Source organism: Streptomyces sp. WAC05292, from assembly GCF_003949955.1.
GTDB lineage: Bacteria > Actinomycetota > Actinomycetes > Streptomycetales > Streptomycetaceae > Streptomyces > Streptomyces globosus.
Genome location: NZ_RPSE01000015.1, coordinates 1 through 45,041, shown reverse-complemented (window position 1 = coordinate 45,041; position 45,041 = coordinate 1). Strand labels below are relative to the sequence as shown.

Here is a 45,041-nt window from a genome sequence, read left to right as displayed (position 1 = left end):
GGCGGCGGCGGGGCTCGCGCTGGCCGCGCTCGGCGCGGTGGCCGTGTGGCGGATTCCGGCGGGCGGCGGCGGTGCGGCCGCGGATGCGGCGGCCGGTCCGCAGCCGGGGGCGCGGCCGTCGGCCGGGCGGTCGCAGGCGGGTCCGCCGACGCTGATCCGGCAGACGGCGCCGAACCTGGACTCCTGGGATCCGGTGCGGGGCGAGTGCCGCGGGCCGGGGGCGGAGGAGCGGCCGCCGGCGGGGTTGCAGGGTGCGGTCACGCCCGCCGAGCGGGATCCGGAGGGGGAGCTGCGGCCGGGGCGGGTGCGGATCGCGTTCCGGTTGCAGGAGGCGGTGCCGGGGGCGCCCGCGTACCACGTGGCGGTGGTGGTGAAGCCGCCGCACGAGGTGGATGCGCAGGGGCGTTCCACGGGGGTGTCGGACAACCGGCAGCTCGGCTTCGTCGCCCCGGCGCGCGATGTGCACGAGGGGGATGCGGCGCGGTGGAAGTCGGTGGTGTACCCGGACGACTTCTCGATGGAGCTGGACGGCCGGAGGGTGCCCGCTCCGGCGCCGGCGCAGGATTCCGGGGGGTGGACGGTGGTGTTCCGGCACGCCGTCTCGGATACGGAACACAAGAGCGTGTGGTGCCACGGCTTCGACGTGGGTTCGCAAAAGGGATGAATCCGACACGTGTCGGTGAATCCCTGTGAATGTCTGTCCGATGGGGGAGGGTTGACGGGTGCGCAGATTCTGGAAGGTCGGCGGCGGCGCCCTGGCTGTGGTCCTGTGCTTCGTCGCCCTCCTGGTGATCGGCACGTACTCGGCGGCGGCGGGCATCGCGGGCGGCGCCGGCGGCCGCGCGCTCGGGCTCGCGAAGGGCGCCGTTCCGTCGAAGTACCAGGCGCTGGTGCAGAAGTGGGGCGTGCTCTGCCCGACGCTGTCCCCGGCGGTCCTGGCGGCGCAGCTGTACTCGGAGAGCGGCTGGAACCCCACGGTCGTCAGCCCGGCCGACGCGCGGGGCATCGCCCAGTTCATCCCCGGCACCTGGGCCACCCACGGGATCGACGGGGACGGCGACGGGGACCGGGACATCTGGGACCCCAACGACGCGATCCCCTCGGCCGCTTCGTACGACTGCGCGCTCGCCAAGGACGTCGGGAAGGTCCCCGGCGACCCCGTCGCGAACATGCTCGCCGCCTACAACGCCGGCCCCGGCGCGGTGTTCAAGTACCAGGGCGTGCCCCCGTACAAGGAGACGCAGGGGTACGTGAAGGCGATCACGACGCTGGCGAAGAGCTTCGAGCGGCCCGTCGGGCGGGTGGCGCCCTCGCAGCAGGCGGCCGGGGCGATCTACTTCGCGCAGAAGCAGCTGGGCACGCCGTACCTGTGGGGCGGCAACGGAACGCCCGACCAGGACGGGCGGTTCGACTGCTCGGGGCTGACGAAGGCGGCGTACGAGTCGGTGGGCATCACGCTGCCGCGCGTCGCCAACGACCAGTACAACGCGGGGCCGCACCCCTCGCGGGAGGAACTGCTCCCGGGCGACCTGGTGTTCTTCTCCGACGATCTGACGAACTCGCGGGAGATCCGGCACGTCGGGCTGTACGTGGGCGGCGGATACATGATCAACGCCCCGTACACGGGTGCGGTGATCCGCTTCGACAAGATCGACACCCCGGACTACTTCGGGGCCACGCGGGTCACCAAGGACGGGGCCGAGGCCCTGCCCGACCGCACCGCCGACGCGAAGGCCCCGGGCGACACTCCGTGAAGCGCAGGCCCTGAGCTGCGGTGACGCATCACTCTTGGATAACGTTGCCGTGATCATTGCGTGGAGAGGGGAACCGCCCTGCCCGAGCGGGCGTTTCATGGTCACGGGGTGGATCGACAAGGGGGGGTTTCGCGGGGTGCACACACGGGTGCACCCGTAGGGGAACCGAGCAAGAACAAGGGGCCGCATCGCCATGGCTGCACTGGCAACCGGTGGGCCGAACGTGGACGTCAGCCTGCTCCACGACGTCAACGGGCTGGCCCGGCACGTCCCGGCCGCGGTCGACAGGGCCGTCGTCCTGGCCAGTTCGTACGGCATCCCCCTGCTGATGCTGCTCCTCGTGCTGTGGTGCTGGCACGGCGCCCGGCGGCAGGAACCGGCCGCGGCCGCCGAGACGTTCGCCGCCCTGCTGTGGGCGCCGCTCGCCGCCGCCATCGCGCTCGCCGCCAACGTGCCGCTGCGTCAGCTCGTGGGCCGTGAGAGGCCGTTCCGGACGCACGAGGGGCTGCACGTCCTGGAACCGGCCGCGAGCCAGAGCCTGTACTCCTTCGTCAGCGACCACGCCACCCTCACGATGGCCCTCGGCATGGGCCTGTTCCTCGCCCGCCGCCGCGTCGGCCTCGTCGGCATCGGCCTGGCCCTCGCCGAGGGGCTCAGCCGCGTCTACATCGGCGCCCACTACCCCACCGACGTCATCGGCGGGTTCGCCCTCGGCACCGCCGTCGTCCTGGTCCTCGCCCCGCTGGCCATGGCCGCGCTGACGCCCGCGGTGCGCGCGGTCGCCCGCTCCCCGCGGGCCGCCCGGCTCGTACGGGGCCGCCACCTCGCGCGGCCCCGGCCGGTGGAGCTGGGCGGCGAGCGCGCCGCGGTCGGCGGCGGTCTCACCCGCGACAGCGATCTGGCGGCCTGACCCGCGGCACCGCCGCGGCCGGACCCGGCCGCGCGTCAGGGGTGTCCGTAGGAGTCCCACAGGGACATCAGCACCGCCGCCAGCAGGCACAGCCCGGCAATGCCGAAGCACAGCCGCACCGCGGCCGGCCGGTGCCGGGGTGTCACCGCTCGCCGCCCTCGGGGCCGCGGCCGCCCGCCTCCGCGTCCCGCCGGTGGCGCGCCCGCAGCCACAGGCCCGTCGCCAGGGCGGCGGCGCAGGTCAGCCCGACGGCCAGGGCCACGTCGGCCGGGCCGTCGGCCGAGCCGGTCGGCCTCGCCGCGGCCGCGCCCGCGGGCGCGGGCGCGAGGACGAGGAGCAGCGCCCACGCGAGGAGGGCGGCGGCGCGGGATGCGGGTCCTGGCATGCTCCCAGCGCACCCGCGGCCCGGCCGCCCCGCCAGCCGGCCGCCGCCGAACGGGTGACGGCCGCGGTGGGCGGCCGCAGCCGGACGCCCCGGCGAGACCTACGCGGCGCCGTGCTCCGCGGCGTCCCTGCGGGCCAGGTCGCGCGAGCGGCGGGCCGGGCCGCGCCAGCCGCAGCCGCACACCGCCAGGCAGAACGCGCCGCGCTCGGTGGTGGACGCGGCGTGCCCGGGCGGCGGCTCCTGCGCGGCGGGCCGGACGCGGGGGGAGGTCTCGGGCTCGGGGGCGGGCGGCGCCCCGGGGTGCGGATCCACGCCGCCACGGTACCGGCGGCGCGGTGCGCCCGGGAGGCCCGCACCGTGACGGGAGGCCGCGGACCTCGTTAAACCGCAGCAGGTGGGGGCCTCGGACAAGCAGCGGTGATGCGTTGGGGGTTGGCAGGCGATGGTGGTGCACCAGCAGGGGCAGCGGCGCGGCCGCGCGGGCGAGGCGGTGCTCGCCGTCGGCGTGGCCGCGGTGGTCGCCGTGACGAGCGGGTGCGGCGGTTCCGCCGCCGCGGGGGACGACCGGCCCCCGGCGGACCCGGCGGCCGCCGTCAGGGCGGCCCCCGACCGGCTGGCCGCCACCGGGAGCGCACAGGCGCGTACGGCGATGGAGATGGCGACCGGGGGGACCCGGGTCACCATCCGCGGCGAGGGCGGCGTCGACTTCAAGAACCGGATGGGCCAGCTCCTGGTCATGCTGCCCGCCGACGCGGCGGGCAAGGAGGCGCACCAGCCCATCACCGAGCTGCTCGTCCCCGGCGCGCTGTACATGAAGAACCGGGGCGCGGGGGTGCCCGCCGACAAGTGGGTCCGCGTCGACACCACCGCCCTCGCGGACGGGAACCTGGTCACGGGCGGCGCGACCGACCCGCTCGCCGCCGCCGAGCTGCTGCGCGGCGCCCAGGACGTCCGCTACGTCGGCGAGACGGAGCTGGCGGGCACGAAGGTGCGGCACTACCAGGGGACGACGGACATCGGGCGGGCCGCGAAATCGGCCTCCCCGGGGGTCAGGGGGGCATTGGAGGCAGCGGCGAAAGGGTTCACCACGGACACGGTGCCCTTCGACGCGTACCTCGACGAGGAGGGGCGGCTGCGGAAGGTCCGGCACCGCTTCAGCTGGGTCAACAATGGCGTGATCGATGTCTCCTCGACCACGCTGCTCTACGGGTTCGGCACTCCGGTGACCGTCGTATTGCCCGCAAGCAGGGACATTTACGCCGGGAAGATCGCCGAATAGCCGGCGGGAGGCACCGGGTGCCATGCCTTCTGACCATGGCGGGGTATCCGGAAATGGTCCATCCGTGTCATGCGCACACCGCGGTCCCGTCCCTACGCTGGGCGCATCGCAGACCGATGTCCGATGGCGGCAGATCGAGGTGAGACGCGTGACCCCCGTGTGCGGAGCGACGGTGCAGGACCACGTGGCGCTGGCCGAGATCGAACTGTGCGGCGAGCTGATCATCGCCGCGTCCGCCGCCGACGAGGAGCGGCTCAGCCAGGACCGGATCGACGAGGTCCTCATGGGGCTCGGCCTCTAGGACACAGCCCCGGCCGCCGGCCGGGCGGGCCCGTGCCCCCTTCCCGCGGGGCACGGGCCCGCCCCCGGACCGGGCCGGGGGCGGCGGCTCAGGTGCGCAGCAGGCGGGCGATGGCCTTCGTGGCCTCCTCGACCTTGGTGTCGATCTCGCCCCCGCCCTTGACGGCCGCGTCGGCCACGCAGTGCCGCAGGTGCTCCTCCAGGAGCTGGAGCGCGAAGGACTGCAGGGCCTTCGTGCTCGCCGAGACCTGGGTGAGTATGTCGATGCAGTAGACGTCCTCGTCGACGAGGCGCTGGAGGCCGCGGATCTGCCCCTCGATCCGGCGCAGCCGCTTGAGGTGCTCGTCCTTGCGGTGGTGGTACCCGTGCACCGCGTGCGCCTCGGGGGCCGCCGCGGTGCCGGCGCCGGATCCGGAGCTCTCCGCCTCGATGGCCGTCATGGGTCCTCCCGTGGTCCGCGACGAGTCGGGGATACCCCCGACGGGTATAGAATACCGGGCCCCGCGGCCCGGGGCGGGGGCCCGCGGGCCCACTGTGCCTGATGGAGGACACGGAGAACGGCGGGTTAGCCGTGGCCGGAGCGAGCGCCTAGCATCAGGTGACCGAATCCGATGCACCCCGAGGACCACACGTGCGATTTCGTCTGACCCCCAGGGAGACGAGCTTCTACGACATGTTCGCCGCATCCGCGGACAACATCGTCACGGGCTCCAAGCTCCTGATGGAACTGCTCGGAGCGGAGCCACCCGCCCGGGCCGAGATCGCGGAGCGCATGCGGGCGGCCGAGCACGCCGGGGACGACGCCACCCACGCGATCTTCCACCAGCTGAACTCCTCCTTCATCACGCCGTTCGACCGCGAGGACATCTACTCCCTGGCCTCGTCGCTCGACGACATCATGGACTTCATGGAGGAGGCCGTCGACCTGGTCGTCCTCTACAACATCGAGGAGCTCCCCAAGGGCGTCGAGCAGCAGATCGAGGTCCTGGCGCGGGCGGCCGAGCTGACCGCGGAGGCCATGCCGCACCTGCGGACCATGGACAACCTGACCGAGTACTGGATCGAGGTCAACCGCCTCGAGAACCAGGCCGACCAGATCCACCGGAAGCTGCTCGCACAGCTCTTCAACGGCAAGTACGACGCCATCGAGGTGCTCAAGCTCAAGCAGATCGTCGACGTGCTCGAAGAGGCGGCCGACGCGTTCGAGCACGTCGCGAACACGGTGGAGACCATCGCGGTCAAGGAGTCCTGAACCCCGTGGACACCTTCGCTCTGATCGTGACCATCGGTGTCGCGCTCGGCTTCACGTACACCAACGGGTTCCACGACTCGGCGAACGCGATCGCGACCTCGGTCTCGACCCGGGCGCTGACCCCGCGCGCCGCCCTCGCGATGGCCGCGGTGATGAACCTCGCCGGCGCCTTCCTGGGCAGCGGCGTCGCCAAGACGGTCAGCGAGGGGCTCATCGAGACCCCGCACGGCGCCACGGGGATGTGGATCCTCTTCGCCGCGCTCGTCGGTGCGATCGTCTGGAACCTGATCACCTGGTACTTCGGCCTCCCCTCGTCCTCCTCGCACGCCCTCTTCGGCGGCATGGTGGGTGCGGCGCTCGCCGGCGGGATCGGGGTCATCTGGTCCGGCGTGGTCGAGAAGGTCGTCATCCCGATGTTCCTCTCGCCGCTGGTCGGCCTGCTCGTCGGCTACCTGGTGATGGTCGCGATCATGTGGATCTTCCGGCGGGCCAACCCGCACAAGGCCAAGCGGGGCTTCCGCATCGCGCAGACCGTCTCGGCGGCCGCCATGGCGCTCGGCCACGGCCTCCAGGACGCGCAGAAGACGATGGGCATCGTGGTGATGGCCCTCGTGATCGCGGACGTCGAGGAGGCGGGCGCGCCGATCCCCGTGTGGGTCAAGATCGCGTGTGCGGTCATGCTGTCGCTGGGTACGTACGCGGGCGGCTGGCGCATCATGCGCACCCTCGGCCGCAAGATCATCGAGCTGGACCCGCCGCAGGGCTTCGCCGCGGAGACCACCGGCGCCTCGATCATGTACACGGCCTCGTACCTGTTCCACGCGCCGATCTCCACGACCCACGTGATCACCTCGGCGATCATGGGTGTGGGGGCGACCAAGCGGGTCAACGCGGTCCGCTGGGGCGTCGCCAAGAACATCATCCTGGGCTGGTTCATCACCATGCCGGCCGCGGCGCTCGTGGCGGCGGTGTGCTTCTGGCTGGTCAACCTGGCCGTCGGCTAGCGGCGGCGGCACGGGCCCCCGGGCCCGGAGGCGAGAAAGGGCCGGCTCCCCCACGCGGGGGGAGCCGGCCCTTCGCCTTGCGGTGGCACCGCCATGCAGCACCGCAGGGCGGCTCAGCCGAACCGGCCCGAGATGTAGTCCTCGGTCGCCTGGACGGACGGGTTGGAGAAGATCCGGTCGGTGTCGTCGATCTCGACGAGCTGCCCGGGCCGGCCGACCGCCGCGAGGTTGAAGAAGGCGGTGCGGTCCGAGACGCGGGCCGCCTGCTGCATGTTGTGCGTCACGATGACGATCGTGAAGCGCTCCTTCAGCTCGCCGATCAGGTCCTCGATGGCCAGGGTGGAGATCGGGTCCAGGGCCGAGCAGGGCTCGTCCATCAGGAGGACCTCCGGCTCGACCGCGATGGCGCGGGCGATGCACAGGCGCTGCTGCTGGCCGCCGGAGAGGCCGGAGCCGGGCTTGTGCAGCCGGTCCTTGACCTCGTTCCACAGGTTGGCGCCCCGCAGGGACCGCTCGACGATGTCGGACAGGTCCTGCCGGCGGTGGCCGCCGTTCAGGCGCAGGCCCGCCGCCACGTTCTCGAAGATCGACATGGTGGGGAAGGGGTTGGGGCGCTGGAAGACCATGCCGACCGTGCGGCGGACGGCGACCGGGTCGACGCCGGGGCCGTAGAGGTCCTCGTCGTCCAGGAGCACCTTGCCCTCGACGCGGCCGCCGGGGGTGACCTCGTGCATCCGGTTCAGGGTGCGCAGGAAGGTGGACTTGCCGCAGCCGGAGGGGCCGATGAAGGCGGTCACGGAGTGCGGCTCCACGGTCATCGAGATGTCGTCGATGGCCTTGTGGGTGCCGTAGAAGGCGGAGAGGCCGCTGACGTCGATTCGCTTGGCCATGAGGGTCACTTCGCTTTCGTGCGGTCGCTCAGCGACCGGTCTTCGGGGCCTTCCAGCGGGCGATGCCGCGGGCCACCAGGTTGAGGATCATGACGAAGGCGATCAGGACGAGCGCTGCGGCCCATGCCCGGTCGTAGGAGGCGTCGCTGCCGACCTTGTACTGCTCCCAGATGTAGAGGGGGAGCGAGGACTGGGCGCCTTCGAAGGGGTTGCCGTTGATCAGCTGGGAGCCGAAGACCAGCAGCATGATCGGGGCGGTTTCGCCGGCGATGCGGGCGACGGCCAGCATCAGGCCGGTGGAGATGCCGCCGAGGGCGGTCGGGAGGACCACCTTGAGGATCACGCGCCACTTCGGCACGCCGAGGGCGAGGGCGGCCTCGCGCAGCTCGTTCGGGACCAGCTTGAGCATCTCCTCGGTGGAGCGGACCACCACGGGCATCATCAGGATCGACAGGGCCATCGCGCCGGCGAAGCCGGAGGGGCCGAAGCCGAGCATCAGGTTCCAGGTCGTCAGGATGAACAGGCCGGCGACGATGGAGGGGATGCCGGTCATGACGTCGACGAAGAACGTGACGGCCTTGGCGAGCCGGCCCTTGCCGTACTCGACCAGGTAGACGGCGGTCAGCAGCCCGATGGGGGCGGCGATCAGGGTCGCCAGGGCGACCTGCTCGATCGTGCCGAGCAGGGCGTGGTAGACGCCGCCGCCCGGTTCGAAGCCGGTCACGCCGTTCATGGAGTGCGTCAGGAAGTGGCCGGTCAGGACCTTCACGCCGCGGCTCACGGTGGTCCAGAGCAGCGAGACGAGCGGGATGACGGCGAGGAGGAAGCAGACCCAGATCACGGAGGTCGCGACGCGGTCCTTGGCCTGGCGGGTGTTCTCGACGACCGCGCTGGAGCCGTAGGTGCCGGCGATGAAGAGGAGCGCGGCGATGAGGCCCCACTGGACCTTGCTCTCCAGGCCGAAGGCGAGGCCGGCGGCGCAGCCGAGCAGGGTGGAGAGGACGGCGGTGGCGGCGGGCGCCCAGCGGGGGAGGCCGCCCCGGGTGAGGCTGCCGCGGGCGCGGGTTCCGCGGGCCCGGACGGGGCGCTGGTCCTGGATTGCGTGGCTCATCAGGCGTTCGCCCCCGAGTACTCCTTGCGGCGCGCGATGATCATGCGTGCGGCGCCGTTGACCAGCAGGGTGAGGAGGAAGAGGACCAGGCCGGAGGCGATGAGGGCGTCGCGGCCGAACTCGTTGGCCTCGTCGAACTTCGCGGCGATGTTCTGGGCGAAGGTGCCGCCGCCCGGATCGAGGAGGTGCCCGGAGATCAGGAAGCTCGGGGAGAGCACGGTGGCGACGGCCATGGTCTCGCCGAGGGCGCGGCCGAGGCCGAGCATGGAGGCGGAGATGACGCCGGAGCGGCCGAAGGGGAGGACGGCCATCCGGATGACCTCCCAGCGGGTCGCGCCGAGGGCCAGGGCGGCCTCCTCGTTCATGCGCGGGACCTGGAGGAAGACCTCGCGGCTGACGCTCGTCACGATCGGCAGGATCATGATCGCGAGCAGGATGCCGACGGTGAAGAGGGAGCGGGCGACGCCGGGCTGGGACTTGTCGAAGACGTAGGTCCAGCCGAGGTACTCGTCGAGCCAGAGGTTGAGTCCGGCGAGCTGCGGCACGAGGAAGAGCGCGCCCCAGATGCCGTAGATGATCGACGGCACCGCGGCCAGCAGGTCGACGACGTAGCCGAGCGGGGCGGCCAGCTTCCGCGGCGCGTAGTGCGAGATGAAGAGGGCGATGCCGACGGCGATCGGGACGGCGATGGCCATCGCGATGACCGAGCTGACGACGGTGCCGAAGAGCAGGACGGCGATGCCGAAGACGGGCGGGTTCGCTGAGGCGTTCCAGTCGAAGGTGGTGAGGAAGTTGCCCTCGTTCTGCGACAGGGCGATGGCGGCCCGGTAGGCGAGGAACACGGCGATCGACGCCATGATCACCAGGAGCAGGATCCCGGAGCCCTTGGAGAGCCCGGAGAAGACGGCGTCACCGGCGCGGCCGGCGGTCTTCCTGCTCGCGGAGACAGGCGGTGGCGTGTCTGTCGGGGTGCGTGTGGTGGTAGCCATGGTCTTTCCGGTCTGGACGGGGGACGTGCCCCCTGGCGGCGGTGCACCGGATCCCCCCGCTGGCGGGGGGAGGGGCCGCGGGGCCCGGGCGGCCGGCGGTGCGGCCTTGCCCGGGGCTCCGGGGCTCAGGGGTTCAGGACAGCGAGTTGACGACCTCGCGGACCTTGCCGTTGATCTCGGCGGGGATCGGGGCGTAGCCGTGCTCCGAGAGGAGCTTCTGCCCGGCGTCGGAGGCGGTGTAGCCGAGGAAGGACTTCACGGTCGGGAGGGTCTCGGCCTTGTTGCCCTTGTCGCAGACGACCTCGTACGTCACCAGGACGATGGGGTAGGCGCCCTCGGCCTTGGTGGTGTAGTCGAGCTTGAGGGCGAGGTCGGAGCCGGTGCCGGTGATCTTCGCGGCGGCGATGGCCTTGGATGCGCTGTCGGCGGAGGCCTTGACCGGGGCCGGGGCGCCGGTGTTCAGGTCGACCGTCTTGATGTTCTGGGCGGTGGCGTAGGACAGCTCGAAGTAGCCGATGGCGCCGTCGACCTGCTTGACCTGGGTGGCGACGCCGGAGGAGCCGGAGGCGCCGAGGCCGCCGGGGGCGGGCCACTTCTTCGCGGCCTCGTGGGGCCAGGCGTCGGGGGCGGCGGCCTTGAGGTACTTGCCGAGGTTCTCGGTGGTGCCGGAGTCCTCGGAGCGGTGGAAGTGCTGGATCGCCGTGGACGGCAGGGCGACGCCGGGGTTCAGCTTCTTGATCGCCTCGTCGTCCCACTTCTTGATCTTGTCGTTGAAGATGTTGGCGATCGTCGCGGCGTCGAGGTTCAGCTTGTCGACGCCGGAGAGGTTGTAGCCGATGGCGATCGGGCCGCCGACCATGGGCAGGTTGATCGCCTGGCCGCCCGTGCAGATCTTCTTCGACTCCTCGACCTGCTCCGGCTTGAGCGCCGAGTCGGAGCCGGCGAAGCCGACGCTGCCCTGGTTGAAGGCGACGATGCCCTCGCCGGAGGAGGACGACTTGTAGTTGACCTCCACGCCGGAGCAGGCGGCCATGTAGTTCTTGACCCACAGGTCCACCGCGTTCTTCTGGGCGGAGGAGCCGGAGGCGAGCAGTTTGCCCTTCGCACCGTCGCACTTGATGTCGCCCGCGGCCGCCGACGGCTTGCCGCTGGCGTTGGCGCCGGTGCCCGTGTTGTCGTCCGAGCCGCACGCCGTGAGGACCAGGGCGCCGGACACCACAAGCGCGCCGAGGGCGGAGGCACGAAGCATGTTCTTGCGCTGAAGCTTCACTTTCGGGTGTTCCTTCCAGAAGCCGCCGGCCGCTTTCGGTATCGGGGCGGCGTGCGAAGAGGACTACGTCTGCGGGCAGGGTGCCGTTGGATCCGGCCAGTGGCGCGCTGGGCGCACTTCCGAAATTAGGCAGATCAGGTGAAGCCATCAACGGGAGGGAATGAACGGGAGGTGAACCTCGCCGGACGGCCGGGTGCGGCGCCCGCGCGACGGCGCGCGGGGCCTGGGCGGCGCCCGGATCCGGCCGGAAATCGACCCTCCCGCCCACGGGCGGTCAGGCGGGGGCGGGGGCCGGGTGCCAGATGCGGTGGAAGGCGCGGCGGGCGGACTGCGCCTCGTGGCGCTGGTCGGCGTGCAGGACGCCCAGCGCGTACGCCGTCGCGGGGGTGATGCGCGGGGTGCGGGCAGCGGCCGCGGAGGCGGCGGCCGCCTCCGCGGCGTCCCCGTGGCGGGCGAGGACTCCGCCCGCCGCGGCCAGCGGGGCCACGTCCTCGCCGAGCGCCTCGCGGGCGTAGCGGTGGAGGCGCAGCAGGTGGCGCACCTCCTGCCAGGAGCCGTCCTGCCCCGTGTCGTACGGGGGCGCCTGCACGGGCGGCGGGAGGGCGGCGACGGCCGCGGCGAGCCGGGCCCGGACCCTCTCGGCCTGCGGGAGGAGGACGTCCGCGGCGGGGCCCCGGGCGGCGGCCGGGTCGAGCGGCACCTCGGAGGCCAGGACGGCGACCGCGTCCGCGACGGCGTGGAAGCGGGACGAGCCCATCGCCTGCAGGGCCGCCGCGTGGGCGCGGGTCCGGGCGGGCGCCAGCTGCCGCTCCAGCAGCGCGGCCGCCCGCGCCGGGCCGGCGGCGAGTCCGCCCGGGCCGGTCGCCGGTCCGCCCGCGGGGCCGCCCGGCCGCTCGGGGGAGCCGGAGAGCCGGTGCAGGGCGTCCAGGAGCCGGGCCGGCAGGGCGGCGGTCGCGTGCTCCTCGGCCAGCACCGCGGACAGCCAGGCCAGCTCGCCGCGCAGGCCGTCGGCCCAGGCGGTGTCGGTGACCGCGCGGAAGGCGGCGAGGGACCCGGCGATCCGGCGGGCGGCGCCGCGCAGGCCGCGGGCCGCCTCGGCGGCGTCGGCCGCGGCGGCCCCGCCCGCAGGAGCGGATCCCGCGGCTTCGGCGTGCAGCCGCAGGGCGCGCAGGAAGGCGACGGCCTGGGTCCGCAGGTACGCGCCGAGCACGTCGCCCGCGAGGGCCCCGCCGCTTCCGTAAGCCGTCGGGTCAGGGTTTGGCAGAGCCACGCCGGCGCCTCCGGGCGTCTATGAGCATCTCCTGGACGTGCCGCAGCGGCTGGCCCTCGTGGTCGGTGCTGTGCCTCGTCCACTCGCCGTCCGGGCCCAGGTGCCAGGAGGAGGTGGAGTCGGACATGCCGGTCTCCAGCAGCCGGTCCAGGGCGGAGCGGTGCGCGGGGTCGGCGACCCGGACCAGTGCCTCGATGCGGCGGTCGAGGTTGCGGTGCATCATGTCGGCGCTGCCGATCCACACCTCCGGTTCGCCGCCGTTGCCGAAGGCGAAGACCCGGGAGTGCTCCAGGAAGCGGCCGAGGACGGAGCGGACCCGGACGTTCTCCGAGAGCCCCTCCACGCCGGGGCGGACGGCGCAGATGCCGCGGACCCAGATGTCGACGGGGACCCCGGCCCGGGAGGCCCGGTAGAGGGCGTCGATGAGGGCCTCGTCGACGATGGAGTTCACCTTGATCCGCACGTACGCGGGGCGGCCGGCCCGGTGGTGGGCGGCCTCCTTGTCGATGCGGGCGATCAGCCCGTCGCGCAGGGAGCGGGGGGCGACGAGGAGGCGGCGGTAGGTCTCGCGGCGGGAGTAGCCGGAGAGCCGGTTGAAGAGGTCGGAGAGGTCCGCGCCGACCTGCGGGTCGGCGGTGAGCAGGCCGAGGTCCTCGTACAGGCGGGCCGTCTTGGGGTGGTAGTTGCCGGTGCCGACGTGGCTGTAGCGGCGCAGGGTCTCGCCCTCCTGGCGGACGACGAGCGACAGCTTGCAGTGGGTCTTGAGGCCGACGAGGCCGTAGACGACGTGGCAGCCGGACTCCTCCAGCTTGCGTGCCCACTTGATGTTGGCCTGCTCGTCGAAGCGGGCCTTGATCTCGACGAGGACGAGGACCTGCTTGCCGGACTCGGCCGCGTCGATCAGGGCGTCGACGATGGGCGAGTCGCCGGAGGTGCGGTACAGCGTCTGCTTGATGGCGAGGACGTCGGGGTCGGCGGCCGCCTGCTCCAGGAAGGCCTGGACGGAGGTGGAGAAGGAGTCGTACGGGTGGTGCAGGAGGACGTCCCGCTCGCGCAGTGCGGCGAAGATGTCCGGGGCGGACGCGGACTCGACCTCGGACAGGTCGCGGTGGGTGCCGGCGACGAACTTGCGGTACTTCAGCTCGGGCCGGTCCAGCGAGGCGATCCCGAAGAGGCCGGTCAGGTCCAGCGGCCCGGGCAGCGGGTAGACCTCGGCGGCGGAGATGTTCAGCTCCTGCACGAGGAGGTCCAGGACGCCGGGGTCGATGGACTCCTCGACCTCCAGGCGGACCGGCGGGCCGAAGCGGCGCCGCATGAGCTCCTTCTCCAGGGCCTGGAGCAGGTTCTCCGCGTCGTCCTCCTCGACCTCCAGGTCCTCGTTGCGGGTGACGCGGAACATGTGGTGCGCGAGCACCTCCATGCCGGGGAAGAGCTCCTCCAGGTGCGCGGCGATGACGTCCTCCAGCGGGACGTACCGCTGCGGGGAGGCCTCCAGGAAGCGGGGCAGCAGCGGCGGCACCTTGACGCGGGCGAAGTGCCGGTGCCCGCTGACGGGGTTGCGGACGACGACGGCCAGGTTCAGCGACAGGCCCGAGATGTACGGGAACGGGTGCGCGGGGTCCACGGCCAGCGGGGTCAGCACGGGGAAGATCTGGTTGCGGAACAGGGTGAAGAGGCGGGCCTGCTCCTTCTCGGCGAGGTCGGGCCACCGGATGAGGTGGATGCCCTCCTCGGCGAGCTGGGGGGCGACGTCGTGCTGGAAGCAGGCGGCGTGCCGGGCCATGAGCTCGCGCGAGCGGGTCCAGATCAGGTCGAGGACCTCGCGGGGCTGGAGGCCGGAGGCGGACCGGGTGGCGACGCCGGTGGCGATGCGGCGCTTGAGGCCGGCGACGCGGACCATGAAGAACTCGTCGAGGTTGCCGGCGAAGATGGCCAGGAAGTTCGCCCGCTCCAGCAGCGGGGTCGTCGGGTCCTCGGCCAGTTCCAGGACCCGCTCGTTGAAGGCCAGCCAGCTGCGCTCCCGGTCGAGGAACCGGTCGGCGGGCAGTTCGCCGCCGTCCTTCTCCTCGTAGGAGTCGAGGTCGCCGTCGATGTCGGGGCCGAGATCGTGTTCGAGTCCGGCGCGCGGGCGGTGCGCGGCGATGGAGCCGAGCCGGGCGGGCGCGGCGGGCTGCCCGGCGGGTGCCGCGGCGGACGGGTGCGACGGGTGCTGGGCGGGGACCTCGGTGGGGCCTGCGCTGGGCTGGTGGCTCATGACTCCATTCTTCCGCGCGGACGCCAGGTCAGGCGCGTCGGAGGGGGGCGGTGTGGGCCGGAGTCGGGACTGCATGCCGGGAGGTTCGCAAGCGTGTCTTAAGCACCGGTGAACGGGGCATGGCGGCCGGGGTCCGGATGGGTGTGCGTACGCCGGATTCGCTCCGGAATGCACCCGTCCGGAGCAGCGGGGGGTCCCGGTGCTCCGGACGGTCGTGGACGGCGAGGCCCTGCGGCGGCGGCCGGCGGTGCGGGGCGGCGTTCAGCTTTCGGTGCGGTACATGAGGTCGACCTCGTGCGTGCTGAAGCCGAGGCCCTCGTACACGGCGAGGGCGGCCGGGTTGTCGGCGTCCACGTAGAGCATCGCCGTCGGCAGGCCGGCGGCGGCGAGGTGGTGCAGGCCGACCGCGGTCAGCGCCTTGCCGAGGCCGCCGCCCTGCGCGCCGGGCAGCACGCCGACGACGTAGACCTCGCCGAGCCCCTCCGCGGCGTGGACCTTCGTCCAGTGGAAGCCGACGATCTCGCCCTCGCGTTCGGCGAGGAAGAAGCCCTTCGGGTCGAACCACGGCTGGGCGATGCGGTCGTCCAGGTCGCGCTGGGTGAGCGAGCCCTGCTCGGGGTGGTGGGCGAACGCGGCGGCGTTCGCCGCGAGCCAGGCGGCGTCGTCCTTTCCGGGGACGAAGGTGCGGACGGTGACCCCGGAGGGCAGGGCCGGTTCCGGCAGCGGCGGCGAGCCGGCGCCGAGCGGGCGGCGCAGCTGGCGCAGCTCGCGGAAGAGGGTCAGCCCGAGGACCTGGGCGAGGTGCCGGGCGGCCGACTTGCCCCCGTGTGCCCACACCCGGATGCGTTTGCCGGAGGCGGCGAGGAGGGCCTGGCCCAGCGCCCGGCCGTGGCCGCGCCCGCGGAGTGCGGGGTGGACGACGAGCTCGGCGGCGGGCGCCTCCACCGGGTCGGTGTCCTCCAGTTGGCCGTAGCCCGCGAGCCGCCCCTTCTCGGTGAGCAGGAAGTGGCGGATGCCCTCGCGGGGCCCGCCGCGCAGCTGGAGCCGGCCCTGCTCGGAGACGGCGGTGGTGCCGTCGGTGAGGGCCGCGTCCTCGATGAGGCCGACCACGGCGTCGGCCTGCTCTGCCGTCAGTTCGTCGAGGGTCTCGATCCGGCGGCCCGGTTCCAGGGCCGCTGCTGCGTCGTCAGTCATGCTCCGAGCCTACGGCGGACGGGGCCGCCGGCGCTGGCGCGCCGGCGGGGGCGGCGCGGGGGCGTGGCCGGTATCGGCCGTCCGGGGCGGCGAAGGCGTGTGTGACGAGCGAGATACCTCCCACCCCTGTTCGTGCTACGCGCGTTGACCTTAGGCTGCGCCCCGACCTCCCAAGATTCGCCGCTGTTCATAAGGGGACGAAATGTCAGCGACGCCACAACGGCACCGGCGCAACCGCCGTTTGACCCTCATTGCCGTGGCCGTCACGGCCGCTTCCGGCGCGATGGTCGCCGCCGCCCTTCCGGCAGGTGCCGCCGGTGCGGGCAAGGACCGCACCGTGGACGTGCAGCTGCTGTCGTTCAACGACTTCCACGGCACCCTGGAAGCCCCGCAGGGCTCCTCCGGCACCGTGACCGAGCGTCAGGCGGACGGCACCACGAAGGCCGTCCCGGCCGGCGGTGTCGAGTACCTGGCGACCAGCCTGCGCGAGGCCCGCAAGGGCAAGAAGTACTCCGTCACCGCCGCGGCGGGCGACATGATCGGCGGCAGCCCGATGCTGTCGGGCCTCTTCCACGACGAGCCGACCATCGAGGCGCTCAACAAGCTCGACCTGGACGTCACCAGCGTCGGCAACCACGAGTTCGACGAGGGCCGCGCCGAGCTGCGCCGCATGGTGTACGGCGGCTGCCACCCGGACGAGGGCTGCTACGAGATGGGCAAGGAGTTCACGGGCTCCGAGTTCCCCTACCTCGCGGCGAACGTGACGGACGAGAAGACCAAGCGTCCGATGATGTCCCCCACCTTCGTGTGGAAGAAGGGGGACGTGAAGATCGGCTTCATCGGCGTCACCCTGGAGGGCACGCCGGACGTCGTGACGGCCGAGGGCGTCAAGGGCCTGAAGTTCAACGACGAAGTCGAGACGATCAACAAGTACGCGGCCGAGCTGAACAAGCAGGGCGTGAAGTCGATCGTCGCGCTGATCCACGAGGGCGGCCTGCCCGCGAGCGGCGCCTACAACTACGACTGCAACGTGCCGGGCGCCGGCGCCGGCATCTCCGGCGCGATCGTCGACATCGCGAAGAACGTGGACGCGAAGGTCGACGCGCTGGTCACGGGCCACACCCACCAGGCGTACGCCTGCAACATCCCGGACCCGGCGGGCAACCCGCGCACGGTCACCTCGGCGGCCTCGCTGGGCCGGCTGTTCACCGAGACCACCCTGAAGTACGACCTGAAGACCAAGGACATCGTCCGCACGGCCGTGTCGTCGCCGGCGCCGGTCAACAAGGTCGTCACGCGTGACGTGGCCAAGGCCCCGGACATGACCGAGCTGATCAACCGCTGGCAGACCCTCGCGGCGCCGATCGCGAACCGCCCGATGGGCTACATCGCGGGCGACATCCCGGGCCGCGGCCTGGACGCGCCGGAGAAGCCGCTCGGCGACCTGATCGCGGACGCGCAGCTGGAGGCCACGGCCGCCGCGGACAAGGGCGGCGCGCAGCTGGCCCTGATGAACCCGGGCGGCATCCGCTCGGACCTGGCCTTCAAGGCCGCGGGCGAGGAGGGTGACGGCGTCGTCACCTACGGCGAGTCGTACACGGTCCAGCCGTTCAACAACATGCTGAACGTCGTGGACCTGACCGGCGCGCAGCTGATCACGGCGCTGCAGCAGCAGGTCAGCGGCCCGCTCAACGGGGCCAGCCCGAAGATCCTCCAGGTCTCGAAGGGCTTCACGTACACCCTGGACATGACGAAGTCGGGCGCCGACCGGATCGTCGTGGACTCGATCAAGCTGAACGGTGCGCCGATCGACCCGGCGAAGACCTACCGCGTCGTGATGAACGAGTTCCTCGCGGGCGGCGGCGACGGCTTCGGCGTGCTGAAGGAGCACAAGAACAAGCTGGTCGGCGTCTCCGACCTGGACGCCTTCAACGCCTACCTGGCGAAGTCGACGGCGGCGAGCCCGATCGCCCCGCCGGCGGCGAACCGCATCACCGTCGTGAAGTAGGGCGCGCGAGCGCCGGCGGCATCCCGCCGCACCGCACGCCCGAGGGGGCGGCGGGCCATCCGGCCCGCCGCCCCCTCGCGGCGTTCCCCGGCCGGCCCGACTTCCTTGCCCGGCAGGGGAGTTCGCGCCGAATCGGAGGCTACCGGCGGGTAGTGGACGCGGCCGCCGCACGCGATAATCCGGTCACCACCGGACGGGCACAGGGGGCGGGCATGGCATTGCGGCGTCGGGCATTTCTCACGGGGGCGGTCGCGGCGGGTGCGGGCGCCGCCCTGTCCGCCCTGACGGCGGCCCCGGCCGCCGCGCGGACCCTCGGAACCCGCGACTGGATGGCCGGGCTCGGCGACGCCACCGCCCTGCAGCGGATGACCATCCCCGGCACCCACGACTCCGGCGCCCGGCAGGGCGGCTTGTACGTCGCCTGCCAGAACACCTCGATCGCCGAGCAGCTCCAGGCGGGCATCCGCTTCCTCGACGTCCGCTGCCGGGTGACCGGCGGCTCCTTCGCCATCCACCACGGCTCCTTCTACCAGGGCCTGATGTTCGGGGACGTCCTCGGCGCCTGCGCGGCGTTCCTCGCCGCGAACCCCTCCGAGACCGTCCTGATGCGGGTCAAGCAGGAGTACTCCGCCGAGAGCGATGCCGTCTTCCGCGCCGTCTTCGACGACTACCTCGACAACCGCGGCTGGCGGCCCCTCTTCCGCATCGCGGACGCGCTGCCGTCCCTCGGCCAGGCTCGCGGCAGGGTCGTGCTCCTCGCCGACAACGCCGGCCTGCCGGGGCTGCGCTACGGGGACGGAGGCGTCTTCGACGTCCAGGACGACTACATGGCCGAGCCCTTCGCCAAGCGCCGCCGGATCGAGGACCACTTCCGGCGGGCCGTCGCCCAGCCCGGCAAGCTGTTCGTCAACTACACCAGCACCTCGGCCTACCTGCCCCCGCGCTGGAACTCCGACCGGCTGAACCCGCAGGTCCACGCGTTCGTCGACGGCGCGGAGATGACGGGCCGGACGGGCCTCGGGATCGTCCCGATGGACTTCCCGAACACCCGCCCCGGCCTGGTCGAGTCACTCATCCGGCACAACTGACGGCCGGCCCGCCGCCTGCGGGGCGGAAGCCGGAGGCGGGGTGGGCGCGCCCGGGATGCGCAGCACCGCCTCCGTGCCCGGCCCGCCGTCCGCGGGGGCCCGCAGTCGCACGGTGCCGCCGGCGCGCTGGGCCGTCCGCGCCACGATCGACAGGCCCAGCCCGCTGCCGGGCAGCGCCCGCGCGGACGGCGAGCGCCAGAACCGCTCGAAGACGTGCGGGAGGTCCTCCGGCGGGATGCCGGGCCCGCGGTCCCGTACGGTCAGCGCGCCCGCCCGCAGCGCGACCTCCACACGGGCGCCCGGCGGGCTGAACTTGACCGCGTTGTCCAGCAGGTTCACCACCGCCCGCTCCAGGGCGGCGGCCTCCCCGCGCACGTACCAGGACTCCAGTGCGGTCTCGAACTCCAGCTCGGGGCCCCGCAGCCGGGCCCGGGCCAGGGCGCTGCGCGCCACCTCGTGCAGGGCGACCACCTCCAGCCGGGCCGGCGGCGCCGCGTCCGTGCGGGAGAGCTCCTGGAGGTCGCCGATCAGCGCGGCCAGCTCCGCGGTCTGCGCCTTCACCGAGGCGATCAGCTCGCGGCGGTCCTCGGCGGGGAGGGCGCGGCCGGTCTCCTCGCTGCGCGCCAGCAGTTCGACGTTGGTCCGCAGCGAGGTCAGCGGGGTGCGCAGTTCGTGGCCGGCGTCCGCGATGAGGCGGGACTGGCGCTCCCGGGAGGAGGCGAGCGCCGCCGTCATGGAGTTGAACGACCGCGACAGGCGGGCGATCTCGTCCTCGCCCTCGTCGGGGATCCGCACGGTCAGGTCCTCGGTGCGGGCGATGTGCTCGACGGCCCCGGTCAGCTCGTCGACCGGGCGCAGCCCCGTCCGGGCGACCCACAGCCCGGCCGCTCCGGCTCCGACGACGCCGATGCCGGACACCAGCACCAGGACCCACGTCAGCGTGGACAGCGGCTTGTCGATGTCGGCGAGCGGCTTCGCGATGGAGATCGCGAAGACCTTGGTGTCGGGGCCGGCCTGCGCCTGGAGGGTGTAGACCCGCATCCGGCTGCCGTCGGCGGCCACCGCGTCGTGCAGGACGTTCGGCCGGCGGGCGGCGGCGACCTCCCGGTCGGCCTGGGTGACGGGCAGGTCGGTGCGGCCGGCGACCCAGCAGTGGGCGCCGCTCGCCAGGACGATCTGCACGGTCGCGCCCAGGTTTCCGGCGATGTCCCGGGAGGGGCGGGCCGGGCCGGTCGCGCAGATGCCGTCGTCGAGGGTCCGTACGACTTCCCGCGACGGGTTGGTCGCGACCAGCGACCGGTCGAGCTGCTCGAGCAGCTGGGTGCGGACCATCACCCACGACACGGCGGCGACGGCGGCGACGGCCACCGCCACGGCGACCGCGGTGAGCAGCGCGAGCCGCGAGCGCAGCGGCAGTCGGCGGAACCGGTCGGCGGGGCTCATTCCGGGGCCCCTCCGTCCCCCGGTCCGGGGGCGCGCAGCACGTAGCCGACTCCGCGCACGGTGTGGACGAGGCGGGGCTCGCCGCCGGCCTCGGTCTTGCGGCGCAGGTACATCACGTACACGTCGAGGGAGTTGGAGCTCGGTTCGAAGTCGAAGCCCCACACGGTCTTGAGGATCTGCTCGCGGGTGAGGACCTGCCGCGGGTGGGTCAGGAACATCTCCAGCAGTGTGAACTCGGTGCGGGTCAGCTCCACCGGCCGGCCGGCGCGGGTGACCTCGCGGGTGGCGGGGTCCATCCGCAGGTCCCCGAAGGACAGGACGTCCTCGGGCGGGGCGGCGGCGCCCGCGCCGTTCGCGGCGGCGTACGCGCTGCGCCGCAGCAGGGCGCGGACCCGGGCGAAGAGCTCGTCGAGCTCGAACGGCTTGACGAGGTAGTCGTCGGCGCCGGCGTCGAGGCCGGTGACCCGGTCGCCGACGGTGTCGCGGGCGGTCAGCATCAGGATCGGGGTGGTGTTCCCGGCGGCGCGCAGCCGCCGGGCGGCGGTCAGGCCGTCCATGCGGGGCATCTGGATGTCCAGGACGATCAGGTCGGGGGGCGAGGCGGCCGCCTTGTCGAGGGCGTCGAGGCCGTCGACGGCGGTCTGCGCGGCGTAGCCCTCGAAGGCGAGGCTGCGGCGCAGGGCCTCCCGCACGGCCGGCTCGTCGTCGACGACGAGGATGCGCTGCGGTTCGCCTTCGGCGGGAATCATCTCGTGGCCCCCAGGGGTGCTCGGCGCTTCGGTGGCCCCGGCGGTCGCCGCCGCGGCGCTACCAGCCTCGCACGGGGTCTCCGCGGGCGGCTTCGCCACCGCTAGAAGGAGGTGCCGAAGCCGTCCGCGGAGCCGGCGCCGCCGCTGCCGCCGGCGCCGCCCTGGCGCAGGGAGGGCAGGTCCGCCTTGATCGTGTTGACGGGGATCGCGAAGCCGAGGCCGACGCTGCCGGCGGCGGAGCTGTCGCTCGCCGGCGAGTAGATCGCCGACGGCATCCCGACGATCTCGCCGTTCATGTCGACGAGGGCGCCGCCGGAGTTGCCGGGGTTGAGGGAGGCGTCCGTCTGGATGGCCTTGTAGGAGGTGGTGTTCGAGCCTGTGTTCCCGTTGAACTGGCGGCCGTCGAAGGAGAACGGCCAGCCGCCGTCGCTCCGCTGCTGCCGCTGCGGGGACTGCTCGGACTTCGGGACGTTCACCTCGCGGTTCAGGGCGGAGACGATGCCGCTGGTGACGGTGCCGGTCAGGCGGTCGGGGGAGCCGATGGCGACCACCTCGTCGCCGACCTTGAGGGCGTCGGAGTTGCCGAGGCGGGCGGGCTTCAGGCCGCTCGCCCCCTCGATCCTGATCAGGGCGAGGTCCTTGTCCGGGTCGGTTCCGACGGTCTTCGCGGCCAGCTTCCTGCCGTTGCCGAGGGTGACCTGGATCTCGGAGGCGCCGCTGATGACGTGGTTGTTGGTGACGACCTCGCCGTCCGCGCTGATGATCACGCCTGAGCCGGTGCCCTGCCCGGAGCCGGTGCGCGTGTCGATCCGCACGACGGACGGGCCGACCTGCTCGGCGACGCCCGCGACCGTGCCGCCGGCGGACTGCGAGACGTTCCGGCCGGGGAAGCCGGTGCCGGGAAGGCCGGCCCGCTCGGCGAGCAGCTGCTGCAAGCCCGCGGTGGTGGCCCCGCCGACGACGGCCGCGGCGAGCGCCACCGCCGCCAGCACCAGGGCCGGGCGCTTGCCGCGGCGCGTGCGGGCCGGGCCGTACGGGCCCTGCGGGCCGTCGGCCCCGGGATCCGGCAGCACGTCGGCGGCGTACGCGGCGGGCTGCGCGGGCGGTACGGCCTCGCCGCGGGCGGTCTCGGGCCGGTGCGCCTCGTACCAGCCGGGCGCCGGTTCGGTGCTCCCGCCGGGCGGCTGGTGGGCCCCGTCGAGGGGCGCGCTCGGGTACGGGCGGTTCTCCTGCGGGTACTCGCCTTCGCGGCGGAAGCTGTCGGTCATGGGACCGACTCTCGCCGCGGTTCATGAGAGCTTTCTGAGTTCCCGCTGAGAAGCCCGACAGAACCTCGTATGCCCGATATAAAGGAGCGGCCGTGCGGGATGCGGCGGTCCCGGCGGCGCGCCCGGCGGCCGGGTCAGGAGCAGCCGCAGGAGCGGCGCACGACCAGCGCGGACGGGAACTGCTTGAGCCGCTCCCGCCGCGAGCCCGCGACCCGCAGCCCGTCGTCGAGCACGAGGTCGACGGCGGCCCGGGCCATCGCCGGGCGGTCCGAGGCGACCGTGGTCAGCGGCGGATCGGTGAGCGCCGCCTCCTTCACGTCGTCGAAGCCGGCGACGGCCAGCTCGCCGGGCACGTCGATGCGCAGCTCGCGGGCGGCGCGCAGCACGCCGATCGCCTGGTCGTCGGTGGCGCAGAAGATCGCGGGCGGCCGGTCGGGGCCGGAGAGGACCTCCAGCGCGACCCGGTAGGCGTCGTAGCGGTTGTAGGGGGCCTCGAAGAGGCGGCCCTCGACGGACCGGCCGGATTCGAGCATGGCCCGGCGCCAGCCCTCGACGTGGTCGGCGACCGGGTCGCCGACGGACGGGGTGTTCTCGATGCCGCCGATGCAGGCGACGTACTCGTGCCCGTGCTCCAGGAGGTGGCGGGTGGCGAGCTGGGCGCCGCCGATGTCGTCGGTGACGACGGCGACGTCGTCGATGGCCTCGGGCCGCTCGTGCAGCAGCACGACCCGCGCGTCCCACGCCTCGATCTCGGAGGCCGCCTGCTCGCTCATGCCCTGGCTGACCAGGATCAGCCCGGAGACCCGCATGCCGAGGAAGGCCCGCAGGTAGTGGACCTCGCGCTCGGTCCGGTAGTCGGAGTTCCCGACGAGCACCATCTTTCCACGCTCGGCGGCGGCCTGTTCGACCGCGTGCGCCATCTCCGCGAAGAACGGCTGGCGCGCGTCGGGCACGATCATGCCTATGAGGTCGGTGCGCCGCGACGCCATCGCCTGGGCGACCCGGTCCGGGCGGTAGCCCAGCTCCTTGATCGCGGCGAGGACACGCTCGCGCGTGGCCGGGGCGACCGGCCTGGGTCCGTTGTTGATGACGTAGCTCACGACGGCGGTCGAAGTACCCGCAAGTCGCGCCACGTCATCCCGCGTCACCTTGGCCACGCCCGGGAGTCTACGCGGGGTGACCTACCTCTGGGCAGGCCGTCCTGCCGACCGGGCGATCACCGGAGGTTCCTCCATACGGGGGAGGCCCTCACCGTGCCTCCGCCGGAAGCGGCGCAGCGGCCTGCGCCGCGGCGTCCGCGGCGGCCCGCTCGGCCTTCTCCGGGGTGACGAACCGGTACCCGACGTTGCGGACGGTGCCGATCAGCGACTCGTGCTCCGGGCCGAGTTTCGCACGCAGCCGCCGGACGTGCACGTCCACCGTCCGGGTGCCTCCGAAGTAGTCGTACCCCCACACCTCCTGGAGGAGCTGGGCACGCGTGAAGACCCGGCCCGGGTGCTGCGCCAGGTACTTCAGCAGCTCGAACTCCTTGAAGGTGAGGTCCAGGACCCTGCCCTTCAGCTTCGCGGAGTAGGTGGCCTCGTCGACCGACAGGTCGCCGTTGCGGATCTCCATGGGGGAGTCGTCGGCGCCGAGCTGCCGGCGGCCGGTGGCGAGCCGGAGCCGCGCCTCGACCTCGGCGGGGCCGGCGGTGTCGAGGAGGACGTCGTCGATGCCCCAGTCGGCGGTGACGGCCGCGAGGCCGCCCTCGGTGACGACGAGGATCAGCGGGCAGCCGGGCCCGGTGGAGCGCAGCAGCTGGCACAGCGAGCGGACCTGCGGCAGGTCGCGGCGGCCGTCGACGAGGATGACGTCCGCTCCGGGGGTGTCGACCAGGGCGGGCCCCTCGGCGGGGGCGACGCGCACGCTGTGCAGCAGCAGGCCCAGGGCCGGCAGCACCTCGGTGGACGGCTGGAGGGCGTTCGTCAGCAGCAGGAGGGAGCTCATGCCCGACCCCCTGCCCGGGTCGGTCGGTGGTGCACGGTTCGCTGGTCCGTCACGTCGGTTCCTCCTCGGTCCCGTCGAGGACTTTCGCGGTACTGCTTCGTACGTGGTGCGCGGTGCGCGTGCGGCGGCCGTGCGGGCTCCGCGCCCCGGGGGCCCGCACGGATGTCACTGTTCCCGGCCCGATCAACGTGCCGAAAGCACAAAAGGACCCGGGGGCTGCGTTGCCCGGATCCTTCGCCAGCAGAATAGCCCACCGCCCGGTGGCGGGCCGAGGCTTCGCCGACTCCGCTTCTGTGGTCCGTGCCACCCTGTGGAACCAGCCTATGCCCCGGTTTCGATGGTTCGGGGGACGTTTGGCGCGGCGGGCGGGGGCCGCCGGTGCGCGCGCGGGGCGCGCGCGGGCGCGCCGGAGCAGCGGGCGGGAGGGGTCATCATGGAGGCCGACGGTAGAGAGCCGACGATAGGAGCTGCAGTGGCAACCGGAACCATCCGCTACTGGGCGGCGGCCAAGGCCGCGTCCGGGACGGCGGAGGAGCCGTACTCGGCGCGGACACTGGCCGAGGCGCTCGACGCAGTGCGCGACCGGCATCCCGGGGAGCTGACCCGGGTGCTGCTGCGCTGCTCCTTCCTCGTGAACGACGAGCCGGTGGGCAAGCGCCCGCACGACGCCGTCCTGCTGACCGAGGGGGGCACCGTCGAGGTGCTCCCGCCGTTCGCGGGCGGGTGAGCGGAACACGATGAGCACTCCCGAGGAACAGCAGCGCCGGCAGTACGGGCAGCAGCACCCCGAGCAGCAGCACCAGCCGTACCCGCAGCACCAGCAGCCGCAGCAGGATCAGCAGTCGCAGCAGCAGACGGGTGCGTACGGGGCGCAGCCGCCGGTTCCGGAAGCCGACCCGTACGGCACCCAGACCTGGCAGGCGCCGACGTGGGACACCGGGTACCAGCCGGTCCAGCGGCCCGAGCCGCAGCAGCAGGTGCCGCAGCCGCCGCTCGGCGGGCTTCCGGGGCAGTCGGCTCCCGAGCGGCCCGTCGCACCGGAGGGGTGGTTCCGGGACGAGTCCCCGGCCGCGCCCGCCGCCCCGCAGCAGCAGCCCCCCGCCGCGGACTGGGCGCGGAACGCCTACCCGCAGGCGTATCCGGGCCATGCGGGTCAGGGCCAGGCCTATCCGGGCCAGGCCGGTCAGGGCCAGGCCTATCCGGGCCAGGCCGGTCAGGGCCAGGCGGGTCAGGCCTATCCGGGCCAGGCCTACCCGAGCCAGCCCGGTCAGGGCCGGCCCGGTGAGGGCCAGGCGGGTCAGAGCCAGGCCGCGCCGCAGTACCCGGCGCAGCCCGCGGTTCCGGACGGCTGGTTCCGCGAAGAGGCCCCTGCGGCCGCCGCTCCGGCCTCCGCGGCCGCGCCGGGCCACGACTGGGCCGCCGAGACGGCGTACCTGCCGCCCGTGCGGGACACCGCCGCCGCCGAGACCTCGTACCTGCCGCCCGTGCGGGACACCGCCGCCGCCGAGACGGCCTACCTGCCGCCCGTGCGCGGAGGCGTCGGCGTCCCCGACGGCTGGTACCGGGGGGAGGCTCCGGGCGCCGCCGTGCCCGCCGGGGCTGCGCCGGCCGCCGAGAGCCCGGCCGAGGCCACGGCCTACCTGCCCCCGCAGACCGCCGCCGACCCGGCCCCGCCGGCCGCCGCCTCCGGCACCGCGCAGCCGGGCGGCCCTGCCGGGAGGCCCGGCGAGCCGCAGGCGCCGGGGGAGGAACCCGCGTACTCGCCGCCCACCCTCGGCGGCAACACCATGCGCGCCGTCGACCCCGCACAGGCCCGCGCCGAGGGCCTCTCGCCGATCATCGACCCGGGCCCGCAGTCGGCCCTGCTGACCGCCGCGCTCGGCCTGCTGCTCGCCGCGGCCGCGCCCTTCGGCGACCTCGCGCTGCTTCTCCCGCTCGCCGCCCTCCAGGGGCTCACGGCCGCGGGGTGGTTCCGCCTGAACGGCATGTGGCCCGCCCGCCAGGGCATCGCCCTCGCCTTCCTCGGCGCGCTCGTCGCGGACGCCGCCGTCCTCGCGGTCGACGCCGTCCACGGCCCCGGCGCGATCATCGGCACCCTCGGCGTGTGGGTGCTGCTCACGCTGGTCCTCCAGCTGCGCAGCGCCGCCGACCCCGACGAGCGGATGTACGGCCTGATGGCATCGGTGGCCTCCGCCGCCCTCGCCATCATGTGCGCCGGCTTCCTGGCCGCCGGGTCGGCCGCGGTGTCGGTCGGCGCGGTCGCGGTGGCCGTCGCCGTGTTCGTCCGCGCACTGCCCCTGCCGCCCGCGCCCTCGGTCGGCGTCTCGCTGGCCGCGGCCGCCGGCTCGGGCGTCGCCGTCGGCGCGCTGACCTCCATCGGCGCCGGCGGGGCCCTGCTGGGCCTGGCCGCCGGGGTGTGCGCGCTGGTCGGGCTGCGCGTGGCGGCGTACGACTACCCGTCGAAGTTCGTGCACATGACCGCCGGCGTGGCGCTGCCGCTGGCGGCGGCCGCCCCGGCCGTCTACCTGCTGGGGCGGGTGGTCGGCTGACGGTGCGCCGGGCCGCCCGGCCCCGGCAGCGGCCCCCGGGCGCGCCCGCGTGGTCAACTAGGGGCACGTACCGGGTCTACAGGGGGGAGAGGCACGTGCGCGTCCTGCGTGTCGTCGTGTTCGTCGCAGTGGTGCTGGGCGGCCTGTTCGTGGCCGCCGACCGGTTCGCGGTCGGCTACGCCGAGGACGAGCTGGCCGACCGAATACGGGCCCGCCAAGGGCTGGCGGGTTCCGCGGAGGTCGAGATCCACGGCTTCCCCTTCCTCACCCAGGCGCTGAGCCGGGAACTCGACCGGGTCGACGTACGGGTCACCGGTGTCGACGCCGTCGCCGACGGCCGCAAGACGCGCCTGTCCGAGCTGGATTCGACCTTCCGCGGTGTGAAGCTCGACGCCGACTACGGCGGCGGCACCGCGAAGAGCGCCGAGGGCTCGGCGCTGATCACCTACCCGGACCTGACGAAGGCCTCGCAGACGGGGGTGACGCTCGCGTACGGCGGGGCGAAGGACAAGGTGAAGGTCACCGCCTCGGTGGAGCTGCTGGGCCGGACCTTCACGCGGAGCGTGGTCTCCACCGTCAGCCTCGTCGAGGCGGGCGGCGACGGCGGCGGCAAGCTCGTCCGGGTCCGGGCCGACGAGGTGCCCGGCGAGGGCATCCCCGGCATCGAGGGCGCCGTGCGCCGCAAGACCGACTTCGACCGGCGCCTCGACGGCGGCCTGCCGTCGGGGCTGCGGCTGACGGGGCTGACCTCCGACGAGGCCGGCGTGCACCTGGAACTGGGCGGCACGGACGTCTCCCTGGCCGGATCGTGAGACAGGCGGTCCGATCCGCAGAAGGACGGCCTGCGCGGGGCGTCCCCGGCGCCCTCGCGGAGCTGCCGAAACGGCATCCCATCCCGAAATGCGGATGATCGCGTCTCGGTATATGACACACCGGTGACAGGGCGGCCCGTTCCTCCCTACGATCCATGGCTATGAAGCATCAGCAGGCGGACCTCACGAAGCGGCGGGCAGTAGACCTGTGTCGCGTCGCCGCCATGCTCTGTCGATCCATGTGACCCGAGAGCGCCATCCGCTCCGCCCGTCGGACGACCGTACTTCCCGCGTGACCGCAGTGCAGCCGCCCCGGCCTGCCCGCTGACGCCTCCCCGCGCCCAGCGGCCGCCCGAGCGCCTGCCCCACCGCCCACGCGACAGCGCAGCACTTCTGCCAGCCCGCAGCACCCGCACCGCCCCGCCGCACACTGCCCCGGAGGAGAAACCATGAGCCGCAGCGACGTCCTCGTCGACGCCGACTGGGTCGAGGCCCACCTGAACGACGCCAACGTCGTCGTCGTGGAGGTGGACGAGGACACGTCCGCCTACGACAAGAACCACATCGCCGGCGCCGTCCGGATCGACTGGAAGAAGGACCTCCAGGACCCGGTCCGCCGCGACTTCGTCGACCAGGAGGGCTTCGAGAAGCTGCTCTCCGCCAAGGGCATCTCCAACGACGACACCGTCGTCCTCTACGGCGGCAACAACAACTGGTTCGCGTCGTACGCCTACTGGTACTTCAAGCTGTACGGCCACCAGGACGTCCGCCTCCTCGACGGCGGCCGCAAGAAGTGGGAGCTCGACTCCCGCGACCTGGTCGACGGCTCCGACGTCCCGAACCGCCCGGCCACCGCGTACAAGGCCAAGCCGCAGGACACCTCGATCCGCGCCTTCCGCGACGACGTCGTGGCCGCCATCAACACCCTGAACCTGGTCGACGTCCGCTCGCCCGACGAGTTCTCCGGCAAGCTGCTCGCCCCGGCCCACCTGCCGCAGGAGCAGTCGCAGCGCCCCGGCCACGTGCCGAGCGCCCGCAACATCCCGTGGTCGAAGAACGCCAACGACGACGGCACCTTCAAGTCCGACGAGGAGCTCAAGGCCCTCTACGAGACCGAGCAGGTCGACCTGGCGAAGGACACCATCGCCTACTGCCGCATCGGCGAGCGCTCCGCGCTCACCTGGTTCGTGCTGCACGAGCTCCTGGGCCAGGAGAACGTCAAGAACTACGACGGCTCGTGGACCGAGTACGGCTCCCTCGTCGGCGTGCCGATCGAGCTGGGCGCAGGCAGGTAATCAGGGCACGCGACGCCCGGTAGAACGACTTCTCTCAGGACAGGACAGAGAAACATGTGCGGAGCACAGATCGGCGGGCCCGACCTCGCCACCCTCAAGCCCGGTGAGACGGCCATCCAGGGCCAGGTGACCAAGGACGGCGAGCCCGTCAGCGGCTACGTCCGCCTCCTCGATTCGACCGGCGAGTTCACCGCGGAGGTCCCGACCTCCGCGACCGGCCAGTTCCGCTTCTACGCGGCGACCGGCTCGTGGACGCTGCGGGCCCTCGTGCCCGGCGGCCAGGCGGACCGCGCCGTCGTCGTCTCCGAGGCCGGCGGCGTGACGGACGTGGCCATCGCGGTCTGATCCCGCGATCGGGAGCCCATGAACCGGCCGGAGGGCCGCACCCCAGGGGGTTGGACGCCACTGGAGCGGGGTGCGGCCCTCCGCGCCGCCCGGGCCCGGGCCGGGATTCGGCCCGGCGGGCAGCGGCGGCCCTAGGCTGGAGGCATGTACGCGCGCCGGCGCCGCATCTACTTCGTCCTGATGGGCGTGTGCCTCTTCCTCTTCGTCTCGGCATGGACCTTCGTACGGCTGCTGTCGGTCGAGGCCGCTGTCGCGCTGTGCGTGGTGGCGATGGTGATCCCGCCGGTCGCGGCGATGGTCGCGAACCGGCGCGGCCCCGAGGACCGCTGGTGGGACGACCCTTCGGGCGACCCGAAGTCGGACGAGTGGTGGGACGAGCTCGACGGCAAGCGCCGCCCCCGCGACGAATGACCTTCCGCGTGACCGCAACGTAATACGTTTCCGCACAACCGTTCCCTTCGGGTACATGTCAAGGCTGTGCGCGGGTGACCGCCCGCCGACAGACCCGTGGGGAACACGTCCTTGGAACACGCACAGACCTCTCCCGAGCCGGGGGACGAGGGGAATCCGGCGGAGGCGCCGCCCGCACGCCCCGCACGCCGCGGCCGCCGCACCGCCTTGCTGATCGCCTGCGGAGCCGCGCTCGGCATCCTCGGCGGCACCGCCGCCGGCTACGCCGTGCAGTACCACCGCCCGCCGACGCCGCTGCCGCCGCTCGCGCAGCAGAAGCTGGTCACCCCGAAGGCGCTCGCGCCCGACGCCGCCACGACGCGCGACAGCATCAACGCCAACCGCCGCCACAAGACGGACGGCGACCTCACCGCGCTGCTCGTCGAGGCGCCCGCCGGGGCGAAGGCGCCGGGCAAGGGCTACGAGAGCCTCGACGTGTTCTCGGTCGGCTTCGAGGAGCCGGGCAAGGCCCTGGCCGGTTTCGCCGAGGACGGGGTGCGGCGCATCGCCACCACCGTGTGGTCGCAGGACGACCGCGTCTTCGTCGAGATCCGCCTGATCCAGTTCCGCGACCGCGAGGGAGCGGACGTCTACCAGCAGAGCCAGGCGCTGTCCATGCCGACCAAGGAGTACGCCGGCAACCCGGGCGTGCCCATCCCCGGCGCGCCCGCCGATCTCGCACACGTGTGGGTGGACTCCAGCGCCGAGACGAAGCCGGGCTACCACCCGGTGCGCGGGGCCCGGGCCGTCGCCCGCCGCGGCGACATCGTCATGGAGATCGACTACATCGACAACCGCGGCCGGATCGCCGAGGGCGACGTCGTCGACCTGGCCAAGCGACAGCTGGAGCGCCTGTGACCGAGCCGCTGAAGACGGCCTCCGCCGCCGCTGCCGCGGAGACCGCCGCCGACACGGCCTCCGCCGCGCCGGCGCAGGAGTCCGCGCCCGCATCCCCGTCCCGCCGCGGGCGCAAGGCCGCCGCCCTCGCCAGCGGCGCGGTCGCCCTCGCCGTCCTCGCGGGCGGCGGGCTCGCCGGGGCGGCCGCGCTGGAGGGGGCCGACCGGAGCGTCGAGACCCGCTACTGGGTCCCCGACGGCCCGAAGCCGGCACTCCCGGAGGACCCGGCTCCCGTCCCCGCCGGGGAGCTCTCCGGCAGGCTGCTGCCGGTCCCGTCCGGCTACTCCCTCGGCCCGGACCTCGGGCGTGACGGCAACGACTACTCCTACTTCGGCGAGAAGGCCGTCCAGACGTACGGCGACGCCGGCGGCGGGCTCTCCGGCTCCGAGCGGAAACGGCGCGACGAGGTGCTGGAGGGGATGAAGGTCAAGGGCCTCGCCGGCCGCAGCTACACGAGGGACGGCGGCGGCGCCGTCTACCAGGTCCGCATCATGCAGGCCGACGCCAAGGCGGTCGGCAGGCTGTCCGAGGCGGCGAAGAAGCTCAACGAGCTGGCGGGCGACGGCCGCGGCGCCCCCGCCGTGGACGGCCACCCCGAGGCCAAGTGCGTGCTCATCGCCATAGGAGAGGAGAAGCAGGAGAAGATCGACTCGATGGACTGCACGGCCGTCCAGGGCGATGTCCTGGTCACCTTCCGCGCCTTCGGGCCCAAGCCGTTCTCGCCCGCCGACGCCGCCTCCTTCTTCAAGAACCAGCTGAGCCACCTGAAGTCCCCCGGGGAGTCCGTGTGACCGACCACCGCACCACCGAGACCGGCACCGTCCCCGCGACCGGGACCGACACCGCCCCCGACACCGCCCCTGTTCCGGCCGCCCCCGCGCGCCGACGGGGCGCCGCGGCACTGCGCCGGCTGGCCGCGGCCGCCGCGTTCGCCGCCTTCGGGACCGGGACCGCGTACGGGATCACGCAGGCCGACCGCACCGACCTGCCGGGGCTGGAGACGCGCGGGGACGGCCGCTGGGACTACCCGGTGCTCGCCAAGCCCACCCTGGCGCCCGGGGCCCCGCAGCCCTTCTCCTCCGACAACGACGGCGGCATCCACTACGCGGCCCTGTTCCAACTGCTGCTGCCCGCCCCGCGCGGGTCCGCTCCCGATCCGGCCCTGAAGGTGGAGGAGGACCAGAAGGTCTCCGAGGACGCCTTCCTGGAGGAGTTCGAGCCGACCGTCCGGCAGAGGATGAAGCAGGAGTTCACCGACGAGGGCCTGCGCCAGATCGCCGGGCGGGCCTGGACCATGCCCGACGGCACACGCACCCGCATCTACCTGCTGCGCTTCTCCGCCCCCGACTTCGCCGACGACCGCGACCGGTGCGGCAGCACCATGAACGTGAACGGGGTGAACCGGATCGAGGACGACTCCGCCTGGAGGAAGGCGAAATTCGCCCAGCCCAACCCGGCCCTGCACGGCACAGTGGACGTGTTCGCGGAGGCCCCGCCCGTCGGGGACGAGGAGGTCCGGGTCGGGTGCATCCAGTCGGGTGACGTGCAGGCCGCCGTGTTCCAGTCGCGCAAGGGCGGGGTCGCGACCGTCCCGTTCCACCAGACCGTGGTCCTGCAGAGCCAGCTCCTCGGCTGACCGCGCCCCGCCCGCGCCGCCGCGGCGCCCCGGCGGCGCGGGCGGGGCACCTCGGGGAGTGGGGCGGGCGGGCGGACAGTAGGCTTGGGGACCGGCCCCGTACCCGCCACACCGACACCTCCGAGGAGTCCCCCGTGCTTGAGGCATTCTTCACCTCCCTGCTCGTCCTGGTCTGCGTCGGCGTCCTGGCCTTCACCGGCCTCGCCGTGAAGAAGCTGTACCAGGGCCAGCGCTGATCCACGGATCGGCCTTCCCGGACCCGGAATCCCCTCCCACAGATCGCCTGAGCAGCCATTCATGATCCAGATCCCGTCCGACCTGAACCCGGGCCTCGTCCCCCTCGCCTTCCTCCTCGGCACCTGGGAGGGCGCTGGCGTCTTCGACTTCCCGGGTGAGGAGAAGTGCAACTTCGGCCAGGAGGTCGTCTTCAGCCACGACGGCCGGGACTTCCTGGCGTACACCTCGTCCACCTGGGTCCTCGACGCCGAGGGCCGCAAGGTGCGGCCGCTGGAGTCCGAGTCCGGCTACTGGCGCATCGACGGGGACCGCAAGATCGAGATCGTCATGGTCCGCGACCAGGGCGTCGTCGAGGTCTGGTACGGCGAGCTCGCGGACCAGAAGCCGCAGATCGACCTGGCCACGGACGCGGTGGCCCGCACCGCCGCCTCCGGCCCGTACAGCGGCGGCAAGCGCCTCTACGGCTACGTCAAGGGCGACCTGATGTGGGTCGGCGAGAAGGCCACCCCGGACGTCGAACTGCGCCCCTACATGTCGGCCCAGCTCAAGAAGGTCGTCACCCCGGAGGAGGTCGCCGAGATGGCGCGCAACCTCCCGGACATGCCGGACGACGGCATCGCCTTCTTCCGCTGATCCGCGGCCGGCCGGTGCGCCGGCCGGCTCCGCAGCGCGTCCCGGCGGGGACCGCGGGCAGCCCGCCCGCGGTCCCCGCCGCGCGCTTACACTGGGCGCGTGGTGAGCCCCGAAAGCCCCGACCGTGCCCCCGGCACCGACTGGAAGAGCGACCTGCGGCAGCGCGGATACCGGCTGACGCCGCAGCGCCAGCTCGTGCTGGAAGCCGTGGACGCCCTCGGCCACGCGACGCCGGACGACATCCTCGCGCACGTCCGCAAGACCGCCTCCGGGGTCAACATCTCCACCGTCTACCGGACGCTGGAGCTGCTGGAGGAACTGAAGCTCGTCTCCCACGCCCACCTCGGGCACGGGGCGCCGACCTACCACCTCGCGGACCGGCACCACCACATCCACCTGGTGTGCCGCGAGTGCGCCGGGGTGATCGAGGCGGACGTCGCCATCGCCGCAGAGTTCACCGAGAAGCTCCGCGGCGCCTTCGGCTTCGACACCGACATGAAGCACTTCGCGATCTTCGGCCTGTGCCGCTCGTGCGCCGCCGAGCGCCCTGCCGGGCCCGCCTGACGGGGTCGTACGCTTGGTCCCATGACCAGCCCCCTGCTGAACCTCCCCGGCGCCGTACAGGCCGAAGGCCGCGACGAGGGTGTCGCCGCCCACTACGGAGAGCTGTACGGCGAGCAGCGCGCACTCGCCGACGGCCGAGGCTTCGTCGACCTCTCGCACCGCGGGGTCGTCACCGTCACCGGACCGGACCGGTTGAGCTGGCTGCACCTGCTGATCACGCAGCACGTCACGGAACTCCCGCCCGGCCAGGCCACCGAGGCGCTGATCCTCTCCGCGAACGGGCACATCGAGCACGCCCTGTACCTCGTCGACGACGGCGAGACGGTGTGGGCGCACGTCGAACCGGGCACCACGCAGGCGCTGATCGCCTACCTGGAGTCGATGAAGTTCTTCTACCGCGTCGAAGTCGCCGACCGGACGGGCGACTTCGCCGTGGTGCACCTGCCCGCCGGGTCCATCGCCGAGGTCGACAAGGAGTTCGTCGTACGCGAGACCGCGCACGGCCGGGACGTGTTCCTGCCGCGCGGCGAGCTGGAGGCCTTCGCGGGCGGCCACGGGCCGGCCGCCGGCCTGCTCGCGTACGAGGCGCTGCGCGTCGAGGCGCACCGGCCGCGGCTCGGTCTGGAGACCGACCACCGCACCATCCCGCACGAGCTGGGCTGGATCGGCACCGCGGTGCACCTGCAGAAGGGCTGCTACCGCGGGCAGGAGACGGTGGCCCGCGTCCACAACCTGGGGAAGCCGCCGCGCCGCCTGGTCTTCCTGCACCTGGACGGCTCGGAGGTGCACCTCCCGGCGCACGGGGCGCCGGTCAGGCTCGCCGCCGACGGGGCGGAGGGCCGGCAGCTCGGCTTCGTGACGACGGCGGTCCGCCACCACGAGCTCGGCCCGATCGCGCTCGCCCTGGTCAAGCGGAACGTGCCGGTGGACGCCCCGCTGCTGGCGGGGACGACGGCCGCCGCGCAGGAGGTCGTCGTCGCCCCGTAGGCGCGGGCCGCCGCCGTCAGACGTCGATGACGATGGTGAACGGGCCGTGGTTCGTCAGCGAGACCCGCATGTCCGCACCGAACCGGCCCGTCGCCACCGTCGCCCCCAGCGCGCGCAGCTGCGCGACGACCTCGTCGACGAGCGGCTCCGCGACGCCGCCGGGCGCCGCGGCGTTCCAGGTGGGGCGGCGGCCCTTGCGGGCGTCGCCGTACAGCGTGAACTGCGAGACGACCAGCAGCGGCGCGGAGACGTCGCTGCAGGACTTCTCGCCCTCCAGGATCCGCACGGACCACAGCTTTCTGGCCAGCTGCGCCGCCTTCTCGGGGGTGTCGTCATGGGTCACGCCCACCAGGACGCACAGCCCCTCGCCGACGATCTCGCCCACGGTCTCACCGGCCACGACGACGCTCGCGCCGTCCACTCTCTGCACCACTGCTCGCATACCACCTGTGTACCAGGCGGGCACTCCTCCACGGCCGAACGGGTGGCGCGGGACTGCGCCCGCACCACGGAGAGTGGCACGATGCACGCAGGCGGTGCTTCCCCCCGGTCCCACGCGTCACGCGGGCACGGGGAAGAGCCCATGCACCGGTCGAGGGGACGGACACGTTCACATGAATACTTCTGGTACCTCCGTACCTGTACCTGCATCACCCGCACCACCCGCTCCACCCACACCATCCGCCGCCGCCGCTCCGGCGGCCGGGGCGGTACGGCCGCCCGCGCAGCGCAGCGCAGGGGAGCCGGGGCAGGCGCCGACCACGCCCGCCACCGCGCTCGGCCTGCCGGAACTGCGCGCACTGCGCCGCGAGGCCCAGCGCGAGGAGGCCGACCTCAGCTACGTCCGCCGGCTCCTGCAGGGCCGGATCGACATCCTGCGCGCCGAACTGGCCCGGCGCAGCGACCCTGAGGCCCCCGTGCCGCCCGAGGCGCCGGTGGTGGACCGGCTCTCGGAGATCCTCGCGGACGCGCCGTCCAGCCGCAGTGCCTCCGCCCGGCACGTCACGCTCGGCACCCCGCGCGGGGAGGAGTACCGGGTGCTGGCGGCGGAGATGCTGTCCGACGTCGAGCTGTCGGACCTGGGGGCCCGCACGGACGGCGAACTCCACGAGGCGATGGGCAGGCTGACGGGGTACGAGCAGCAGGTCTCGCGCCGCAGACAGCAGTTGCAGCGCACCGCGGACGACTGCAGCGCCGAGATCACCCGGCGCTACCGGGAGGGCGAGGCCCAGGTGGACGACCTCCTGGCCTGACCCGGCTGCTCGCAGGCTCCCGCCGCCGTCGCGGGGGCCCCGGCGGAAAATGCGGCGACGGGAGCGCGGAGGGCGCACTAGCGTGGCGCCCCATGAGCGTTGACGTCCGGCCCATCGCCGCTTCGGAACTGACCCAGTGGATGCAGGCGGTCAACACCGGCTTCCTGACGGCCTCCGCGGTGACCGAGTCGGACGCCGCGCAGCGGGCCCGGCACAGCGACCCGGCCCGCATCATCGGCGCCTTCGACCGCGGCACCGGCGCCTGCGTCGGCACCTTGCGCTCCTTCCGGCAGGAGCTGACCGTCCCCGGCGGGGCGGCGGTCGTCTCCAGCGCCCTCACCAACGTCACCGTGCTGCCCACGCACCGCCGGCAGGGCCTGCTCACCCGCATGGTCGCCGCCGACGCCGCCGCGTCCGCCGAGCGCGGCGACGCCGTCTCGACGCTGATCGCCGCCGAGTACCCGATCTACGGCCGCTACGGGTACGGGCCCGCGGCGTCGGTCACCGAATGGGAGGTCGACGTACCGCGCGCCGGCCTCGACCTGCGCCGGTCCGGGACCGGCGACGGCGGCCGCATCGACCTCGTCGACACCGCCGAGGTGCGCCGCGTCGGCCCCGCCCTGCACGAGCGGCTGCGCCGCCAGCAGCACGGCATGGTCAGCCGCGACGAGCGGTGGTGGGCCCTCGCGACGGGCCTGGAGCAGTGGTCGCACCGCCCCTACCAGGACGGCTTCCAGGCCGTCTACCGCACGGCGGAGGGCGAGGTCGCCGGCCTCGTCCGCTACACCGCGGACGACGTCTGGGCCGACGCCAAGGTGCCCATGAACACGGTCCGCGTCCGGGAGCTCCTCGCGGCGACCCCGGCCGCCGAGCGGGCGCTGTGGCACTACGTGTGCTCCATCGACTGGGTGCAGAAGGTCCGCACCGGCTTCCGCGCCCCGGACGACCTGCTGCCGCACCTGCTGCCCGACCCGCGGGCGGCGCGGCCGGTGACCGCCGCCGACTTCCTGTGGGTGCGCGTCCTGGACGTCGTACGGGCCCTCGGTGCGCGGACGTACGCCGTGCCGGGGACACTCGTCCTGGAGGTCCGCGACCCGGGCGGGCCGGCCGCCGGCCGGTACCGGCTGGACGCGGGCACCGGGGAGTGCGCGCGCACCCGTCAGGCCGCCGACCTGAGCCTGGACGTCTCGGCGCTCGGCGCGCTCTACCTCGGCGACGAGTCGGCGGTACGGCTCGGCGCGCTGGGAAGGGCGGCCGAGGAGCGGCCGGGGGCACTGGCCCTCGCGGACGCGGTGTTCCGGACGGCCCGGCGGCCGTGGTGCCCGGACACGTTCTGAGCGCGGGGCGCCGGGCGCGGGAGCACGGAAGGTACGGGGGCGGCGACATGCGGGGAGAGCGGGACGTGCGGGAAGCAGCGGAAGCCGGGGAAGCCGGGGAAGCCGGGGAAGCAGGGCAGGCGGGGGAAGCAGAGCCGGCGGCCGCGGAGGCGACGGTCGCGGCGCTGCGCGCCGCCGGGTGCGTCTTCGCGGAGGAGGAGGCGGAGCTGCTCACGGCCGCGGCCGGGGGCGAGGAGGCGGCCCTGGCCGCACTCGTCGCCCGCCGCGCCGGCGGGGAGCCGCTGGAGCACGTCGTCGGCTGGGCCGGGTTCTGCGGGCTGCGCATGCGGGTCGGCGCGGGGGCGTTCGTCCCGCGCAGGCGCACCGAGTTCCTGGTGCAGCAGGCCGTCGCGCTCGCCGCGGCGGACGGCCGCCCGCGGCCGGTGGTCCTCGACCTGTGCTGCGGCGTCGGCGCCCTCGGCGCGGCGGTCGCGGCCCGGCTGGGCGCCGGGACCGAGCTGCACGCCGCGGACATCGACCCGGGCGCGCTCGCCTACGCGCGCGCCAACACCGCCCCGTACGGCGGGCGGGTGTACGAGGGCGACCTGTACGGGGCGCTGCCGCGGGCGCTGCGCGGCCGCGTGGACCTCCTGCTCGCCAACGCGCCGTACGTGCCGACGGACGAGATCGCGCTGCTGCCGTCCGAGGCGCGGGACCACGAGCCGCCGGTGTCGCTGGACGGCGGCCCGGACGGGCTGGACGTCCACCGGCGCATCGCGGAGGGCGCCCCGCCCTGGCTGGCGCCGGGCGGGCGGCTGCTGATCGAGACGAGCGGACGGCAGGCGCCGCACACGGCCGCGGCCCTCCGGGCGGCGGGCCTCGCCGTGCGGACGGTCGAGTCGGAGGAGTTCTGGGCGACGGTCGTCATCGCCACCCGCACCGTGTGACGGCGCCGGGCGGGGCCGGGTCCCGGCGCGGCGCGGGGACCCGCTCGTTGCGGATCGGGACGACCGCCGCGTACGGGCTTCCGCCCGGCGTCAGCGGCGGCCCAGGAGCTCCGCGATCCGGATGAACCCGTCCGTGCCGTGGCCCAGGCCGATGACGCGGCGCGCCCAGCCCTCGGCCGCGCGCATCACCCCGGCGTCGATGCCGTGGGCCTCGGACGCCTCGACGATGTGCGCCATGGAGGAGGCCGCCGAGGTGATGGGGTTGTCCTTGCCGGAGTGGCCGCCGGAGTCGGCTTCCTCGGCCGTCTGCGCGAAGATCGGCGGGAGGATCGCGGCGATGCCCTGCGCGAAGGGGGCCAGCTCGCGGCCGGTGATGCCTTCCGCCCGCGCCACGGCCAGGGCGTGCGCGTAGCCGGCCATCGCCGTCCAGAAGACGTCGAGGAGGGCGATGTCGTACGCCGCCGCCCGGCCGATGTCCTCGCCGAGGTGGGTGTGGGTGCCGCCGAGGGCGGTCAGCACGGGCCGGTGCTCCCGGTACAGCTCCTGCGGGCCGGAGTGGAGGAACACCGCGTCGGGGGTGCCGATCGTCGTGTTCGGCGTCATGATCGCGCCGTCGAGGTAGCCGATGCCGTGCGCCGCGGCCCAGTCGGCGGCGGCGCGGGCCCGCTGCGGGGTGTCGGCGGTCAGGTTCACGACCGTCCGGCCCCGCAGCGCGTCGGCGACGGCCTCGCGGCGCAGGATCCCGTCGGCGGCGTCCTGGTTCACCACGCACACCACGACCAGCCCGCTCGCGGCGGCGGCCTCCTCGGGCGAGCGGGCGCCGACCGCCCCGCGGGCCGTCAACTCCGCGTCGCGCCCCGGCGTCCGGTTCCAGACCGTGGTGCGCAGGCCCGCGTCGAGGAACGCGCCGGCCAGGGCGCGGCCCATCGGGCCCAGGCCGAGCACCGTCACGGCAGACTGGTCGAAGGGGTGCGGGGCGGTGTGCTGCGTGGACGTGGACAAGGTTCGGCTCCCGTACATGATCGAGGGATGGAATGGGGGGCGCATGACGCGCAGTCGTGCCCGGGACACGGAGGTGTGCGGAGTGACCGCCGCCATCGCCGTGATCGACGGCAAGTGGAAGACGGCCCTGCTGTGGCTGCTGGAGTCGGGCCCGTGCCGGCCCGGCGAACTGCGCCGGCGGCTGCCGGGCCTCAGCGAGAAGGTGCTGACGCAGGCGCTGCGCGAGATGCAGGAGGACGGGCTCGTGCACCGGGAGGTGCACGACGTGCTGCCGCCGAAGACCGAGTACTCGCTGACCCCCTTCGGCCGCGAGCTCTCCGAGGCGCTGGGCCCGGTGTCCGACTGGGGGCACCGCAGGCTGGAGCGGCTCGTGGGGGAGCAGTCGGCCCCGTAGGCCGGTGCCTCCTTCCGATCCGCCGGCCGCCGACCCCTTGATCAAGGGTGGCGTGGGACGGGGCGGTTGCCCAGTACCCACAAAAAAGTGGGTGTCGGCGGTGGGCCGCCGCTGCTCAGCGGGTGTCGGCCGGACGCCGCCACCGCCACGCCGTGTGCCCGGCGAGGGTGACGGCGGCGAGCACGGCGAGCACTCGTACGGTGCTCCAGACCGCCGTGGCGACCGGCCCGGCGGCCGCTTCGGCGCCGAGCCGCATCGAGGTCTCGCAGAAGGCGGTCAGCGGCACGAGCAGCCGGAAGGGGAGCCCCGCAACGCCCGGGTTCCGCGCCAGGTTCCCCAGTACGCCGAGCGGGGCGCCGAAGAGGACGGCGGCGGCACCCCACATGAGCACCCCCGCCCAGTTGACCTGGGCCTGCGGCTCACCGGAGACGACCACTCCGATCGGCGCGGCGGGGCTGAGGGCCTTGCACAGGTAGTAGACGGCGACTCCGACACCCAGCCCGGCCGGGGCGAGGAGGGCCGCCTCGGCCTTCGACCGCCGGACGTACCCGACGAGGAACCCGAAGCACGCCCAGGGCCACCCTCCGGCGAACACGACCCCCGCGGCCCGGAAGGGCACCGTGCCCCCCTTCGCCGCGAGCGCCCCGACCGGGCCGAGCACGGCCCCGGCCCCGAGGACGGCCGAGGCGGCGGCGATACGAGCGGCGATACGAGCGCCCACGATTGCCCACCTGTCTGCCGGGGAAGCCGCCGGAGCAAGTGTCGGCGCGGCGCGCGGCCAGGTCGAGATCATTCGCGGCCGAGAGAACCGGCCGCACGCCGCCCCGCCGGGTGGGAGATACTGCAAGCGCTTGCTTGCAAAAGTTAGCAATGTGCGGCAGGATCACCGCATGGCATCGCTCAACGTCGGCAATCTCGGCGAGTACCTCCGCGAGCAGCGGCGGCAGGCGCAGCTCTCGCTGCGGCAGCTGGCCGACGCGGCCGGCGTGTCGAATCCGTACCTGAGCCAGATCGAGCGCGGTCTGCGCAAGCCGAGCGCGGACATCCTCCAGCAGCTGGCCAAGGCGCTCCGCATCTCTGCGGAGACGCTGTACGTGCAGGCCGGGATCCTCGACGAGCGGGACCGGGACGAGGTCGAAACGCGGGCCGCCATACTCGCCGACCCGTCCATCAGCGAGCGGCAGAAGCAGGTGCTGCTCCAGGTCTACGAGTCGTTCCGCAAGGAGAACGCGCAGGAGGCCGGACCGGCCGCCGCGCAGGCGCCGGGCGACGCGGAGCCGGCGGAGCCCGCGGCCCCGCCGGTTCCCTGACGGCGCGAAGCACCCAACGAACCGAACTGTGATCCGGGAGGACCAGCCACATGGCCATCGCCGATGACCTGAAGAAGACCCTCGCCGACCCGACCCCCCTCTACTTCGCCGCCGGCACCGCCGACATCGCGCTGGAGCAGGCCAAGAAGGTGCCCGGCCTCATCGAGCAGCTGCGCACCGAGGCGCCCGTCCGCTTCGAGGCGGTGAAGAACACCGACCCGAAGATCGTGCAGCAGAAGGCCCGCGAGGCGCAGGAGGTGGTGACCGCCAAGGTCGCCGAGGTGCTCGGCACGATCGACGCCAAGAAGATCGGGGAGACCGCGCAGGACCTCGCCATGCGCGGGGTGGGTGTGGCCGCCGAGTACGCGGTGAAGGCCAAGGAGACCTACGACCGGGTCGCCGAGCGCGGCGAGCAGGCCGTCCGCGAGTGGCGGGGCGAGGTCTCGGAGGAGATCGTCGACATCGCGGTCGCGGTCGAGCCGGAGCCGGCCGTCGACGACAAGGCCGCCGCGCGCCGGACCACGACGCGCAAGACCCCGGCGAAGAAGGCCGAGGAGAGCGTCGAGGGCTGAACGCGACGGGGCCGGGCACCCGAGGGGTGTCCGGCCCGTTGGGGTGGATGAGGGGTGCCGTGCCGGTAGCGTGGAGGCAGAGGCACCAGCCATGGCAGGGCACGTGTGAAGGCGGTCGAGTCGATGTTGATGAACGGGTTCGATAACGGCGTGCTCCCGCTGCTCGGGTTCGCCATGCTGGCGCTGGCCGTCGTGGCCTTCGTGTTCGCCCTCATGGCCAGGGAGGACGCCTACCGGGCCGCGGACAAGCAGACGAAGACCTTCTGGATGGTCATCCTCGGCGTCACCGTGCTGGTGGACTTCTTCCTCGGGATGCTGTTCCTGCAGATCGCGGGCCTCGTCGCGACGATCGTGTTCCTCGTGGACGTCCGGCCCGCCCTCAAGCAGGTCTCGGGCGGCGGCCCGCGCCGCGGCGGCAGCAGCAGCGACGGCCCGTACGGGCCCTACAACGGCGGCCGCTGACCGCCGGCGCCCGCCCCCGCGCGGGCGCCCCCCCCGTACGCGTACCGATCAGGGGGAGTTGCGCGACAGGAGCACCACGGCGACGTCGTCGGTCAGCTCGCCGCCGTTGAGCCGGCGGGCCTCGGTGACGGCGGCCTCCAGCAGGCCCTCCCCGCTCAGCCCGCGGGCCAGGTGCCGGTTGATCATCTCGACCATGCCGTCCTGCCCGAGCCGCTCCCTGCCCTCGCCGATGCGCCCCTCGATGAGGCCGTCGGTGTAGAGCATCAGGCTCCAGGTGCCGCCGAGCTCCACCTGGCGGCGCGGCCAGCGGGCCTTGGGCAGCAGGCCCAGCGCCGGCCCGCTGTTCTCGTACGGGAGCAGCCGCGCGGGCCGGCCCGGCCGCGAGACCAGCGGCGCCGGGTGCCCGGCCAGGCACAGCCCGGCGCGCCGGCCGTCGGGGGATATGTCGACGGTGCACAGCGTCGCGAAGATCTCCTCGCAGGGCCGCTCCACGTCGAGGACCTCCTGCAGCGTCGCCAGCAGGTCGTCGCCGCACAGGCCGGCCAGCGTCAGTGCGCGCCAGGCGATGCGGAGCTCGACGCCGAGGGCGGCTTCGTCCGGGCCGTGCCCGCACACGTCGCCGATCATGGCGTGGACGGTGCCGTCCGGGGTGCGGACGGTGTCGTAGAAGTCGCCGCCGAGGAGGGCCCGGCTGCGGCCGGGACGGTAGCGGGCGGCGAAGCGGAGGTCGGAGCCGTCCAGCAGCGGGGTGGGCAGCAGGCCGCGCTCCAGGCGGGCGTTCTCCTGGGCCCGCAGTTTCGATTCTGCAAGCTTGTACTGGGCTGTGTCGGCCCGCTTGCGCTCGACCGCGTACCGGATCGCCCGGCTCAGCAGCCTGCCGTCCAGCTCGTCGCGGAAGAGGAAGTCCTGCGCGCCGACCCGGACGGCCTCGGCGGCGCGCTCGGCGTCCGCCTCGTCCGTCAGGACGAGGACCGGGTGGCGCGGGGCGATCCGCAGCACCTCCCGCAGCACGTCGAGCCGGTCGGCCGTCCCCGGCGGGGCGCCGGCCAGGGCCGCGCGGGCGGCGGCCGACGGGTTCGGCAGGTCCAGGTCCAGCAGGATGCAGTGGACGTCGGGTGTGAGCAGGCGGGCCGCCTCGGTGAGGTTCCGGGCGGTGCGGAGCCGGATGCGCTGGCCGTCGGAGTCGAGGATCTCCGGAACGGTGAGGCCGCCCGCGGGGTCGTCCTCGATCACCAGCAGGGTCAGGGACGCCTGCGGCGGTACGGCCTGACCGTTCTCCGTGGCGGGGATCTCCCTCTGCCGCGGTACGGGTACGGGCATCGTCTCCGGTTCCTTCCCTCCCCCCGAGGGTGCGCTCGTGGGCCGACCCTAGCGGTCCGCGGCGCCCGAGCGGAATGGCGTTCCGGGACGAGGACAGCGTCATATGCCGCTATCGCGGGGGAAAATCCGCCTCGCCGAATGACCAACGTCACGGCGGGGGGACGTGCTCGTCCCGTCCAGCGAGACGTCCCCGGGGCGCGGGCGGTTGCCTTCCGCACCGGCTTCCGCGGCAGGCGCGCCGGCCCTCCCGGCCGGGCTGCCCCACCCCTGCCGGCGCCTTCCCCGCGCTGCCCGCACCCTGGTCGCGCCCAGGCCGCACCTGCGCGGAACCTCCCCGCGGCCTCAACGGAACGGCCACGGACTCCCGTGTCGGCCGTCCGCCCGCCGCACCGGCCGCGGGTCCGCCCTGCGCCGACGCGCGCCTGCTACGGCTCGGGCCGGACCACCGCCTTGATCGGCATGGAGCCCGCCCCGGCGAGGGTGATGTTGCGGCCGGGACGCGGGGCGTGGACCATCGCGCCGTCGCCCACGTACATGCCGACGTGGCTGGCGTCGTCGAAGTAGATGATCAGATCGCCGGGCCGCATGTCCTTCAGGGCGACCTTCGGCAGCAGCCGCAGCTGCTCCTGCGAGGTCCGCGGAATGCCCCTGCCTGCGGCCCGCCACGCCTGGGAGGTGAGCCCGGAGCAGTCGAAGGACGCCGGACCCACCGCGCCCCACTGGTACGGCTTGCCGATCTGCGCGGTGGCGAACTGCACGGCCTTCCGGCCCGCCTCGGTGGCCGTCCCGTTGATCTCCTTCAGGACGCCCGTCGACAGCCAGGCGGTCTGCGCCTTGTACTGGGCTTCCTGCTCCAGCTGTATCAGCCGGGCCCGCTCCTCGGCCTCCAGCTTGCTCTCCAGGTCCTCCGCAGCCTTGATCTTGGCCTCGATCTCCTTCTTCGAGGCCTCCTTCCTGACGCGGTTCGCCTCCAGCTTCTGCCACTCCGCGTTCGCCTCGCGGGCACCGCGCTGCAAGTCGGCCTGGGTGCGGTTCATCGCGGACAGCAGGTCCGTGGTGGCCTTCTCGCCCTGCCGGATCCGGCTCGCCCCGTCGAGGAACCGGCCCGGGCTGTCGCTCAGCGCGAGACGGGCACCGGCCGGCAGCCCGCCCGAGCGGTACTGGGCGCGCGCGGCGGCGCCGGCCCGCCTCTTCAGGTCGTTGATGCGGTCCTGGCCCGCGGCGACCTGCTTGGCGATCTCCACGATCCGGTCCGACTGCGCCTTGGCCTCGGTCTCGGCCTGGTTGTACGCGTCGGTCGCCGCGCCCGCCTGCCGGTACAGGCCCTCGATCTCCTTGCGCACCTGCTCCAGGGACTTGGCGCCCGGCTCCGGGGCCGGCGCCGCGAGGGCCGGCGCGGTCAGCGCCGTCACCGCCAGCAGCGCCGACGCGCACAGGAGTGTCAGGGCGGAGGCGCCCCTGCGCCGCCGCTTCGGCTCCTCGGTTCCCATGGTCCCCCCTGGCACCCGGGTCGGATCCGGTGCCGCACAGCGCGCCGCAGCGCCGGCCCGTGCACCTCGGCGATCCAGCGGTCCATGCGGCGCAGCCGGTTCGGGTTCGTCGTCCCCCGCGTCACCGTCCCCACCGGGCGCGCCGCCTGCGCACCCCGCGCGACGC

At 73.6% G+C, this 45,041-nt stretch carries 48 protein-coding genes and 2 pseudogenes; 29 read left to right on the top strand and 21 right to left on the bottom strand.

The window, feature by feature from the left end; translation table 11 throughout:
* The 3 genes and pseudogenes from EF903_RS33810 to EF903_RS03605 form a co-directional block, all read left to right on the top strand.
* Positions 1 to 664: pseudogene (locus EF903_RS33810) on the top strand (hypothetical protein); the annotation flags it as partial.
* A gap of 58 nt (positions 665 to 722) precedes the next feature.
* Complete coding sequence (locus EF903_RS03610) at positions 723 to 1,754, top strand: bifunctional lytic transglycosylase/C40 family peptidase (protein WP_125541123.1); 1,032 nt, start codon at positions 723 to 725, stop codon at positions 1,752 to 1,754.
* 193 nt (positions 1,755 to 1,947) lie between these two features.
* The gene (locus tag EF903_RS03605; protein ID WP_125541122.1) at positions 1,948 to 2,664 is read left to right on the top strand and encodes a phosphatase PAP2 family protein; all 717 of its coding nucleotides are present in this window, start codon (positions 1,948 to 1,950) and stop codon (positions 2,662 to 2,664) included.
* Between the two features lie 142 nt (positions 2,665 to 2,806).
* Here EF903_RS03605 and EF903_RS03600 read toward each other — a convergent pair whose 3' ends face one another.
* Positions 2,807 to 3,049, bottom strand: a complete 243-nt coding sequence (locus EF903_RS03600) for a hypothetical protein (RefSeq protein ID WP_125541121.1) — start codon at positions 3,047 to 3,049, stop codon at positions 2,807 to 2,809.
* 99 nt (positions 3,050 to 3,148) lie between these two features.
* Positions 3,149 to 3,361: a hypothetical protein gene (locus EF903_RS03595; protein ID WP_125541120.1), complete on the bottom strand. Its 213-nt coding sequence runs from the start codon at positions 3,359 to 3,361 to the stop codon at positions 3,149 to 3,151.
* A gap of 130 nt (positions 3,362 to 3,491) precedes the next feature.
* On the opposite strand from EF903_RS03595, the gene EF903_RS03590 reads away from it, so the two are divergent.
* Complete coding sequence (locus EF903_RS03590) at positions 3,492 to 4,328, top strand: hypothetical protein (RefSeq protein WP_125541119.1); 837 nt, start codon at positions 3,492 to 3,494, stop codon at positions 4,326 to 4,328.
* A gap of 148 nt (positions 4,329 to 4,476) precedes the next feature.
* Positions 4,477 to 4,629 (top strand): hypothetical protein, encoded by a 153-nt coding sequence (locus EF903_RS33805; RefSeq protein WP_162793084.1) that lies wholly within the window; start codon positions 4,477 to 4,479, stop codon positions 4,627 to 4,629.
* An 88-nt stretch (positions 4,630 to 4,717) separates the two neighbouring features.
* Here EF903_RS33805 and EF903_RS03585 read toward each other — a convergent pair whose 3' ends face one another.
* On the bottom strand, positions 4,718 to 5,068 hold the full coding sequence (locus tag EF903_RS03585; RefSeq protein WP_125541118.1) for a metal-sensitive transcriptional regulator: 351 nt from the start codon (positions 5,066 to 5,068) through the stop codon (positions 4,718 to 4,720).
* 191 nt (positions 5,069 to 5,259) lie between these two features.
* On the opposite strand from EF903_RS03585, the gene EF903_RS03580 reads away from it, so the two are divergent.
* Both EF903_RS03580 and EF903_RS03575 read left to right on the top strand, forming a co-directional pair.
* On the top strand, positions 5,260 to 5,880 hold the full coding sequence (locus EF903_RS03580) for a DUF47 domain-containing protein (RefSeq protein ID WP_125541117.1): 621 nt from the start codon (positions 5,260 to 5,262) through the stop codon (positions 5,878 to 5,880).
* 5 nt (positions 5,881 to 5,885) lie between these two features.
* Positions 5,886 to 6,884: an inorganic phosphate transporter gene (locus tag EF903_RS03575; RefSeq protein ID WP_125541116.1), complete on the top strand. Its 999-nt coding sequence runs from the start codon at positions 5,886 to 5,888 to the stop codon at positions 6,882 to 6,884.
* Between the two features lie 113 nt (positions 6,885 to 6,997).
* On the opposite strand, the gene pstB is transcribed toward EF903_RS03575, so the two are convergent.
* The 7 genes from pstB to mshD form a co-directional block, all read right to left on the bottom strand.
* Positions 6,998 to 7,774, bottom strand: coding sequence for a phosphate ABC transporter ATP-binding protein PstB (gene pstB / locus EF903_RS03570; protein ID WP_125541115.1), 777 nt, complete (start codon positions 7,772 to 7,774; stop codon positions 6,998 to 7,000).
* Between the two features lie 28 nt (positions 7,775 to 7,802).
* Positions 7,803 to 8,885, bottom strand: coding sequence for a phosphate ABC transporter permease PstA (pstA, locus tag EF903_RS03565; protein ID WP_125541114.1), 1,083 nt, complete (start codon positions 8,883 to 8,885; stop codon positions 7,803 to 7,805).
* A complete protein-coding gene (gene pstC / locus EF903_RS03560) occupies positions 8,885 to 9,874 on the bottom strand; it encodes a phosphate ABC transporter permease subunit PstC (protein WP_125541113.1) in 990 nt (329 codons plus the stop codon). The genes pstA and pstC overlap by 1 nt, the downstream gene beginning before the upstream one ends.
* Positions 9,875 to 10,007: 133 nt before the next feature.
* On the bottom strand, positions 10,008 to 11,144 hold the full coding sequence (gene pstS, locus EF903_RS03555) for a phosphate ABC transporter substrate-binding protein PstS (RefSeq protein WP_125541112.1): 1,137 nt from the start codon (positions 11,142 to 11,144) through the stop codon (positions 10,008 to 10,010).
* A gap of 274 nt (positions 11,145 to 11,418) precedes the next feature.
* Positions 11,419 to 12,414 carry a CHAD domain-containing protein gene (locus EF903_RS03550; protein ID WP_125541111.1) on the bottom strand — a complete coding sequence of 332 codons (996 nt, stop codon included), beginning with the start codon at positions 12,412 to 12,414 and terminating at the stop codon, positions 11,419 to 11,421.
* The gene (locus tag EF903_RS03545) at positions 12,395 to 14,668 is read right to left on the bottom strand and encodes an RNA degradosome polyphosphate kinase (RefSeq protein WP_125541110.1); all 2,274 of its coding nucleotides are present in this window, start codon (positions 14,666 to 14,668) and stop codon (positions 12,395 to 12,397) included. Before EF903_RS03545 ends, EF903_RS03550 begins: the two co-directional genes overlap by 20 nt.
* A 261-nt stretch (positions 14,669 to 14,929) precedes the next feature.
* A complete protein-coding gene (gene mshD, locus EF903_RS03540) occupies positions 14,930 to 15,862 on the bottom strand; it encodes a mycothiol synthase (RefSeq protein WP_125541109.1) in 933 nt (310 codons plus the stop codon).
* A 202-nt stretch (positions 15,863 to 16,064) separates the two neighbouring features.
* Between mshD and EF903_RS03535 the strand changes: the two genes are divergently transcribed.
* A complete protein-coding gene (locus EF903_RS03535; protein WP_125541108.1) occupies positions 16,065 to 17,870 on the top strand; it encodes a bifunctional UDP-sugar hydrolase/5'-nucleotidase in 1,806 nt (601 codons plus the stop codon).
* Between the two features lie 212 nt (positions 17,871 to 18,082).
* On the top strand, positions 18,083 to 18,958 hold the full coding sequence (locus tag EF903_RS03530; protein WP_125541107.1) for a phosphatidylinositol-specific phospholipase C: 876 nt from the start codon (positions 18,083 to 18,085) through the stop codon (positions 18,956 to 18,958).
* On the opposite strand, the gene EF903_RS03525 is transcribed toward EF903_RS03530, so the two are convergent.
* The 5 genes from EF903_RS03525 to EF903_RS03505 all read right to left on the bottom strand — a co-directional run bounded on the left by EF903_RS03525 (position 18,938) and on the right by EF903_RS03505 (position 24,404).
* Positions 18,938 to 20,401, bottom strand: a complete 1,464-nt coding sequence (locus EF903_RS03525) for a HAMP domain-containing sensor histidine kinase (RefSeq protein WP_125541106.1) — start codon at positions 20,399 to 20,401, stop codon at positions 18,938 to 18,940. The two genes, EF903_RS03530 and EF903_RS03525, sit on opposite strands and share 21 nt — an antisense overlap.
* Positions 20,398 to 21,150: a response regulator transcription factor gene (locus EF903_RS03520; RefSeq protein ID WP_125541105.1), complete on the bottom strand. Its 753-nt coding sequence runs from the start codon at positions 21,148 to 21,150 to the stop codon at positions 20,398 to 20,400. Before EF903_RS03520 ends, EF903_RS03525 begins: the two co-directional genes overlap by 4 nt.
* Before the next feature lie 101 nt (positions 21,151 to 21,251).
* A complete protein-coding gene (locus EF903_RS03515; protein ID WP_125541104.1) occupies positions 21,252 to 22,418 on the bottom strand; it encodes a S1C family serine protease in 1,167 nt (388 codons plus the stop codon).
* Positions 22,419 to 22,552: 134 nt separating this feature from the next.
* The gene (locus EF903_RS03510; RefSeq protein WP_125541103.1) at positions 22,553 to 23,575 is read right to left on the bottom strand and encodes a LacI family DNA-binding transcriptional regulator; all 1,023 of its coding nucleotides are present in this window, start codon (positions 23,573 to 23,575) and stop codon (positions 22,553 to 22,555) included.
* Positions 23,576 to 23,666: 91 nt separating this feature from the next.
* Complete coding sequence (locus EF903_RS03505; protein ID WP_125541102.1) at positions 23,667 to 24,404, bottom strand: response regulator transcription factor; 738 nt, start codon at positions 24,402 to 24,404, stop codon at positions 23,667 to 23,669.
* A 472-nt stretch (positions 24,405 to 24,876) separates the two neighbouring features.
* On the opposite strand from EF903_RS03505, the gene EF903_RS03500 reads away from it, so the two are divergent.
* The 13 genes from EF903_RS03500 (at position 24,877) to EF903_RS03440 (ending at position 34,809) form a co-directional block, all read left to right on the top strand.
* Complete coding sequence (locus tag EF903_RS03500) at positions 24,877 to 25,131, top strand: MoaD/ThiS family protein (protein WP_125541101.1); 255 nt, start codon at positions 24,877 to 24,879, stop codon at positions 25,129 to 25,131.
* 10 nt (positions 25,132 to 25,141) lie between these two features.
* Positions 25,142 to 26,953 (top strand): hypothetical protein, encoded by a 1,812-nt coding sequence (locus EF903_RS03495; RefSeq protein WP_125541100.1) that lies wholly within the window; start codon positions 25,142 to 25,144, stop codon positions 26,951 to 26,953.
* A gap of 95 nt (positions 26,954 to 27,048) precedes the next feature.
* Positions 27,049 to 27,765 (top strand): DUF2993 domain-containing protein, encoded by a 717-nt coding sequence (locus tag EF903_RS03490; protein WP_125541099.1) that lies wholly within the window; start codon positions 27,049 to 27,051, stop codon positions 27,763 to 27,765.
* 155 nt (positions 27,766 to 27,920) lie between these two features.
* Positions 27,921 to 28,010 (top strand): Ms5788A family Cys-rich leader peptide, encoded by a 90-nt coding sequence (locus tag EF903_RS36025; protein WP_350875872.1) that lies wholly within the window; start codon positions 27,921 to 27,923, stop codon positions 28,008 to 28,010.
* A 204-nt stretch (positions 28,011 to 28,214) separates the two neighbouring features.
* On the top strand, positions 28,215 to 29,060 hold the full coding sequence (locus EF903_RS03485) for a sulfurtransferase (protein WP_125541098.1): 846 nt from the start codon (positions 28,215 to 28,217) through the stop codon (positions 29,058 to 29,060).
* Between the two features lie 54 nt (positions 29,061 to 29,114).
* On the top strand, positions 29,115 to 29,405 hold the full coding sequence (locus tag EF903_RS03480) for a DUF1416 domain-containing protein (RefSeq protein ID WP_114058125.1): 291 nt from the start codon (positions 29,115 to 29,117) through the stop codon (positions 29,403 to 29,405).
* A gap of 144 nt (positions 29,406 to 29,549) precedes the next feature.
* The gene (locus EF903_RS03475; RefSeq protein ID WP_125541097.1) at positions 29,550 to 29,816 is read left to right on the top strand and encodes a DUF3099 domain-containing protein; all 267 of its coding nucleotides are present in this window, start codon (positions 29,550 to 29,552) and stop codon (positions 29,814 to 29,816) included.
* A 111-nt stretch (positions 29,817 to 29,927) separates the two neighbouring features.
* Positions 29,928 to 30,713, top strand: coding sequence for a hypothetical protein (locus EF903_RS03470; RefSeq protein ID WP_260614764.1), 786 nt, complete (start codon positions 29,928 to 29,930; stop codon positions 30,711 to 30,713).
* Positions 30,710 to 31,543 carry a hypothetical protein gene (locus EF903_RS03465; RefSeq protein ID WP_260614763.1) on the top strand — a complete coding sequence of 278 codons (834 nt, stop codon included), beginning with the start codon at positions 30,710 to 30,712 and terminating at the stop codon, positions 31,541 to 31,543. Before EF903_RS03470 ends, EF903_RS03465 begins: the two co-directional genes overlap by 4 nt.
* A complete protein-coding gene (locus EF903_RS03460) occupies positions 31,540 to 32,388 on the top strand; it encodes a hypothetical protein (protein ID WP_125541095.1) in 849 nt (282 codons plus the stop codon). Before EF903_RS03465 ends, EF903_RS03460 begins: the two co-directional genes overlap by 4 nt.
* A gap of 297 nt (positions 32,389 to 32,685) precedes the next feature.
* Complete coding sequence (locus EF903_RS03450; protein ID WP_125541094.1) at positions 32,686 to 33,258, top strand: FABP family protein; 573 nt, start codon at positions 32,686 to 32,688, stop codon at positions 33,256 to 33,258.
* 99 nt (positions 33,259 to 33,357) lie between these two features.
* Positions 33,358 to 33,822, top strand: coding sequence for a Fur family transcriptional regulator (locus tag EF903_RS03445; RefSeq protein ID WP_185902505.1), 465 nt, complete (start codon positions 33,358 to 33,360; stop codon positions 33,820 to 33,822).
* Between the two features lie 21 nt (positions 33,823 to 33,843).
* Positions 33,844 to 34,809, top strand: a complete 966-nt coding sequence (locus EF903_RS03440; protein WP_125541093.1) for a folate-binding protein YgfZ — start codon at positions 33,844 to 33,846, stop codon at positions 34,807 to 34,809.
* A gap of 16 nt (positions 34,810 to 34,825) precedes the next feature.
* Here the strand turns inward: EF903_RS03440 and dtd are convergent, their stop codons facing one another.
* Positions 34,826 to 35,251: a D-aminoacyl-tRNA deacylase gene (dtd, locus tag EF903_RS03435; RefSeq protein ID WP_114058119.1), complete on the bottom strand. Its 426-nt coding sequence runs from the start codon at positions 35,249 to 35,251 to the stop codon at positions 34,826 to 34,828.
* Between the two features lie 172 nt (positions 35,252 to 35,423).
* Between dtd and EF903_RS03430 the strand changes: the two genes are divergently transcribed.
* The 3 genes from EF903_RS03430 (at position 35,424) to EF903_RS03420 (ending at position 38,325) form a co-directional block, all read left to right on the top strand.
* Positions 35,424 to 36,062 carry an AmfC protein gene (locus tag EF903_RS03430; protein ID WP_125541092.1) on the top strand — a complete coding sequence of 213 codons (639 nt, stop codon included), beginning with the start codon at positions 35,424 to 35,426 and terminating at the stop codon, positions 36,060 to 36,062.
* A gap of 92 nt (positions 36,063 to 36,154) precedes the next feature.
* Complete coding sequence (locus tag EF903_RS03425) at positions 36,155 to 37,399, top strand: GNAT family N-acetyltransferase (RefSeq protein ID WP_125541091.1); 1,245 nt, start codon at positions 36,155 to 36,157, stop codon at positions 37,397 to 37,399.
* A 164-nt stretch (positions 37,400 to 37,563) separates the two neighbouring features.
* Positions 37,564 to 38,325, top strand: a complete 762-nt coding sequence (locus tag EF903_RS03420; RefSeq protein WP_260614768.1) for a putative protein N(5)-glutamine methyltransferase — start codon at positions 37,564 to 37,566, stop codon at positions 38,323 to 38,325.
* A gap of 90 nt (positions 38,326 to 38,415) precedes the next feature.
* Here EF903_RS03420 and EF903_RS03415 read toward each other — a convergent pair whose 3' ends face one another.
* Positions 38,416 to 39,327: an NAD(P)-dependent oxidoreductase gene (locus EF903_RS03415; RefSeq protein WP_260614761.1), complete on the bottom strand. Its 912-nt coding sequence runs from the start codon at positions 39,325 to 39,327 to the stop codon at positions 38,416 to 38,418.
* A 43-nt stretch (positions 39,328 to 39,370) separates the two neighbouring features.
* On the opposite strand from EF903_RS03415, the gene EF903_RS03410 reads away from it, so the two are divergent.
* Complete coding sequence (locus EF903_RS03410) at positions 39,371 to 39,721, top strand: helix-turn-helix domain-containing protein (protein ID WP_125541088.1); 351 nt, start codon at positions 39,371 to 39,373, stop codon at positions 39,719 to 39,721.
* Positions 39,722 to 39,836: 115 nt separating this feature from the next.
* On the opposite strand, the gene EF903_RS03405 is transcribed toward EF903_RS03410, so the two are convergent.
* The gene (locus EF903_RS03405) at positions 39,837 to 40,442 is read right to left on the bottom strand and encodes a hypothetical protein (RefSeq protein WP_260614760.1); all 606 of its coding nucleotides are present in this window, start codon (positions 40,440 to 40,442) and stop codon (positions 39,837 to 39,839) included.
* Positions 40,443 to 40,611: 169 nt separating this feature from the next.
* Here EF903_RS03405 and EF903_RS03400 point away from each other — a divergent pair, with 169 nt between their 5' ends.
* The 3 genes from EF903_RS03400 (at position 40,612) to EF903_RS03390 (ending at position 42,065) form a co-directional block, all read left to right on the top strand.
* A complete protein-coding gene (locus EF903_RS03400; protein ID WP_125541087.1) occupies positions 40,612 to 41,031 on the top strand; it encodes a helix-turn-helix domain-containing protein in 420 nt (139 codons plus the stop codon).
* Between the two features lie 50 nt (positions 41,032 to 41,081).
* Entirely contained in the window at positions 41,082 to 41,603 is a 522-nt protein-coding gene (locus tag EF903_RS03395; protein WP_125541086.1) for a hypothetical protein, read from the top strand.
* Positions 41,604 to 41,726: 123 nt separating this feature from the next.
* Positions 41,727 to 42,065 (top strand): DUF2516 family protein, encoded by a 339-nt coding sequence (locus tag EF903_RS03390; protein ID WP_114059008.1) that lies wholly within the window; start codon positions 41,727 to 41,729, stop codon positions 42,063 to 42,065.
* 48 nt (positions 42,066 to 42,113) lie between these two features.
* Here EF903_RS03390 and EF903_RS03385 read toward each other — a convergent pair whose 3' ends face one another.
* From EF903_RS03385 to EF903_RS34970, 3 genes and pseudogenes are all read right to left on the bottom strand, one after another.
* Complete coding sequence (locus EF903_RS03385) at positions 42,114 to 43,385, bottom strand: PP2C family protein-serine/threonine phosphatase (RefSeq protein WP_125541085.1); 1,272 nt, start codon at positions 43,383 to 43,385, stop codon at positions 42,114 to 42,116.
* Positions 43,386 to 43,810: 425 nt separating this feature from the next.
* A complete protein-coding gene (locus tag EF903_RS03380) occupies positions 43,811 to 44,875 on the bottom strand; it encodes an NlpC/P60 family protein (RefSeq protein WP_125541084.1) in 1,065 nt (354 codons plus the stop codon).
* Between the two features lie 34 nt (positions 44,876 to 44,909).
* Positions 44,910 to 45,009 (bottom strand): annotated as a pseudogene (locus EF903_RS34970) (class I SAM-dependent methyltransferase); the annotation flags it as partial.
* Between the last annotated feature and the right edge of the window lie 32 nt (positions 45,010 to 45,041).

What these genes read in the sequence shown, in the direction of transcription:
- pstC (WP_125541113.1), bottom strand. Translation starts at nt 9,874, where the DNA reads ATGGCTACCACCACACGCACCCCGACAGACACGCCACCGCCTGTCTCC.
- EF903_RS03400 (WP_125541087.1), top strand. Translation starts at nt 40,612, where the DNA reads ATGGCATCGCTCAACGTCGGCAATCTCGGCGAGTACCTCCGCGAGCAG.
- EF903_RS03605 (WP_125541122.1), top strand. Translation starts at nt 1,948, where the DNA reads ATGGCTGCACTGGCAACCGGTGGGCCGAACGTGGACGTCAGCCTGCTC.
- EF903_RS03440 (WP_125541093.1), top strand. Translation starts at nt 33,844, where the DNA reads ATGACCAGCCCCCTGCTGAACCTCCCCGGCGCCGTACAGGCCGAAGGC.
- EF903_RS03485 (WP_125541098.1), top strand. Translation starts at nt 28,215, where the DNA reads ATGAGCCGCAGCGACGTCCTCGTCGACGCCGACTGGGTCGAGGCCCAC.
- EF903_RS03410 (WP_125541088.1), top strand. Translation starts at nt 39,371, where the DNA reads ATGACGCGCAGTCGTGCCCGGGACACGGAGGTGTGCGGAGTGACCGCC.
- EF903_RS03430 (WP_125541092.1), top strand. Translation starts at nt 35,424, where the DNA reads ATGAATACTTCTGGTACCTCCGTACCTGTACCTGCATCACCCGCACCA.
- EF903_RS03600 (WP_125541121.1), bottom strand. Translation starts at nt 3,049, where the DNA reads ATGCCAGGACCCGCATCCCGCGCCGCCGCCCTCCTCGCGTGGGCGCTG.
- mshD (WP_125541109.1), bottom strand. Translation starts at nt 15,862, where the DNA reads ATGACTGACGACGCAGCAGCGGCCCTGGAACCGGGCCGCCGGATCGAG.
- EF903_RS03530 (WP_125541107.1), top strand. Translation starts at nt 18,083, where the DNA reads ATGGCATTGCGGCGTCGGGCATTTCTCACGGGGGCGGTCGCGGCGGGT.
- EF903_RS03585 (WP_125541118.1), bottom strand. Translation starts at nt 5,068, where the DNA reads ATGACGGCCATCGAGGCGGAGAGCTCCGGATCCGGCGCCGGCACCGCG.
- EF903_RS03495 (WP_125541100.1), top strand. Translation starts at nt 25,142, where the DNA reads ATGAGCACTCCCGAGGAACAGCAGCGCCGGCAGTACGGGCAGCAGCAC.
- pstA (WP_125541114.1), bottom strand. Translation starts at nt 8,885, where the DNA reads ATGAGCCACGCAATCCAGGACCAGCGCCCCGTCCGGGCCCGCGGAACC.
- EF903_RS03450 (WP_125541094.1), top strand. Translation starts at nt 32,686, where the DNA reads ATGATCCAGATCCCGTCCGACCTGAACCCGGGCCTCGTCCCCCTCGCC.
- dtd (WP_114058119.1), bottom strand. Translation starts at nt 35,251, where the DNA reads ATGCGAGCAGTGGTGCAGAGAGTGGACGGCGCGAGCGTCGTCGTGGCC.
- EF903_RS03535 (WP_125541108.1), top strand. Translation starts at nt 16,065, where the DNA reads ATGTCAGCGACGCCACAACGGCACCGGCGCAACCGCCGTTTGACCCTC.
- EF903_RS03425 (WP_125541091.1), top strand. Translation starts at nt 36,155, where the DNA reads ATGAGCGTTGACGTCCGGCCCATCGCCGCTTCGGAACTGACCCAGTGG.
- EF903_RS03505 (WP_125541102.1), bottom strand. Translation starts at nt 24,404, where the DNA reads ATGAGCTCCCTCCTGCTGCTGACGAACGCCCTCCAGCCGTCCACCGAG.
- EF903_RS03395 (WP_125541086.1), top strand. Translation starts at nt 41,082, where the DNA reads ATGGCCATCGCCGATGACCTGAAGAAGACCCTCGCCGACCCGACCCCC.
- EF903_RS03525 (WP_125541106.1), bottom strand. Translation starts at nt 20,401, where the DNA reads ATGAGCCCCGCCGACCGGTTCCGCCGACTGCCGCTGCGCTCGCGGCTC.
- EF903_RS03475 (WP_125541097.1), top strand. Translation starts at nt 29,550, where the DNA reads ATGTACGCGCGCCGGCGCCGCATCTACTTCGTCCTGATGGGCGTGTGC.
- EF903_RS03520 (WP_125541105.1), bottom strand. Translation starts at nt 21,150, where the DNA reads ATGATTCCCGCCGAAGGCGAACCGCAGCGCATCCTCGTCGTCGACGAC.
- pstB (WP_125541115.1), bottom strand. Translation starts at nt 7,774, where the DNA reads ATGGCCAAGCGAATCGACGTCAGCGGCCTCTCCGCCTTCTACGGCACC.
- EF903_RS03390 (WP_114059008.1), top strand. Translation starts at nt 41,727, where the DNA reads ATGTTGATGAACGGGTTCGATAACGGCGTGCTCCCGCTGCTCGGGTTC.
- EF903_RS03380 (WP_125541084.1), bottom strand. Translation starts at nt 44,875, where the DNA reads ATGGGAACCGAGGAGCCGAAGCGGCGGCGCAGGGGCGCCTCCGCCCTG.
- EF903_RS36025 (WP_350875872.1), top strand. Translation starts at nt 27,921, where the DNA reads ATGGCTATGAAGCATCAGCAGGCGGACCTCACGAAGCGGCGGGCAGTA.
- EF903_RS03590 (WP_125541119.1), top strand. Translation starts at nt 3,492, where the DNA reads ATGGTGGTGCACCAGCAGGGGCAGCGGCGCGGCCGCGCGGGCGAGGCG.
- EF903_RS03545 (WP_125541110.1), bottom strand. Translation starts at nt 14,668, where the DNA reads ATGAGCCACCAGCCCAGCGCAGGCCCCACCGAGGTCCCCGCCCAGCAC.
- EF903_RS03480 (WP_114058125.1), top strand. Translation starts at nt 29,115, where the DNA reads ATGTGCGGAGCACAGATCGGCGGGCCCGACCTCGCCACCCTCAAGCCC.
- EF903_RS03385 (WP_125541085.1), bottom strand. Translation starts at nt 43,385, where the DNA reads ATGCCCGTACCCGTACCGCGGCAGAGGGAGATCCCCGCCACGGAGAAC.
- EF903_RS03515 (WP_125541104.1), bottom strand. Translation starts at nt 22,418, where the DNA reads ATGACCGACAGCTTCCGCCGCGAAGGCGAGTACCCGCAGGAGAACCGC.